The sequence below is a fragment of the Streptomyces sp. NPDC096012 genome (genome assembly GCF_040426375.1).
Classification (GTDB): domain Bacteria; phylum Actinomycetota; class Actinomycetes; order Streptomycetales; family Streptomycetaceae; genus Streptomyces.
Genome location: NZ_JBEOTD010000022.1, coordinates 42,451 through 100,121, shown reverse-complemented (window position 1 = coordinate 100,121; position 57,671 = coordinate 42,451). Strand labels below are relative to the sequence as shown.

Genomic DNA, 57,671 nt, shown 5'->3' with positions numbered 1-57,671 from the left:
TGCAGGGAGGCGGCGGCGAGGCTGGAGGCGTAGCCCTCGTTGCAGATCACCACCACGCGCAGGTCGTGTCCGGTGGCCTGGGGCACGCGGTGGCTGCCCTGCGGGTCGAGGCGCCACTCCAGTTCGTTGCGCTCGACGACGAGGGCACCGGGGATCAGCCCGTCCCGGTCGCGCAGGGCCGCGTACCGGATGTCGACCAGGAGCGCCTCACCGGACTGCGCCGCCTCGTGCGCCTCCCGCGCTTCGATGCGCCGATAGCCGGCGCGCACGCGCTCCAGCAATTCGTCGATCCCGGCAGGCCGTTCGCCTGTCCCGCTCGCTTCCGTCCCGGCCGGGTTGGCCGGTCGTACGTTCTTGTCGCTGCTCACTGCCAGTCCTCCGGGCGTTCGACCTGTTCCAGGCGCAGTATCGGGCCCGTGCGGCTGTAGCGGCGGATCCTCGGCAGCGGCGGGCAGTAGGCGTGGACGGAGATCGCGTGCTCGTCGGGGGAGTCGTTGAGTACCTCGTGCACATGGTGGTGGCCGAACGAGCGGCCCTTTCCGGCGGGCAGTCGGCGTTCACGGTCGACGCCCTCGGTGAGTTCCAGGGTCTTCCAGCCGTCGGTGGGCAGCCTGGCGGCGAGGGAGTACTCCTTGAGCTCGCCCGAGGCGGTGAAGAAGGCGCCGAGCGAGTCGGCGTGGTCGTGCCAGCCGGTGCCGGTGCCGGGAGGCCAGCCGATCAGCCAGGCCTCGCTGCCGCCCGGCCCCTCCAGCCGCACCCAGGTGCGGCCTTCCGGGTCCAGAGGGAGGGCGGCGATCAGCTCCGAGTCGGCCGCCGTACGCCGAACGAAGTCGAGGAGGTCCGCCTGGGTGGGCGTCGAGCCGACGGCAGGGGACACGGAGGGGGAGGAGACAGACACGTGCACCGTCCTGAAGAAGGTTCGCGGAAACGGGCGCACCACGGCGCCCGGAAGAGGAAGGGGGATGCGAATTCAGCAGGACGGGTGACACACGCAGCCGGCATAGCGGACGAGGTCCATATGGACCCTCCGCCACAGGCGCACACAGGTGTCGGTCACGATCCGGAGTACAGCACGCTGCCGGACTCCGGTCAACTGACTGTCACCATGTGGACAGAGGGTGACGGCGCCCCACGGCCGACCCTCGTTCCGTCCCTCACCGCGTGCCGGACCCGGCTTCCCCTCCTGCCTCACCGCGTGCCGGAACCGGCTTCGCCTCGTCCCTCACCGCGTGCCGGAACCGGCTTCGCCTCGTCCCTCACCGCGTGCCGGACCCCGCCTTCGCTCCTGCCTCACCGCGTGCCGGACCCGGCTTCCCACCGCGTGTCGGACCTGGCCTTCGCCTCCTGCCTCACCGCTGCCGGCCCCGGCCTTCGCCTCGTCCCTCACCGCGTGCCGGACCCGGCCTTGGCCTCCTCCTTCACCGCGCCGCCCACCGCGGCCTCGGCCGCCGAGTACAGGTCCGCCGGGCGGACTCCGCTCAGTGCGGTGACCAGGTGGCCGTCGGGACGCACCAGCAGCACGCTGTGGGCGGGCGCCCCCGGGTAGCTCTCCGCGACCAGCAGCTCGGCGGGGTGCGGCAGCGCGGTCACGGCGGCCGCGAGCCGGGGCATCACCCCGGCGGAGACCCAGTGCTTGCGGTCCCAGACGCCCGTGCCCGGCGCGATCAGGACCACCAGCAGCGCCCCCCGGCCGAGCCGGTCGCGCAGCTGTACGAAGGAACCGTCCTCCGCGGTGACGCGCACGTCCGTGACCGCTGAGCCCGGCTGGGTGCCGACCGCGATCTCCGCTTCGAGAGGCGGGGCGGCGAGCGGCGAGTCGGCGTACGTCCCCGGCGCGCCGAGCGGCCCGTGCCCCAGGTGACCGTCCGTGAGCAGCGCTTCGTGGCCGCGGGCCGCGCCCGGCACGATCTGGCGCAGGCCGCCCCCGCCGCGGAGCACGGGCAGCACCTGGTCGGCGGCGCGCAGCCGGGCGGCGACCACCCCGCGCCGCTCGGCCTGGTAGCTGTCCAGCAGCGCCTCGTGCGGTCCACGATGCCAGGACACGGCCAGCTTCCAGGCGAGGTTGTCGGCGTCGCGCAGCCCCTCGTCGAGCCCCTGGGTGCCGAGGGCGCCGAGCAGGTGGGCCGCGTCCCCGGCGAGGAAGATCCGGCCGGCGCGCCATCGGCGGGCCAGCCGGTGGTGCACGGTGTGCACGCCGGTGTCGAGCAGTTCGTACACCGGCGTGGAGCTGTCCGTCCAGGCCGTGAGGGTCTCGCGGATGCGGGCCACCAGGATCTCGGGCGTGACCAGGTCCTTCCCCGGTGGCAGCAGCCAGTCCAGGCGCCACACGCCGTCCGGGAGGGGGCGGGCGGTCACCTCCCCGGCCGAGGGCCCGGACTGCCGCCACGGCGGCATCCGATGGATCAACGCCTGACGCGGCCACGGAAGTTCCGCACGCAGCGCGGCGACCGCGTGCCGTTCCACCGCCGTACGGCCGGGGAAACGGATGTCCTGGAGTTTACGCACCGTCGAGCGGGGCCCGTCGCAGCCGACCAGGTAGCTGCCGCGCCACCAGGTGCCGTGGGAGCCGCGGGTGTGCGCGGTCACGCCGGAACGCTCCTGCTCGATCGAGTCCAGACGGCTGTCCACGGCCACCTTCACCAGCGGCTCGTCGGCGACGGCGGCGCGCAGGGCGTTGGTCAGGACGTGCTGGGCGATGTGCAGCGGGGCGGCGGGGTCGGCCTCTTCGAAAGCGACCTCGCTCATCACCTGCTTGCGCCGCAGGGACCGCCATCCGGCCCAGCGCACGCCGTGCTCACCGAGCGCCGTTCCCGTCAGCCGCTCCAGCAGGGCGGCCGTGTCCTCGCGCAGCACGACCGTGCGCGCCGGGCGGGGTTCGTCCTTCCCGGGGCTCTCGTCCAGGACCACGGTCGGCACCTCTTGCCGGGCCAGGGCGAGGGCGAGCGCCAGTCCGACGGGCCCCGCTCCGACGACGATCACCGGGTCCATGACGCGGCGCCCCCTGCCCGTGACGATGCCCTGACGGAGACAAGTGAACAGGAAGGCGGAGCGGGGTGCACGATCACAGAACGTATGCAACCCATTGGCAGAGTTTGCGTCAAGCGAACGGAGGCAGTGGCGATCATGCCACTGCCTCCGGGTGGTGCATTCGGGTCTGATCGAACGTCAGGCCGCGACTCCGGTGGTCGTCGTACCCGCGACGTCCGCCACGTCCTGGGCTCCGAGCACCGCGCCGGTCGACTTCTTGCGCCGCCGCAGCCGGCCCTCCAGCCAGCTCGCGAACGAGGTCAGCGAGAAGTTGATGAGCACGTAGATCACGGCGATCACCGTGAAGGACGCGATGGTGTTGGCGCCGTAGTAGCCGCTCATCGTGTTGGCCGACGCGAGCAGTTCGGGGAAGGTGAGGACGGCGCCGCCGAGCGCGGTGTCCTTCACGATGACCACCAGCTGGCTGACGATGGCCGGGAGCATCGCGGTGACCGCCTGCGGCAGCAGTATGAGCCGCATGACCTGGCCCTTGCGCAGACCGATCGCCATGGCGGCTTCGGACTGGCCCTTCGGCAGGGCGAGGATGCCCGCGCGGACGATCTCGGCGAGCACCGACGCGTTGTACAGCACCAGTCCGGTGACGACCGCGTACATCGGCCGGTCGTCGGAGCTGACGGAGGTGTACTGGCTGTACAGCTCGTTCCCGAAGATCATGAGGACCAGCACGGGGATCGCGCGGAAGAACTCGATCACGACCGTGGCGGGGACGCGCACCCACGCGTGGTCCGAGAGCCGGGCGATGCCGAAGAAGGCTCCCAGCGGCAGCGCGATGACCATCGCGAGTGCCGCCGCCTTCAGGGTGTTCTGCAGACCGGGCCAGATGTACGTGGTGTACGCCTCGGAGCCGACGAACGGCTTCCACAGGACCCAGTCCAGCTGGTTCTTGTCGTCGAGGGCCGTGTACACCCACCAGACGACGACCGCGGCCGCGGCTATGAAGAGAGCCGTGTAGAGGACGTTGCGCCGTTTGGCGCGCGGTCCCTGTGCGTCGTACAGGACCGAACTCATCGCTTCACCGCCACCTTCTTGCCCACCCAGCCGAGGATCAGACCGGTCGGCAGGGTCAGGCAGCAGAATCCGAAGGCGATCACCGCGGAGATCTGCAGCAGCAGCGCCTCTTTGTCGAGCATGTCCTTCATGAGGGCCGCCGCCTCGGCCACGCCGATCGCCGCGGCCACCGTCGTGTTCTTCGTCAGCGCGATCAGTACGTTGGTCAGCGGCCCGACGGCCGCCCGGAAGGCCTGCGGGAGCACCACCAGGAACAGCACCTGGGTGAAGCTCAGTCCGATGGCCCGGGCGGCCTCCGCCTGGCCGACCGGCACGGTGTTGATGCCGGAGCGGACGGCCTCGCACACGAACGCCGAGGTGTAGAGGATCAGACCGAGCACGGCCAGCCGGAAGTTGATCGTGTCGGTCTCTTCGGAACCGAGGCTGACGCCCAGTGTCTGGTACAGGCCGAGCGAGGAGAACAGAATGATCACCGTGAGCGGGATGTTCCGCACGATGTTCACGTAGGCGGTGCCGAAACCGCGCATCAGCGGTACCGGGCCCACCCGCATGGCGGCCAGCAGACTGCCCCAGACCAGGGAGCCCAGGGCGGACAGCAGCGTCAGCTGCACCGTCGTCCAGAAGGCGCCCAGAACGTCGTAATCTTGAAGAAAGTCGAACACGATCTCCCGTGCTTCCGCGTGTAGGGATGCCCGGATGCGCCGCCCTCACGGACGGCGCACCCGCCGGGCGTTGCCTCAGCTCTTGATGTCGCCGATCTTCGGGGCGGGCTCGTTCTTGTACTGGGCCGGGCCGAAGTTCTTCTGGACGGCCTTGTCCCAGGACTTGTCGGCGACCATGTCCTCGAGCGCCTTGTTGATCTTGGCCTTGAGGTCGCTGCCCTTCTTGACGCCGATGCCGTAGTTCTCGTTGGTCATCTTCAGGCCGCCGAGCTTGAACTTGCCCTTGAACTGGGGCTGGGAGGCGTAGCCGGCGAGGATCGAGTCGTCCGTGGTGAGGGCGTCGATCACCTTGTTCTGCAGACCGGTCAGGCACGCGGAGTACGTCGGGTACTTCTGGAGCTGCGCCTTGGGGGCGAGCTTGTCCTTGACGTTCTGGGCCGAGGTCGAGCCGGTGACGGAACACAGCTTCGCCTTGTTGAGGTCCGCGGCCGTCTTGATGGCGGTGTCGTCCGCGCGGACCAGCACGTCCTGGTGGGCCAGCAGGTACGGGCCGGCGAAGTCCACCAGCTTCTGGCGCTCGGGGGTGATCGAGTAGGAGGCGGCGATGAAGTCGACGTCACCGCGCTTGAGCATGGTCTCGCGGTCGGCGCTCTTCGACTCCTTCCACTCGATCTGGTCGGCGCTGTAACCGAGCTTCTTGGCAACGTAGGTGGCCACGTCGACGTCGAAACCGGCGTAGCCCTGCGGGGTCTTCTGGCCGATGCCCGGCTGGTCGAACTTGATGCCGATGGTGATCTTCTTGCCGCCACCCGAGGACTTGTCGTCCTTCTTGTCGCCACCGCACGCGGTGGCCGCCACGGAGAGGGCGAGGAGGACGGCCGAGGCGGCGGTGACCTTGCGGAGCTTCATGCTGAACATCCTTTGAGTGGTGAAGGGAACGAGGTCCGTTGCGGGAGGCGCGACCCGGGGCGTGCGGGGGGCCGGACCCGCACCGTCGTCAGTGGTGCAGGATCTTGGACAGGAAGTCCTTGGCCCGGTCGCTGCGCGGGTTGCTGAAGAACTGGTCGGGCGCAGCCTCTTCGACGATCCGGCCGTCCGCCATGAAAACCACACGGTTTGCAGCCGAACGTGCGAAGCCCATCTCGTGGGTGACGACGATCATCGTCATGCCCTCACGGGCGAGCTGCTGCATCACCTCGAGGACCTCGTTGATCATCTCGGGGTCGAGGGCGGAGGTCGGCTCGTCGAAGAGCATGACCTTCGGGCCCATCGCCAGCGCCCGCGCGATGGCGACACGCTGCTGCTGGCCGCCGGACAGCTGGGCGGGGTACTTGTCGGCCTGGGTGCCCACACCGACCCGGTCGAGCAGGGCCCGCGCCTTCTCCTCGGCCTGCTTCTTGTCCGCCCTGCGGACCTTGACCTGGCCCAGCATCACGTTCTCGAGCACGGTCTTGTGCGCGAAGAGGTTGAAGGACTGGAAGACCATCCCGACATCCGCCCGCAGCCGCGCCAGTTCGCGGCCCTCGTGCGGCAGGGGCTTGCCGTCGATCGTAATGGCGCCCGAATCGATCGTCTCCAGGCGGTTGATGGTGCGGCACAGCGTCGACTTCCCGGACCCGGAGGGCCCGATGACCACGACGACCTCGCCGCGGGCGATCGTCAGGTCGATGTCCTGGAGCACGTGCAACGCGCCGAAATGCTTGTTGACGCTCTTCAGGACGACCAGTTCGTCGGACGCGGCCACGTCTTCCTTGGCCACCGATACATTGGTCATCGCTCTCAGGCTCCGTCCTCCTCGGGTATCCGAGGACAGTAATGAGGGGCTGTGACCTGCGTCATCACATCTGAGGGAGATCTGAGCATCACGATCCGATAGCGATCGGACACGTCTCGTAGCAGTTACCGGCTGTACGTATATCGGCCGGGTAACGGAAGCGGCGGGCAACCGGAACCCTCTTGACGCCGTCCTTGTCCATCGGCGTCACTGCCATGGTGCACGCGCGCGGGGACGCGACCAACGAACGCACGAGAACCGAGACCGTACGAACGCTGAACCGGAGGGGGCCGGGATGAGACTGCTGCTCGTCGAGGACGACAACCACGTCGCCGCGGCCCTGTCCGCCGTCCTCGCGCGGCATGGCTTCGACGTCACCCACGCGCGCAGCGGTGAGGAGGCCCTGCAGGCGCTCGTCCCGGAGAGCGCCGGCTTCGACGTGGTCCTGCTGGACCTGGGCCTGCCCGACCAGGACGGCTACGAGGTCTGCGGCAAGATCCGCAAGCGCACCAGCATCCCGGTGATCATGGTCACCGCGCGCTCCGACGTCCGCTCCCGCATACACGGGCTCAACCTGGGCGCCGACGACTACGTCGTGAAGCCGTACGACACCGGCGAACTGCTCGCCCGCATCCACGCCGTCAGCCGGCGCACCGTCCACGAGGACCCGGCCGCGGCCGGGGAGGGCGCCCTGCACCTCGGCTGCGTGCGCATCGAGCTGCCCACCCGCCAGGTCAGCGTGGACGGTTCGGTCGTCCAGCTGACCCGCAAGGAGTTCGATCTGCTCGCGCTGCTCGCCCAGCGCCCCGGCGTGGTCTTCCGCCGGGAACAGATCATCAGCGAGGTCTGGCGCACCAGTTGGGAGGGCACCGGCCGCACCCTGGAGGTGCACGTCGCCTCCCTGCGCGCCAAACTGCGCATGCCCGCCCTGATCGAGACCGTACGCGGCGTCGGCTACCGGCTCGTCGCCCCGGCCGCCTAGCGGGGACGGGTGCGCACACGCCTCCTGCCGCTGCTCACCGTCCTCCTGGCGGCCGTCCTGCTCGCGCTCGGCATCCCGCTCGCCGTGAGTGTGGCCGCGGGCCAGCAGCAGCCGGTCGTCGTGGACCGCATCGACGACACGGCACGCTTCGCCGCGCTCGCCCAGTTCGTCACCGACGGACCCAGCGGGCCCCGCCGCACCACCGTCGACGGGCGCTGGGAGACCCTGCGCAGCGAACTGGAGAGCTACTACGGCGTCTACGGCATCCGCGCGGGCGTCTTCTACCGCAACGGCTCTGCGATGGCCAACGCGCCCGGCGACTGGTTCGTACCGCGCGCGGGGGAGGTGCGGGAGGCGTTCGACGAGGCGCTGCTCAGCCGCCGCAGCCACGATCCCGGGCAGGTGTGGCCCTGGCAGCGCAGCCGGCTGGTCGTCGCCTCGCCGGTCATCCGGGACGGCGACGTCGTGGCGGTCGTGGTCACCGACTCGCCCACCGGGCAGATGAGGTCGCGGATCCTGCGCGGCTGGCTGTTCATCGGGGCCGGCGAGATCGCCGCGATGCTGCTCGCCGTCAGTGCCGCGCTGCGCCTGACCGGCTGGGTGCTCAAGCCGGTACGGATCCTGGACGCCACCACCCACGACATCGCCACCGGGCGCCTGAAGTCCCGGGTCGCGGCCGCCGGCGGGCCGCCGGAACTCAGACGCCTTTCCCGGTCGTTCAACGAGATGGCCGACAACGTCGAGGAGGTGCTGGAGCAGCAGCGCGCCTTCGTCGCCGACGCCTCGCACCAACTGCGCAACCCGCTCTCCGCGCTGCTGCTGCGCATCGAACTGCTCGCCCTCGAACTCCCCGAGGACAACGAGGAGATCGCCTCGGTCCGCACCGAGGGCAAACGCCTGGCGCGGGTCCTGGACGACCTGCTCGACCTGGCGCTGGCCGAGCACGCCGACGCCGACCTCCGGCTGACCGACATCGGCGCCCTGGCCGAGGAGCGGGTGGCCGCCTGGTCACCGGCCGCCGCCGCCGGCGGCGTCCGGCTGACCGGGGACTGTCCGCCCACCACCGCCTGGGCAGACCCGATCGCCCTGTCCAGCGCGCTGGACGCGGTGATCGACAACGCCGTGAAGTTCACCCCCGAGGACGGCACCGTCGAGGTCGCCGTCTCCGTCGACGGCGACACCGTCACGATCGTCGTCACCGACACCGGACCCGGCCTCACCGACGAGGAACTCGCGCGCGTGGGCGACCGTTTCTGGCGCAGCGGCCGCCACCAGAACGTCAAGGGATCGGGCCTCGGCCTGTCCATCACCCGCGCCCTGCTCGCGGCCGGCGGCGGCTCGATCACCTACGCCCACCACGAGCCGCGCGGGCTGCGGGCGACGGTGTCGGTGCCCCGGCACGCGGAGAGCGGGTCGCGGGCGTAGCACCGCCTTCTGAACCCTTTGGATCTTCCGGGCCTTCTGGAGCGGAGGCAGCGGGGCCGGCCGCGGCTTCCGCCGCGGGTCGGCCACGGTCTCACCGGGCCGGCCGGCCATGGCTCCAGCGCGCGTGGCCGTGGTTCCAGCGCGCGGGTGGCCGCGGCTGCACCGCGCGCGTGGCCACGGCTCAGCGAAACCGGTCCTACGGCTTCACCGACCGGTAGTAGCGTCGGGCGCCCTCCTGCAGGGGCAGCGGGTCGGTGTAGATGGCGGTGCGCAGGTCGACCAGCTGTGCGGAGTGGACGTGGGCGCCGATGCCGTCGCGGCTCTTGATCACCGTGCGCGTCACCCACTCGGTCAGCCGGGGGTCCACGTCCGCCCGGGTCATCAGCACGTTGGACACGGCGATGGTCGGCACCTGGACGCCCTGCTGCACGGCCGGGTAGGCGGACTCCGGGATGTTGGCGGCCCGGTAGTAGCGCGCTCCCTGCCCCTCGTCGTGCAACCTGGCGATGAGATCGGCGTCGATCGGTACGAATGTGAAGGCGGCTTTCTTCGCCAGGGTGTCCAAGCCCTTGGTGGGCAGCCCGCCCGACCAGAAGAAGGCGTCGATCTTCCCCTGTTCCAGCCTGCCGGGCCCGGTGTCGATGCCGTCCGCGACCGGGGTGATGTCCTTCTTCGGGTCCATGCCGGCCGCCCTCAGCACCCGGTCGGCGATGAGCCGCACTCCGGAGTCGGGCAGCCCGGTCGCCACTCGTCTGTGCCGAAGATCCGACACCTTCCGGATGTCCGAACCGCGGCGCACGATGAGATGCACGTAGTCGTCGTAGAGCCGGGCCACACCCCGCAGCCGGCCGGCGCCGCTGCCGTGCCGCAGCGCGTACGTCTCCACCGCGTCGGCCGCCGCGATGGTGAAGTCGGCCTGCCCGGTCGCGACCCGCTGCACGTTCTCCTGTGATCCGGCGCTGTTGAGCAGCTTCACCTCCAGGCCGGGCATGTCCCTGGCCATCTCGGTGCGCAGCCGCTCGCCGTACTCCTGGTAGACGCCCCGGGGCGTACCGGTGCTGAAGACGATCGTCCCGCTCGGTGGCTTCTCGCCCAGGGGCAGCAGCCACCACAGCAGCAGCCCGAGGGCCACGACACCGGCGGCCGCGCTCTGCAGCGCTCGGCGTCTGCTGATCTGAAGCACCTTGGACATGCGGCGATCCTGCCAGGCGACGCGCGCGCCTGACCAGGGCCGAGGCCATGCCGGGACAGGGAAGGTGCCGCTCGCCCCCCCCGGGCGCCCTGCTCATCACCGGTTCGGGGTGGTGCGGCGCGGGGGACGGACCGGCCTGACCGCGTGAAGGTCCGCAGGCGGGTGTGGAGCGCGGTGCCGGAGGTCCGCACGTGTGCCGGCGGGCAGTGCCTTGGGCCCGTGAACGGGTGCGGCGGGCAGTGTCAGTGGCGGCCGTTACCTTCGCATCATGAGCACATCGCCCGCCGACCTCGTCCGTGAGTTCCACCGCGCCTTCGGGCTCGACGCCCGCGGCACACCGGTCGAGGTTCCCCCCGAACTGGCCGCCCACCGCGGAGAATTGCTCGCCGAAGAGGCCGCGGAGGTCGCCGAGGTCGCTGTGGAGGGGCCGCTCGACCAGCTCGCGCACGAGCTGGCGGACGTGGTCTACGTCGCGTACGGCACGGCGCTGGTGCACGGCATCGACCTCGACGAAGTGATCGCCGAGATCCACCGGGCCAACATGAGCAAGCTCGGCCCGGACGGGCAGGTCGCCCGCCGGGCCGACGGCAAGGTCCTCAAGGGGGAGCACTACCGGGCGCCGGACGTGTCGGCCGTGCTGCGCGGCCAGGGGTGGATACCGGGCGGCGCGGCCTGAGGCGTGCGCGTTGCGGCGTCCAGGACTACAGGGAACCGGCCGCCAGATTCCACTCGCGGTGCAGGGCGCCCAGCGGGATGTTCCGCTGGATGACCGGCGTACCGAAGATGGACAGCTGGAGCCGCAGGGTCCCGGACAGGTCCACTCCGCCGTAGACGCTCCAGGTGCCCTCCGCCTTCGGTGCGCCCGTGCCGGTGGAGGCGGTGACCGTCCCGGAGGCCGTGCCGCGCAGGTACGGGGCCAGGTCGGCGGTGACGCCGACGGTGCCGTAGAGGCCGACGGAGGCCTCGGCGCCGAGCGCCGTCTTCAGGTCGCCGGCGGTGGTGAGGGAGGCGTGTACCGGAGTGCCCGTCATGGTCGAGTCGCTGACCGGCGTCCAGCCCTTGGCCGCGCCGAAGGTGCCGCCCGCCCTGAAGTCGCCCTTGAGGCTCTGCTCGACGTCGACGGTGACGCGTCCGTCGCCGCTGATCTGCACGTAGCAGGTCAGGTCCAGGTTGACCACGACGGGGACGGGGCCCACCTGCAGCACGGGGTCGGCGTGCAGCTTGGCGAAGGGCAGGCGCAGCGGCGTTCCGGTGGCCGCGGCCACGCGGCCCTTGACGGCCCATCCGGAGGCCCAGTCGCCGGACACGCCGAGGTACGCCGAACCGGGCGCGGTGCCGGTTCCGGCGCCGCCGTAGGCGAAGTCGACCTGTGGTGCGACCTGGACGAAACCGTGCACCGAGGCGGTGGCCGAGACCGGGGCGCCCTCGGCCGTCGGCACGGCCGCGCTCACATCGAGCCGGAGGCTGCCGAGCGGTACCGTCGCGCCCTTGGGACCGGCATGCACGTCACCGGCCTTGGACCAGGACACCTTCACATCGGGCAGCAGCTTGTCGACGGTGAACGACGACGGGTCGACCGGCACGTCGCCGTGTGCCGAGTCGTCGCCCAGCAGCGCGTCGAGCGTGGCCGGTTCGGTCTGCACCGCGGTGCCGTGGCCCGTCTCGCCGATCACCTTGGTGACTTTGGCGAGCAGTCCGTGCGGCGCCCCCGACGCGGGCGCACTGGCGATCACGTCGCCCACGGCCGCTCGGTGCGGTGCGGCCGAGGAGCCGCCGGAAGCCGGGGCACCCGGTGAACTGCCCTGCCGCTTCGGCTTGTCGGAGATGACGGCACGCCGGGTGCGGCCGTCGTACGAGCTGACGGTGAGCGTGGTCTTGTGCGCCCGCCGCCCGGAGCCTTGGGGGCTCGCGGTGGCGGCCGCGGTCGCGGCGGGTGCGGCGGCGACGGTGAGTGGGTGGTCCGTGTCGTCGTTGGGACCGTCGTCGACCCTGGTCCGCTGTCCGTGCTCGCCGGCCGCGAGACGCTCGGCGTGCGGCGTCGGTGCGGAGGAGCAGGCCGCGGCGAGGAAGAGGGTGGTCACGGCGAAGGCGGGCAACAGGGCATGCCTGTGCCTCATGCGTCTGCGCAAGGTTGGTCCCGAGTGAAGTGGGGGGTGGCGGAGAGGTGTCGACGCTCGGTTACTCGTAGGTAGAACCGGTCGGTAACCGCGTAGCGAGCCATGAGCATGCCACGTCAGGCGCACGGGCCCCTCACGAACCGGCCACAACCCAAGGTGACGTCGGCCACGGCGAGTTCACGTCACTGGAGGCCGAAGTGCGTTGTTTTCAGGGGCTGGTGGCCGCTGCCCCCCGCGCAACTCGTCGTTCCTCTCCCGGGCGGACCGGGCAAGGCCCCGGCCCCGGCCCCGGCCCCGATGAGCGTTGAGCCGCCGAACGCCTCCCGCCTTCCCAGAAGGGCTCGCCCTCCCGGAAGCGCCCGCTTTCCCAGAAGGGCTCGCCTCCCCGAAAGCGCCCGCTTTCCCTGAAGGGTCGCCTTCCCGGAGGCGCCCGCTTTCCCTGAAGGCCCGCCTTCCCGGAAGGGCCTGCCTTCGTCAGCCGCCGCCGGAGGCCGGCCGGTGTGGCCGTGTCCACGGCCTGCAGCCGCGTCGCGGCGCTGCGCGGCTCGGGCCCGGGCAGGCCTTTGCCGGCCGCTTCTGCCGCCTGCCGGCCGCCTCCCCGGGCCTCCGGGAACGCCTACCCTTGACTCGTGGGCGGCCGTGACCAGAACCTGCCCGAGAACGTGACCAGGACCTGCCCGAGAAGAGGTCGAACCGTCTCCGAGCCGGCCGGCCCCGAGTCGCGTGCGTCGGCGACCGGTCCGTGTCACGCCGGGCAAGCCCGGCCCGCGGCAGTGCTTTCCGTGCGGGAAGGCGGTGACGTTCCATGGGGTACGTGGCGGTGAGCGCGCTCAGCCACCCCGGGCTGGTCCGCGAACGCAACGAGGACAGTCTCGTGGTCGGACCGTGGACCTTGTGCGCCACGGTGACCGAGAGCCCGCAGACCCTGGTCTTCCCGATCGGTCCGCCCCTGGTCGTCGCCGTCGCCGACGGGCTCGGCGGGCATCCCGGCGGCGATGTGGCCAGTGCTCTGGTCGTACGCAGGCTCGCCTCCCTCGGTCCCTCGCTGAGCGGCGAGGACGCCGTCCGCGACGCGTTGACCGCCTGCAACCGCGCCGTCCACGCGGCTGCCGGCGGCGACGCGGGAGGCGGGCTCGCGGCCATGGGGACGACGATCGCCGGCGTCGTCGTGGAGCCGGGCGCGCTGCTGTCGTTCAACGTGGGCGACAGTCGCGTCTTCGCGGCCTCGGACGACGGGCTGCGTCAGCTGAGCGTCGACGACAGCCCCCCGCTCGAACCCGGCCGGCGCACCACGTCCATCGTCACCCAGTGCCTGGGCGGCACGCGCATGTACCGGGCGGTCCGCGCCCATGTGACGGCCGAGCCCCTGTCTCCGGGCGACCGTTACCTCATCTGCACGGACGGCCTGACCGACCCGCTGCCGACGGAGGTGCTCGACGAGGCGATGCGGGGGCACGACGACAGCCGCGCCGCCTACGAACTGTGGAAGGCCGCCATCGAGGCCGGCGGCCCCGACAACATCACGCTCGCGATCGTACGCGTCGCGGACGGGTGAGAGCGGGGCGGCCCTCGTGTCCGCGGCCGGACTGTCCTCTTGTACGCCGCCTCGTGTCCGCGGCTGGGCGGTCCTCCCTGTCCGCCGTGGTAGGGCCTCGTGTCCGCGGCTGAGTGGTTCTCGCGTCCGCCGTGAGTGGCCTCGTGTGCGCTGCTGGGCGGTCCTCCTGTCCACCGTGGAGCGGGCCTCATGTTCGCGGGTGAGCGGGCTCCTGCCCGTCGTGGAACCTGGCCTCGTGTCGGCGGTCGGGCCGGCCTCGTATCCGGGCCTGCCGTGTGCGCGGACGGCACGGTGGCCGGCAGCGGTGGCGCTGCCGCGGCCGCCGTGGAGAGGCGTTCCCGGGAGCACCTACCCTTGACGCATGACCAGCAGCAGCGACCGGAGCCCCGCAGTGGACGTTCAAGCCCCCAAGAGCTACGAGATCCGCACCTACGGGTGCCAGATGAACGTCCACGATTCCGAGCGGTTGGCCGGGCTGCTCGAGGACGCCGGGTACGTACGGGCGCCCGAGGGGTCGGACGGGGACGCCGACGTCGTGGTCTTCAACACCTGCGCGGTCCGTGAGAACGCCGACAACAGGCTCTACGGCAACCTCGGCCGGCTCGCGCCGAAGAAGACCTCGCGGCCGGGCATGCAGATCGCGGTCGGCGGCTGCCTCGCGCAGAAGGACCGCGACACCATCGTGAAGAAGGCCCCCTGGGTGGACGTCGTCTTCGGCACGCACAACATCGGCAAGCTGCCCGTCCTGCTGGAGCGCGCCCGCGTCCAGGAGGAGGCACAGGTCGAGATCGCCGAGTCGCTGGAGGCCTTCCCGTCCACCCTGCCGACCCGGCGCGAGAGCGCCTACGCGGCCTGGGTGTCGATCTCCGTCGGCTGCAACAACACCTGCACCTTCTGCATCGTCCCCGCCCTGCGCGGCAAGGAGAAGGACCGCCGCCCCGGTGACGTCCTCGCCGAGGTCGAGGCGCTGGTCGCCGAGGGCGTCTCGGAGATCACGCTGCTCGGCCAGAACGTCAACGCCTACGGCTCCGACATCGGCGACCGCGAGGCCTTCAGCAAGCTGCTGCGCGCCTGCGGCCGGATCGAGGGGCTGGAGCGGGTGCGGTTCACGTCCCCACACCCGCGTGACTTCACCGACGACGTCATCGCCGCCATGGCCGAGACGCCGAACGTGATGCCGCAGCTGCACATGCCGCTCCAGTCCGGCTCCGACACCGTGCTGAAGGCGATGCGGCGCTCCTACCGGCAGGAGCGCTACCTCGGAATCATCGAGAAGGTCCGGGCCGCCATCCCGCACGCCGCGATCACCACCGACATCATCGTGGGCTTCCCCGGCGAGACGGAGGAGGACTTCGAGCAGACGCTGCACGTGGTGCGCGAGGCGCGGTTCGCGCAGGCCTTCACCTTCCAGTACTCCAAGCGCCCCGGCACCCCGGCCGCGACCATGGAGGACCAGATCCCCAAGGAGGTCGTCCAGGCGCGCTACGAGCGCCTCGTCGCGCTCCAGGAGGAGATCTCCTGGGAGGAGAACAAGAAGCAGGTCAGCCGCACCCTGGAGCTGATGGTCGCCGAGGGGGAGGGCCGCAAGGACGGCGCCACCCACCGGCTCTCCGGCCGCGCCGCCGACAACCGCCTGGTCCACTTCACCAAGCCCGCGCAGGACGTGCGCCCCGGTGACGTGGTCACCGTCGAGGTGACCTACGCCGCCCCGCACCACCTCCTCGCCGAGGGCCTCGTCCTCGACGTGCGCCGCACGCGCGCGGGGGACGCCTGGGAGAAGCGCAACGCCGCGGCGGCCGCCAAGCCGGCCGGCGTCATGCTGGGCCTGCCGAAGATCGGCGTACCGGCGCCGCTGCCGGTCGCCACGGGCAGCGGCTGCGGCTGCGACTGACCGGCGACGGCCCGAGCAGGTTCCGGCGAAGGGCCGGGTCCGCACCGCGTTCAGGTGCAGGGCCATGGGCAGGTCCGGTGCAGGGGCAGGTGAAGGGCCATGGGCAGGTTCAGGTGAAGGGCCGTGGTCCGGAGCAGGTTCAGGTGAAGGGCCATGGCCGGAGCACGTTCGGGTGACGGGCCGGGACCGCGGCACGTTCCGGTGAACGTGCCGCGGCAGGAGCGCATTCGGCGATCGTCGGCGGCTGTGGCCGACGGCGATCGGGACACGGGGGAACGGGGGAGGACGAGCTGATGGCTCGGTGGGCGCTGCTGCTTGACAAACCGCCTGGTGAGGGGCCATACCGTCGGCAGTACGAGCTGATGGCCACCATCGACGGCGCGCGTGAGGAGGCTGAGGCGCGGTTCGGGGAGCTGGTGCGCCTGTACCAGCCCCGCCATCCGATGTATCCCGTGCGGATGCGGCGGTTCCGCACCGCCGACGGCTGGATGCTGATCGGGGACGGATCGTCCGGCGGCGTGTTCACCTACCACTTCCTGTTCACCGAGCTGGAGTGGGATTCGGGGCCCATCACCTACTGACGGCGTACCCTGCCGATCATGCTTGCCGCCGCCGCCGTCTGCCCCTGCCCGCCGCTTCTGGTACCCGAGGTCGCCGCGGGGGCCGCAGCCGAACTGGACGCCGCGCGCGCGGCGTGCACGGACGCGATCGGTGTGCTCGCCGCCGCCCGCCCCGACCTGCTGGTGGTCCTCGGGGCCGCCGACCGGAGCGGGCGCGGACCCTTCCCGCAGGGCACCCCGGGCTCCTTCCGCGGGTTCGGTGTCGACCTGGACGTACGGCTCGGCCCCGCCGGGGCTTTCGCGAGCGGGCGCGAACTGCCGCCCTCGCTCGCCGTCGGGGCCTGGCTGCTCGAGCGGACCGGCTGGGCGGATGCCCCGATCGAGGGACTCGGCATCGGGGAACGACTCGCGGCCGAGCGGTGCGTCGAAGTCGGAAGGGAGATCGGCGCGCGGGCCGCGCGGGTGGCGCTCCTGGTGATGGGGGACGCCAGCGCATGCCGCAGCCTCAAGGCACCGGGCTATCTCGACGAGCGCGCGGCGCCTTTCGACGCGGAAGCCGCGCGGGCCCTCGGCGCCGCGGACCTCGCCGCCCTCCGCGCGCTGGACGCTGAACTGGCGTACGAGCTGAAGGCCTCGGGCCGTGCCCCCTGGCAGGTCCTCGCCGGGGCCGCCGATGATGCGGCCCTCAGCGGCGTCCTGCTGTACGAGGACGCGCCCTACGGCGTGGGGTACCTGGTCGCCACCTGGTCCTAGCGAGCGTCCCGCGGTGCCCGCCCGGTCACGGGAAACGGAGGGCGCCGGGCGACGGAAACACTGCCTGGCCAGCCACGAAATCGGCAGGCGGCGGACGGAAACGGTGGCGAGCCCCGGCGGGAGGATGTCGGCTGGCGGACGGAAACGGTGGCGAGTCCCGGCCGGACGGCGCCGGCCGGCAGACGCAAACGGCGGCTAGCCCCGGCCGGAAGACGCGGGCCGGCGGACGGAAACGGTAGCCCCGGCGGGAAGATGCCGGCCGGCAGACGCAAACGGTAGCCCCGGCCGGAAGACGCCGGCCGGCAGACGGAAGCGGCGGCGAGCCCCAGCCGCAAGACGCGGGCCGGCAGAGGGAAACGGTGGACGGCCGGAACCCCCCGGCGACGAAAACGGCGGACGGCCGGGAGCCGTTCCGCTCCGCAGCCGTCCACTGATCACCGTCATTGAGTACCGTTCGCCGATCCCCGCCGTACTCTCCGCGGGCCCCAGTGATCACCGCTGATCACCGCTGACTCACGGTGATCCGTTGATCACCGGATCGGGGAACCGGGGCATCCCCCGGCGCGCCCTCACGAGGTCGGTGGAGGCCCCTCCGGCCTCGTCGGCATCGTCGGGTCGCCGGTCGTCGGCCCGGGACCCTGGCCCTCCTTGTGCGCGAGGCGGTCCATGGCCTCCTTGGCCTTGCCCGTGCCCGCCTGGATCTTGTCGGTGTACTTGCCCTTGGTCCGCTCGTCGACGGCCTTGGCGGCCTTGTCGATGCCGTGCTGGACCTTCTCCCCGTGCTCCCGCGCGAGGTCCGACACCTTGTCCTTGGCCGGGGCGAGCTTGCTCTTCATGTTGTCCAACAGACCCATGGTCCACCTTCCTCGCGGGGCAGTTACCTGCGGGCGCCGTCACCGGCCTCGCTGTCGGCGGCCTCCTCGGCGGACTGCTGCTTGGGGATGTCGGCGCTCCCGGTCACGTCGTCGTCCGTACCGGCCTCGGGCCGGGCGTTCTCGTCGTCGCGCCCGTCCCCGGCCGAACCCCTCGCCTCCGCCGACTCGGCTCCCTCCGCCTCTGCCGGCTCCGCTGTCGCCGCCTCGGCTCCCTCCGGCTCCGGGTCGGACGGTGCCTCGGCGGCCGACGCCTCCTGAGTCGCCTTCGACCTGCCGAGGAGTCGTGCAAAAACGCCCATATCCACTCCATACGGTACTCGTGCGGGCGAATTCCCGCGTCACCCGGTGGGTCACATTGCCTCACCCGGGCCACCGCCTCCGGCACTCCGGCAGGCGACGCTTCGCTTCGGGCAACGATCCGGGCCACCCGCCGTCACGTAACTCGTTCGAGAGCCCGTCCGCAGGTTTGCGAAACTGGTGCGGTGAGCAGTGCACCAGTCGCCCCGCGCGTCATCGCCGTAGTCGGTCCCACCGCGGCCGGAAAGTCCGATCTCGGTGTCTTCCTGGCCCAGCAGCTCGGCGGTGAGATCGTCAACGCCGACTCCATGCAGCTGTACCGGGGGATGGACATCGGTACCGCCAAGCTGACGACCGAGGAGCGTGGCGGCGTTCCGCACCACCTGCTCGACATCTGGGACGTGACGGTCACCGCCTCGGTCGCCGAGTACCAGAGGCTGGCCCGGGCGCGGATCGACGCGCTGCTGGCCGAGGGGCGCTGGCCCATCCTGGTCGGCGGCTCCGGCCTGTACGTCCGCGGTGCCGTGGACAACCTGGAGTTCCCCGGCACCGACCCCGTGGTGCGGGCCCGCCTGGAGGAGGAGCTGGCGCTGCGCGGCTCCGGTGCGCTGCACGCGCGGCTGGCCGCCGCCGACCCCGAGGCCGCCCGCGCCATCCTGCCCAGCAACGGCCGCCGTGTCGTCCGGGCTCTGGAAGTGATCGAGATCACCGGTCAGCCCTTCACCGCGAACCTGCCCGGGCACGATTCCGTCTACGACACCGTCCAGATCGGTGTCGACGTCGCGCGTCCGGAACTGGACGAGCGCATCGCACGCCGGGTCGACCGGATGTGGGACGCGGGCCTGGTGGACGAGGTGCGCGACCTGGAGGCGCGCGGTCTTCGAGAGGGGCGCACGGCGGCGCGCGCACTGGGTTACCAGCAGGTGCTCGCGTCGCTCTCCGGGGAGTGCAGCGAAACGGAGGCGCGGGCGGAGACCGTGCGCGCCACCAAGCGCTTCGCGCGCCGGCAGGATTCGTGGTTCAGGCGCGATCCCCGTGTGCACTGGTTGAGCGGGGCCGTCGCGGACCGCAGGGAACTTCCGCGGCAGGCCCTGGCGTTGGTCGAACGACCGGTCACAGCCTGATCACGTGATGGCATCGGGATGCGCCGCCGGTCATCCCGGCCTTCGGCGCCGTGCCATCATCGAGCTTCGATCGACCAAGTGGAGCCTAGTTGGGAGGGCGCGTGGCGATGGAGGCCGGCCCTCGCGACACCGCACGAAGTGCCGAGCACGTCACCACTGAGAGTGACGACCCGGACCAGGTCGTGGACCGTCTGGCCGACGACGGGCCCGACGAGACGCCGGGCGGCGTGACCGCCGACGGGCCGACGCCCGAGGAGATGTACCCGGGCGGGCCCGAGGTCGAGGTCGAGCTGCGCCCGCAGCGCCGGCTGCGTATCTGGCAGCTCGCGCCGATCGTGGGACTCTCCGCCGTCGGCTCCCTGATGTTCGCCTTCCCGCTCGCCTTCGACTTCGGCGACAGTGGCGCCGTCATCGCCATGCTCGGCCTGCTGATCTGCTCCTGCGCCGCGGGCTGGGGCATGATGGCCGCCCGCCGGGTGGGCTACACCTTGCCCGGGCTGCCGGCCCGGGGCTCCGGCCGCCGCCCCGACTGGCGGGTCGTGCTGGGTTACGTCGTGCTGGTGACCGTGGTCGTGATCCTTGCCGTCTGGCGCGTGGCAAGACTGCGCTGAAACGTCCCGACAGGGGCGCGGGACCACAGGCACGCGGTGACCGCGCGCGCGTGGGGAACCACGGGGACGCGGTGACTACGCGCGCATGGGGAACCACGGGGACGCGGTGCCGACACGCGCGCAGGGACCGACAGCGACGCGGTGACGACACGGGCGCTCGGGACCACACAGAGGCCGCGGCATCGACACACACGCGGGGAATCAAACGGCACGCGCGCGGGGCCACAGGGGCGCCGGGAGCCGCGTACTCCACCGGCCGCCCCTGCGGAGCGCTCCCGTACGATCGAGGAATGAGCACGCGGATCGCCTTCCTCAAGGGTCACGGCACCGAGAACGACTTCGTGATCGTCCCGGACCCGGAGAACGCCCTCGACCTCACCCCGGCCACCGTCGCCGCCCTGTGCGACCGCCGTGCCGGCATCGGAGGCGACGGTGTGCTGCACGTCGTACGGTCCGCGGCGCATCCGGAGGCCGCGGGGATGGCCGACGAGGCGGAGTGGTTCATGGACTACCGCAACGGCGACGGCTCGATCGCCGAGATGTGCGGTAATGGCGTCCGTGTCTTCGCGCGCTACCTGCAGCACGCCGGGCATGTGGCCGAAGGCGACCTCGCGATCGCCACGCGCGCGGGTGTCAGGTCCGTCCACATCGCGAAGGAGGGCGACGTCACCGTCGGCATGGGCCGCGCCCGTCTGCCCGAGGGTGACGTCACGGTGAGCGTCGGCGAGCACAGCTGGCCCGCACGCAACGTGAACATGGGCAACCCGCACGCGGTCGCATTCGTCGCGGGCCTCGACCAGGCGGGCCGGCTGCTCGACCCGCCGCCGGTCAGCCCGGCGGGCGCCTACCCCGACGGTGTGAACGTCGAGTTCGTCGTCGACCGCGGTCCCCGCCATGTCGCCATGCGCGTACACGAGCGAGGCTCCGGCGAGACCCGCTCCTGCGGCACGGGCGCGTGCGCCGTCGCCGTGGCCGCGGCCCGGCGCGACGGCGCCGATCCCGCCGTCACCGGCACCCCGGCGACCTACACCGTCGACGTGCTCGGCGGGCGGCTGGTCATCACCGAACGGCCCGACGGCGAGATCGAGATGACCGGCCCCGCCGTGATCGTCGCCGAGGGAGAGATCGACGCCGACTGGCTGGAAAGCGCCCTCGGCTGACCCGCGGAAAGCTCGCGGGCGACGGCCGCACGGGCACGGATCAGCGGTTCTCCCTGACCGGAGTCGTTCGAAACCGCGGCCGAGTCCTGGGCAGGTGGCGCAAACTCTAAACCTCCTTCTCGTCGCTCGAATGGGTGATCCGTTTCACGCTCGGCGAGAGCGGGTCGGTCGCACGTGATGGGCTCGATAGCATCAAGCACCGGCACGGACGGGGGAAACGTCGCCATCCCTGAGCCGCGTATGCCCTGGGGGCCCCGTCCGCCGGTCCACGAGCCGGAGGTGCCCATGAGTGCGGAGGCCACGAACCCTGCGACCCCTGGCCCGGTAGCGCCCCCAGCGCCGCAGGCGCTCACGGCGTCCGCGGCACCCGCCGCGGCCCGCAGGAAGTCCCGGCCCCGGATCGACCTGCGCCGGCTCGGCCGGGCCGCGCTGCTCGGCCCCGCCGTCCGCGGCAGACTTCCCGACGCCATCGGCCATGTCGTGGAGGCCCATCGGGCCCACCACCCCGACGCGGACCTCGAACCCCTGCGCCGCGCCTACGTCCTCGCGGAGTCCTCGCACCGGGGACAGATGCGCAAGAGCGGTGAGCCGTACATCACGCACCCGCTCGCGGTGACCCTCATCCTCGCCGAGCTCGGTGCGGAGACCACGACGTTGACGGCCTCGCTCCTCCACGACACCGTCGAGGACACCGATGTGACGCTGGAACAGGTCCGGGAACAGTTCGGCGAGGAGGTTCGTTATCTCGTCGACGGCGTCACGAAACTGGAGAAGGTCGACTACGGGGCCGCCGCCGAGCCCGAGACCTTCCGCAAGATGCTCGTCGCCACCGGCAGCGACGTGCGCGTGATGTCGATCAAGCTCGCCGACCGCCTCCACAACATGCGCACCCTCGGCGTGATGCGCCCCGAGAAACAGGCGCGGATCGCCAAGGTCACCCGGGACGTCCTCATCCCGCTCGCCGAACGCCTCGGCGTGCAGGCCCTCAAGACCGAACTGGAGGATCTGGTCTTCGCCATCCTCCACCCCGAGGAGTACGACCACACCAGAGAACTCATCGCCGAGAACGCCGCCCGCCGCAGCGATCCGCTCGCCGAGGTCGCCGACGAGATGCGCGGTGTGCTGCGCGAGGCCGACATCCCGGCCGAAGTGCTCATCCGCCCCCGGCACTTCGTCTCCGTCCACCGGGTGGCCCGCAAGCGCGGACAGCTGCGCGGCGCCGACTTCGGCCGCCTGCTCGTGCTGGTGAACGAGGACGCCGACTGCTACGGCGTCCTCGGCGAACTGCACACCTGCATGACGCCGGTCGTCTCCGAGTTCAAGGACTTCATCGCCGTACCGAAGTTCAACCTGTACCAGTCGCTGCACACAGCCGTGGCCCGGCCGGACGGACAGGTCGTCGAAGTCCTCATCCGCACCCACCAGATGCACAAGGTCGCCGAAGCGGGTGTCGTCGCCCTCGGCAACCCGTACGCCCCCGGGGCCGACGACCCGGCCGACGGTGAGCGCGCCGACCCCACCCGCCCCGGCTGGCTCTCCCGCCTCCTCGACTGGCAGCGGGCCGCGCCCGACCCCGACACCTTCTGGTCCACGCTGCGCGAGGATCTCGCCCAGGACCGGGAGATCACCGTCTTCCGTCCGGACGGCGGCACCCTCGGCCTGCCCGAGGGCGCCACCTGCGTCGACGCCGCCTACGCCCAGTACGGCGAGGACGCGCACGCCTGCATCGGCGCCCGCGTGAACGGCCGCCTCGCCACGTTGAGCACCGTTCTCGGGGACGGCGACACCGTTCAGCTCCTGATGGGCCAGGACCCCGCCTCCGAGCCCTCTCGGGAGTGGCTGGAGCACGCCCACACCCCGGCCGCCCGCATCGCCATCCAGCGCTGGCTCGCGACGCACCCCGGCGCCGGCGACGGAACCGACCAGGCGAACGGCGCCCGCTTCGAGGAAACCGGCGGCGCCCGCACAGAGGAGACGGGCGGCACGCGGTTCGGACCGGCCGGGGACACCGGTCCCGGGCGCCCGGCCGACAGCGCCGTCGAGGGCGCCCCGGCCGTTCGTCCGCGCAACGCCGACGTCCTCGTCGACCGGCCGGGGGCGCCCGTCCGGCTCGCCGGGTGCTGTACGCCCGTACCGCCCGACGAGATCACCGGCTTCATGGTGCGCGGGGGAGTGGTGACCGTGCACCGGGCCGAGTGCGCCGCGGTGGCGCACATGAAGAGCCGGGGGCGCGCGGAGATCGGCGTGCGCTGGGGAGACACCGCCGAGTGCCGGGTCACGCTGGTCGCTGAATCGTTCGGCCGCCCCCATCTGCTCGCCGACCTGACCGAGGCGATCGCCCTGGAGGGCGCCGAGATCGTCTCCGCCACCGTCGAACCGCCCAGCCAGCAGCGGGTGCGCCACACCTACACCCTCCAGCTCCCCGACTCGGCCCACCTCCCGGCCCTGATGCGCGCCATGCGGGACGTACCCGGCGTGTACGACGTGAGCCGCGCCCAGCACCAGGCACCGTCCCCCTGAGCCCGCGGCGCCGAGCGGACCCGAGGGGCGACGGGACACGTCCGGGCCGGTGCACCGGTTCGGGGAGGCTCCGGAGGCAACGGCCCCGGTCGCCGGGCCAGGACGCCGGCTCGGGCGGCCCCGAGGGGTGACGGACCCGCCGCTGGCGTGGGTGGGGCGCCCGCTCGGGCGGCCCGAGGGACGGCGGACCCGTCGGTGGCGTGGCCGGAAGGCCGCGGGGGGCCAACCCGTTCGGGTGGGTCGGGCGCGCGTCGCCGCCGTGGCGCGGGTACGCCCTGGTAGCGGTGGTCCATGTCGCTCACCCCACGCCCCCGGACCCAGCCCCGGTTCTCCCGGCACCGGAAGGCGGCCCTGCTCGCCTCCGCCGTCTCCGTCTGTCTGCTCGCCGCCGCTGCCCCGGCCGAACCCCTGGGCGTCGGCGACCGGCTCTACCCCTACCTCGGAAACCCCGGCTACGACGTGGCCTCGTACGACGTGGCCCTCACCTACCCCGGGACCAACGACAAGCCGCTGCAGGCCGTCACCACCATCGACGCATGGACCACCGCGGACCTGGACCGCCTCAACCTCGACTTCGCGCACGGAACGGTGCAGTCCGTCGAGGTCGACGGCCGCCCCGCGGACTTCGCCGGCGCGGGCGAGGACCTGGTCGTCACCCCGGAACACTTCCTGCACAAGGGCATCTGGACCCGGATCACCGTCCGGCACACCAGCGACCCCATGCCCGCCAAGGACCAGGAGGGCGGCTGGGTACGGACCACCGACGGCCTCGCCATGGCGAACCAGGCGGACGCCGCCCATCTGGTCTTCCCGTGCAACGACCACCCGTCCGACAAGGCGTTCTTCACCTTCCGGATCACCGCCCCGAACGGCTACACCGTCGTCGCCAACGGCCTGCCCGCCGGAGCGGAACGGGTCGGCGGAACCACCACCTGGACCTATCGCACCCGGCACCCCATGGCCACCGAGCTGGCCCAGGTGTCCATCGGCCGGTCCGCCGTCGTCCACCGCGAGGGCCCGCACGGCCTGCCCATCCGCGACGTCGTGCCCAGCGCCGACCGCAAGGCCCTGGAACCCTGGCTCGCCAAGACGCCCCAGCAGGTCGCCTGGCTGGAGGGCAAGGTCGGCCGCTACCCCTTCGAGACCTACGGCGTGCTCATGGCACAGGCCTCCACCGGCTTCGAGCTGGAGACCCAGACCCTCTCCCTCTTCGAGAAGGAGCTGTTCACCGAGCCCGCCTACCCCAAGTGGTACGTCGAGTCGGTCATGGTCCACGAGCTGTCCCACCAGTGGTTCGGCGACAGCGTCAGCCCCCGCACCTGGTCCGACGTCTGGCTGAACGAGGGGCACGCCACCTGGTACGAGGAGCTGTACAGCGAGGAGACCGCGCACCGGCCCATGGACGACCGGATGAAGGCCGCCTACGGCGCCTCCGACCGCTGGCGCGAGGCCGGCGGCCCGCCCGCCCGGCCCAAGGAGCCCGCCCCCGGCCAGAAGATCAGCCTCTTCCGGCCGAACATCTACGACGGCGCCGCGCTCGTGCTCTACGCCCTGCGGCAGGAGATCGGCCGGCCCGCCTTCGAGCGGCTGGAACGGCGCTGGGTCCAGGAGCACCGGGACTCCACCGCCACCACCGCCGACTTCGTCCGGCTCGCTTCGGCGGTCGCCGGCCGCGACCTGAACGCCTTCTTCCAGCCCTGGCTGTACGGCGAGAAGACCCCGCCGATGCCCGGACACCCCGACTGGAAGCCCCAGGCGGCCGCCAAGCCGGACAAGACACTCACCCGCCGATGACGGCACCGGCACACCGACCCGCCGACAACGGCACCGACCCCCCGATAAACCGATGACGAGACGTGCCGTCCGTGCGACCATCTTCAGGTCGGTGCGACGCGGGGGGCACGGGAATCTCCCGGGGTACTCGCGCGTTGAAACCTGTGAGCGGTCCCGGTGACCGCACCACCGAAGCCGGAACGGCACTCCGATCGACGTAAGGATCCAATGACCTCCTCTTCATCCCCTTCCCAGGACGCCAAGCGCCTCGCGCACGACTACCCCGAGGGCCTTCGGGCCGATGCCCTGATGGAAGAGGACGTCGCCTGGAGCCACGAGATCGACGGCGAGCGTGACGGAGACCAGTTCGACCGCTCCGAGCGCGCGGCCCTGCGCCGCGTGGTCGGTCTGTCCACCGAGCTGGAGGACGTCACCGAGGTCGAGTACCGCCAGCTCCGTCTGGAGCGGGTCGTGCTCATCGGCGTGTGGACCACGGGCACCGTGCAGGACGCGGACAACTCCCTCGCGGAGCTGGCCGCCCTCGCCGAGACGGCGGGCGCGCTGGTGCTCGACGGTGTCATCCAGCGCCGCGACAAGCCCGACGCGGCCACCTACATCGGCTCCGGCAAGGCCCTGGAGCTGCGCGACATCGTCCTCGAAACGGGCGCGGACACCGTCATCTGCGACGGTGAGCTGAGCCCCGGCCAGCTGATCCAGCTGGAGGACGTCGTCAAGGTCAAGGTCATCGACCGGACCGCCCTGATCCTGGACATCTTCGCCCAGCACGCCAAGTCCCGAGAGGGCAAGGCACAGGTCGCGCTCGCACAGATGCAGTACATGCTGCCGCGCCTGCGAGGCTGGGGTCAGTCGCTGTCCCGGCAGATGGGCGGCGGCTCGGGCGGCGGCCTCGCCACCCGTGGCCCCGGTGAGACCAAGATCGAGACGGACCGGCGGCGGATCCGCGAGAAGATGGCGAAGATGCGCCGGGAGATCGCGGAGATGAAGACCGGCCGCGACATCAAGCGCCAGGAGCGCAAGCGCAACAAGGTGCCGTCCGTCGCCATCGCGGGCTACACCAACGCCGGCAAGTCATCCCTGCTCAACCGCCTCACCGGCGCCGGCGTCCTGGTCGAGAACGCCCTGTTCGCGACCCTGGACCCCACCGTCCGCCGCGCGGAGACCCCGAGCGGCCGGCTGTACACGCTGGCGGACACCGTCGGCTTCGTCCGGCATCTGCCGCACCACCTGGTCGAGGCCTTCCGCTCCACCATGGAGGAGGTCGGTGACTCCGACCTGATCCTGCACGTGGTGGACGGCTCGCACCCGAACCCGGAGGAGCAGCTCGCCGCCGTGCGCGAGGTGATCCGGGACGTCGGCGCCACCGGTGTGCCCGAGATCGTCGTGATCAACAAGGCGGACGCGGCCGACCCGCTGGTCCTGCAGCGGCTGCTCAGGGTCGAGAAGCGCTCGATCGCCGTCTCGGCCCGCACCGGCCGGGGCATCATGGAGCTGCTCGGCCTGATCGACGACGAGCTGCCGCGTCCCTCGGTCGAGATCGAGGCGCTCGTGCCGTACACGCACGGCAGGCTCGTCGCCCGTGCCCACACCGAGGGCGAGGTGATCTCCGAGGAGCACACCGCGGAGGGCACCCTCATCAAGGTCCGGGTCCACGAGGAGCTGGCGGCGGACCTGGCGCCCTACACGCCGGCCTCCGCGGCCTGACCCACGGCACACCGACAAGGCCCGCCACCCCCTGAGGGCGGCGGGCCTTCGTCATACCCCGGCGAGCCGTGTCAGCGGCCGGCGAACTTCTTGCTGACCGAGTCGTACACACCCTTGGCCACGTCGCCCAGACGGGGACCGGCCAGCCAGCCCGAACTCACCGGGCCGATGGACGTGTTCGACACCAGCGCAGGCTTGCCGTCCGCGCCCGTCTCCACCCAGCCGCCGCCGGAGGAGCCACCGGTCATCGTGCAGCCGATCCGGTACATCGTCGGGGCCGACTTCTCGATGGACAGCCGGCCCGGCTTGTCCTGGCACCGGTACAGCAGCTGGCCGTCGTACGGGGCCGCCGCCGGGTAGCCGGACGCCGTGATGCCCTGCACCTTCGCCACGGCGGGCGCCCCGAAGTTCACCGGCAGTGCTCCGCCGACCGTCTCCTCCAGCGACTTGCCGCCGCTGCCCTGCTCCGGCGTGACGTGAATGACCGCGAAGTCGTACGAGGCGCCGTTGCCGCCGGTCTGGCCGCCCTGGTTGATCCACTGCTGGGAGGTCTGCGCCGCATCGGCCCACCACACGCCGTACGGGGCGATCTCGGACCTGCTGGCGCCCTGCAGCTGGGCGGCGGACCTGCCGGCGTTGTTGTACGACGGCACGAAGGCGATGTTGCGGTACCAGCCGCCCTTCTTGCCCGCGTGCACACAGTGACCGGCCGTCCAGATCAGGTTCGACTTGCCCGGATGCGCGGGGTCCTGGACGACCGTCGCCGAGCAGACCATGGTGCCCTCGGGTGAGTCGAAGAGCAGCTTGCCCGAGGTGGCCGCGCTGGTGTGGTACGGCGGCGCGACGGCCTGCGCCTTCACAGGTTGCGGCGCCGGGTCCGTGACACCCTGGTCACCGGAGATGTCGTTGGCGTCGACGCCCTTGTCCGGGTCGTCCGCGTGCCGCATCCGGTCCGGGTTCCACAGGCCCTTGATGATCGGGTTGACGAAGTCGTTGGCCTCGCGCAGCCAGTCTTCCCTGTTCCAGTTCTTCCAGGCGCCTTTCTTCCACTTGTCGATGTCGATCCCGTGCGCCTTGAGTCTCTCCCTGAGGTCGTCCGGGATCCTGATCTTTCCGTCGCCGGAGCCGGCCGCGGTCGCGCCGGCGCTCGGCTCGCCGGCGGCGTTGTCGTCGCCGTTGCAGGCGGTGGCGGTCAGCGCCAGCGCCGAGACGAGGGCGACCGCCGCCAGAGCGGGGGTGCGGCGGTCGCCCCTCCCTCGCCGAACGGTGGACGACGGCCGTATGGATCGCATGCTCTTGACTCCCCCTGCTGTGAAGGAACTCGGCGCTTCGGTCGTGCCACCGGCGGGCGACTCGCGGGGAGTTCATGCCGGTCCCACGACCTTCTGGGAACGGCATCACACACTATGTGCTCGCCGTGGGGGACTTCCGACGGAACGGCAACGGTTCGGCTACAAGCCGTCTGACCTGGCCGGTCATTCGCACATCGTCCGATTTGACGTCTACTCACCTCCAGCACCCCCCGCGGCCAACGACCGGCAGGGCTCCGGCAAATGATCTCGGGGAGACCCGTAACCCGGCGACCGGTCCACGGTTGTAGCGGTGGGGGGCCTGCTGCCTGCGTCCGGTCCCCGGGACCGACATGCCTTCGAACAGCGGGGAGGACGACGAGCCGTGGCCGTTACGGAGTCGATGGCGGGTGGGCTGCACGGGGAAGCCCGGGCCGCGCACGAGGGGATCCTCAGACGCCAGTCGGCGCGCGAGTCCGCGGCGCGCACCTACGCCCGGACCCTGCCCATCGTGCCGGTCCGGGCACGAGGACTCACCATCGAGGGCGCCGACGGCCGCCGCTACCTCGACTGCCTCTCCGGCGCGGGCACACTGGCGCTGGGCCACAACCACCCGGTCGTCCTGGAAGCCGTCCGCAGGGTCCTCGACTCCGGTGCCCCGCTCTCCGTCCTCGACCTCGCGACCCCCGTCAAGGACGCCTTCATCACCGAACTGTTCGGCACACTGCCGCCCGGCCTCGCCGAGCGTGCCCGGGTGCAGTTCTGCGGACCGGCCGGCACCGACGCCGTCGAGGCCGCCCTCAAGCTGGTCCGGGTGGCGACCGGCCGCACCGGCATCCTCGCCTTCACCGGCGCCTATCACGGCATGACCGCCGGCGCGCTCGCCGCTTCCGGCGGTGCCCGCGACGTCCAGGTCACCCGCCTGCCCTACCCGCAGGACTACCGCTGCCCCTTCGGTGTCGGCGGCACGCACGGCGCCGAACTCTCCGCCCGCTGGACCGAGTCCCTTCTCGACGACCCCAAGTCGGGCGTACCGCTGCCCGCCGGGATGATCCTCGAACCCGTCCAGGGCGAGGGCGGGGTCATCCCCGCGCCGGACGACTGGCTGCGGCGCATGCGACAGCTCACGGAGGACCGTTCCGTCCCGCTCGTCGCCGACGAGATCCAGACCGGAGTCGGCCGGACCGGTGCCTTCTGGGCCGTCGAGCACAGCGGCATCACGCCCGACGTCATGGTCCTGTCCAAGGCCATCGGCGGCAGCCTGCCCCTCGCCGTGATCGTCTACCGGGACGATCTCGACGTCTGGCAGCCAGGCGCCCACGCCGGCACCTTCCGCGGCAACCAGCTCGCCATGGCCGCCGGCACCGCGACCCTCGCCTACGTCCGCGAGAACGGCCTCGCCGCCCGGGCCGCCGACCTCGGCTCCCGGATGCTGGCCCAACTCAGACAGTCCCTCGGTGACCTGCCCTGCGTCGCGGAGGTGCGGGGGCGAGGGCTGATGATCGGGATCGAGCTGGTCGAGCCGGAGGGAGACGGGCCGGCCTTCGGCGCAGGGCCCCCCGACGACGACCAGTTCGTGGTGCCCGGCGGCCCCCGGCCACGCCCCCTCCCACGCCCGGCCGCGCCCGAACTGGCCATGGCCGTTCAGCGGGAGTGCCTCCAGCGGGGACTGATCGTCGAACTCGGTGGCCGCCATACGGCCGTGGTCCGGCTGCTTCCTCCCCTGACGCTCAGCGACGAGCAGGCGGCCGCGGTCCTCGACCGCCTCACGGACGCGGTGGCAGCGGTGGCCCGCGACCACCTGGTCCACGGCGCTCACCGCCGACGGCACAACGGCCCTGCCCAGCGCGCAGGCTGAGCCCCTTGCACCCGCCGAGCCCCGGGCCGTGCCGAGACGCACGCCGCCAGCACATGGGTCATGCCGTCGTGTGCCGAGGTGCACGCCGCCAGTCCGCAGGTCATGTCGTCGTGTGCCGAGGTGCACGCCGCGAGTCCGCAGGTCATGTCGTCGTGTGCCGAGGTGCACGCCGCGAGTCCGCAGGTCATGTCGTCGTACACGTCGCCGGTGCGCAGGTCGTGCCCGTCCTACACACCGCCAACTCACAGGTGCTGCCGTCCTACACGTCGCCGGTGCGCGGGGCGTGCCCGTCGTGCACGCCGCCATCTCGCACGTCGGGCCTTGCCGGGGAAGCCGCCCCGGATCCCACCCGGGCGGCTTCCGCCCACGGGGGCCCAGCGGCCGAGCCGACGACGGAACCGGCGCCACCATCCCCGCCCCAGCCCCAGGAGTCGGCATGAACGACACCCCTAACCCCGACGGCCGCTCCGGTGCTTCCGACGAACAGGGAGACCCCGCCTCGAACTCTCCCGTACCGCTCGCCGACGCCGTCCCCCAGCAGAAGAGACGGAGCGTGGCACCGGTACGACCGACGGAGTCCGGCGCCGACCCGCTGGACGACCCCGTCCCCGGCATCGCCGCGCAGGCCGCCGCCCTGGACAACCTGCTGCGGTGCTGGGTGCGCGAGACCGGCCTCGCCGCCCCCGTGACCGGCATCCTCCACGTCCCGCTGCCCGCCACCGGCACCTCCCTGACCGTTCCGATCCGTTACTGGTCCCCGACGGGCTGGCACCGCTTCGGACCCGCCCGCTTCACCGGCGCCCCCGAGGGCGCCCCACCGACCGACGCCGTCACCCTCGCGGCGCTCCTGGCCAGGGAGACGGCACCCAAGAAGACCCCTCCCTCCGACATCATCACCCTCCCGGCGCCGTTCACCCGCGAGAGCACCAGCACCCCGCGAAGCGTCCCCCGGGCCTCGGGCCCCCTTCCCGCCGGAGCCATCGCCGCCGACGCACGCTCCGACGGAGCCGATCTCGTGACCCGGGTCGCCGACTCCCTGCGCCACACCTCGGTCTTCATCCGCGAGCGGCGCGCAGACCCTGCCGACACCCCGGACCTCTTCCTCAGCGCCGAGCAGTCCCTTCTCCTCGGCCACCCCCTGCACCCGGCGCCCAAGAGCCGGGAAGGCCTGACGGATCCCGAAGTCCGCCTCTACTCACCCGAGCTGCGCGGCTCCTTCCCCTTGCACTGGCTGGCCGTCGCCCCCTCTCTGCTCGCCACCGACTCGGCCTGGACCGAACGGGGCCGTCCCGTCCCCGCCGGCCACCTCACCCGACGCCTCGCCGGAGCCGCACTTCCCCTCCCCGACGGATACGCCGCCCTGCCGCTCCACCCCTGGCAGATGCGGGAGGTTCGACACCGCGACACCGTCGCCGCCCTCCTGGACTCCGGACTGCTGCGCGACCTCGGTCCCGCCGGGGCGCCCTGGCACCCCACCTCCTCCGTGCGCACCGTCCACCGGTCCGGGGCGCCCGCGATGCTCAAGCTGTCGCTCGGTCTGCGCATCACCAACTCCCGCCGGGAGAACCTGCGCAAGGAACTCCATCGCGGCGTCGAGGTGCACCGGTTGCTGCGCACCGGGCTGTCCCGGGAGTGGCAGGCGGTACACCCCGGCTTCGACATCGTCCGCGACCCCGCCTGGCTGGCCGTGGACGGGCCGGACGGACTGCCGGTGCCCGGACTGGACGTGATGATCAGACACAATCCGTTCACCCCGGCGGACGACGTGGGCTGCGTCGCCGGACTCGTCTCTCCCCGGCCCCTGTCCGGACCGGAACCCGACTCCTCGCCCCGGCAGACCGCACGCCCCATGCGGTCCCGACTCGCCCGGCTCCTGACGCGACTCGCCGCCCGCACCGGCCGACCCATCGGGACGGTCGCCACGGAGTGGTTCCTGAGGTATCTGGAGCAGGTCGTCCGGCCCGTGCTCTGGCTGGACGGCGAGGCCGGCATCGCCCTCGAAGCCCACCAGCAGAACGTCCTGCTCCTGCTCGACGGCGACGGCTGGCCCGCAGGCGGCCGTTACCGCGACAACCAGGGGTTCTACTTCCGCGAGTCCCGGCGCGCCGAACTCGCTGCCCGGCTGCCGGGGATCGGCGAGCGGAGCGACACCTTCGTCCGCGACTCGGTCACCGACGAACGCTTCACCTACTACCTCGCCGTCAACAACGTGCTCGGACTGATCGGCGCCTTCGGCTCCCAGCGTCTGGCCGACGAGCGGCTGCTCCTCGCGGCCTTCCGTCGCTTCCTCACCGCTCTCGCGTCGGGCCCCGGCGCCCTGCGCACCCCCCTGCCCGCTCACCTGCTCGACTCACCCGTCCTGCGCTGCAAGGCCAACCTGCTGACCCGGCTGCACGGCCTCGACGAACTCGTCGGCCCGGTCGAAACCCAGTCGGTCTACGTCACCATCGCCAATCCCCTCCACTCCTGAGCCTCTTCGCGTCCCCTGAACCCGTCTCCGTCCCCAAGCCGGCTCCCGACGCCGATCCGACTCCCGATTTCCGACTCCCGGAGCCGACGCCCAGCCCGTTCCCGACTCCCGCACTCCACGCGCAGCCGGCTCCCGGACCCGGACCCAGCCCGTTCCCGACTCCTGGACCTGCTACGAAGCGGCCCTCCACCTCCCCGTAGTTCCGAGGACCACGCCCCAGTCCGTCTCCTGAGAGGAGCGCACCATGCCTCCCGCCGATGCGAACGCCGCCCCCGGCCCCACCTCTGCCCGCCCGGGCCGCACCGGCCCCCGCGCGGACACCGGCGGCACCCGGGACGCCCCGTTCGGCGACTTCACCGTCGAGGACGACGACGCCGACAGTGAGGACACGCTGGACCTGCACCTCCCTTCCGAGTACCTCGCTCTCTTCACCCAGGGGACGACCGATCTCCTCGACCGACTCCACACGTGGGGGCCGGTCGCCACCCCCGTCGGCTCCTTCCAGCTGGTGCCCGTACATGCCGAGCACGATCTGCCGCTGATCCACGGCTGGATGAACGACCCCGCCGTCGCGGAGTTCTGGGACCTGGCCGGGCCCCGGAAGCGGACGGAGGACCATCTGCGGGCTCAACTCGACGGCGACGGACGCAGCATGCCGTGCCTGGGAATGCTGGACGGCACCCCGATGAGCTATTGGGAGATCTACCGGGCCGACCTCGACCCGCTGGCCCGGCACTATCCGGCCCGGCCCCATGACACCGGCATCCACCTCCTGGTCGGCGAGGCCGCGGACCGTGCACGAGGCCTTGGATCCGTCCTGCTCAAAGCCGTGGCCGATCTCGTCCTCGACCGGCGTCCCGCCTGCGCGCGAGTAGTGGCGGAACCCGATCTACGCAACGCCCCCTCCCTCTCCGCTTTCCTGAGCGCAGGCTTCCGGTACGCCGCGGAGATCGACCTGCCCGACAAGCGGGCCGCGCTCATGATCCGGGACCGGCTCCTGCGCGACGCTCTGTAGCTGTGCGTGCTTTTGTGCTCACAATGAGTACGAGTGGCGGGGGAGCGGTGTTCCCCGCTAGGCGGAAAACACCCGAGGAGGCTTCGAGGGGGATGCCGGGCGGCGAGCCGATGCGGGCAGCCGGATGCGGGCCGGTGGGCTGGTGGCGGTCGCCGGAGGGGTGAGACATGCCGCAAGGGCCTGGGCACTGTCGTACGGACCAGCACGTGCCACACGGGTGCCGCCCCTGCCAGACGTGGCCTGCGCTGCCACACGAGTCCCGTCCCTGGCGCACGTGGCCTGCGCTGCCACACGGGTGCCGCCCCTGCCACACGTGGCCTGCGCTGCCACACGGGTGCCGCCCCTGCCACACGTGGCCTGCGCTGCCACACGAGTCCCGTCCCTGGCGCACGTGGCCTGCGCTGCCACACGGGGCGGGGGCGGCCCATGCCGCACCTGGCCCGCGCGCTGCATCACGACGTCGGCCCCTACCGCGCAAGGCCGAACCGAGCCCATGCGGGTGCCGGCCGCCGGAGTCACTTCACTCGTGCGGATGTCGTCTCCGGTCCTCCGGCCTGCGCAAATCCCAGCGGTCAGGCGTGCGCTGCAGCGGACCGGTTCGCCCCTTTTCGGTCTGCGGGCCTGCGGAATCCCACTCGCCGGCGGCATCGGGAGCGGGCCGGGAACCGGTTCCGGCCGTGCCCCGGCTCCGTCGGCAGCGCCCCGGGCTCCGCGGTGACCGTCCGTTTGTCAGTGCCGGGCCGTAGGGTGGTCGGGCTATGACGAAGCCCTCACTCCCCGAACTCCTGCATGCCGCCGTCGCCGCCGTGGGCGGCACGGAGCGCCCCGGCCAGGTCACCATGGCCGAAGCGGTCGCCGAGGCGATCGACGACGGATCCCACCTGCTGGTCCAGGCCGGCACCGGCACCGGTAAGTCGCTGGGCTACCTGGTGCCCGCGCTCGCGCACGGAGAACGGGTGATCGTCGCCACGGCCACGCTCGCACTGCAGCGCCAGCTTGTGGAGCGGGACCTGCCCCGCACGGTCGACGCCCTCCATCCGCTGCTGCGCCGCCGCCCCGAGTTCGCGATGCTCAAGGGCCGGTCCAACTACCTGTGCCTGCACCGCCTGCACGAAGGCATGCCACAGGACGAGGAGGACGGTCTCTTCGACCAGTTCGAGGCCGCGGCGCCCACCAGCAAGCTGGGCCAGGACCTGCTGCGGCTGCGGGACTGGGCGGACGAGACCGAGACGGGCGACCGCGACAACCTCACACCGGGCGTCTCCGACCGGGCGTGGGCCCAGGTGTCGGTGTCCTCGCGCGAATGCCTGGGTGCGTCGAAATGCGCGTACGGCGCCGAATGCTTCGCGGAGATGGCCCGCGAGCGTGCCAAGCTCGCCGAAGTCGTGGTCACCAACCACGCGCTGCTGGCCATCGACGCCATCGAGGGCGCCCCGGTGCTGCCGCAACACGAGGTGCTGATCGTGGACGAGGCACACGAACTCGTCTCCCGGGTCACCGGCGTCGCCACGGGCGAACTCACGCCCGGCCAGGTCAACCGCGCGGTGCGCCGGGCGGCCAAGCTGGTCAACGAGAAGGCCGCCGACCAGCTCCAGACCGCCGCCGAGGGCTTCGAACGGCTGATGGAGCTGGCCCTGCCGGGCCGCCTCGAGGAGATCCCCGAGGATCTGGCCTATTCCCTCATGGCGCTGCGGGACGCCGCCCGCACGGTCATCTCCGCGATCGGCACGACCCGCGACAAATCGGTCCAGGACGAGGACGCGGTCCGCAAGCAGGCACTGGCCTCGGTGGAGTCGGTGCACGACGTGGCGGAGCGGGTCGCGAACGGCTCGGAGTGGGACGTCGTCTGGTACGAGCGGCACGACCGTTTCGGCGCCTCCCTGCGCGTCGCCCCCATGTCCGTGTCGGGGCTGCTCAGAGAGAAGCTCTTCGCGGACCGCAGTGTCGTCCTGACCTCCGCGACCCTCAAACTCGGTGGCGATTTCAACGGCGTCGGCGCATCGCTGGGCCTCGGACCGGAAGGCGTGGAGGGCGAGGACCTGCCGCAGTGGAAGGGCGTCGATGTGGGTTCGCCCTTCGACTACCGCAGGCAGGGCATCCTGTACGTCGCCAAGCACCTGGCGCGCCCCGCGCGCGACGGCGAGCGCACCGACATGCTCGACGAGCTGACCGAGCTGATCCAGGCGGCAGGCGGTCGCACCCTCGGCTTGTTCTCCTCGATGCGGGCCGCCCAGCTCGCCGCGGAGGAGCTTCGCTCCCGCATTCCCCAGTTCCCGATCCTGCTGCAGGGCGAGGAGACGCTGGGAGAACTGATCAAGAACTTCGCGGCCGACCCGAAGACCTGTCTCTTCGGCACACTGTCGCTGTGGCAGGGCGTCGACGTCCCGGGGCCGAGCTGTCAGCTGGTCGTCATGGACAAGATCCCGTTCCCGCGCCCCGACGATCCGCTGATGAGCGCACGCCAGAAGGCGGTGGAGGACGCGGGCGGCAACGGCTTCATGGCGGTGGCCGCCACCCACGCGGCCCTGCTGATGGCTCAGGGCGCCGGCCGCCTCGTCCGCGCGTCCGGGGACCGGGGTGTGGTCGCCGTGCTCGACCAGCGGCTGGCCACGGCACGCTATGGCGGCTACCTCAAGACGTCACTGCCCGACTTCTGGTACACCACGGACCGTAACCAGGTGCGCAAGTCGCTCGCGGCGATCGACGCCAAGGCCAAGCAGGCGGAGGCGGAGTCGGCCGAGGCGGAGCAGCCGGCGGTCAAGTGATCGTGGGGTGGCCTGACCGACTCCGGTCAGGCCACCCCACGAGGCGCCACCGTCCGGGACCGCGCCGATCCACCCCGATGTGGGGGAGGCGTGGGAGCCCAGCGGGCATAGCAGGACCCCGGAACCGGCGCAGGGGTCCCGGGGCCCGGTCAGGGTGCGGGTCTGTCGACCCGCCCGCCGCAGCCGTCACACCCGCCGCAGCACGGCGACGACCTTGCCGAGGATGGTCGCGTCGTCACCGGGGATCGGCTCGTACGCCGAGTTGTGCGGGAGGAGCCAGACATGGCCGTCCTCGCGCTTGAAGCGCTTGACGGTGGCTTCGCCGTCGAGCATGGCGGCGACGATGTCGCCGTTCTCGGCGACCGGCTGGCGGCGGACGGTGACCCAGTCACCGTCACAGATCGCGGCCTCGATCATGGAGTCGCCGACGACCTTCAGCACGAACAGCTCGCCGTCGCCGACGAGCTGACGGGGGAGGGGGAAGACGTCCTCGACGGACTCCTCCGCGAGGATGGGGCCACCGGCGGCGATACGGCCGACGAGCGGGACGTACGACGCGGCGGGCTTGCCGGCGGTGTCCGTGGGCTGCACGGTCACGGCCTGGTCGGAACCGCGCACCTCGTAGGCCCGTGGGCGGTGCGGGTCGCGGCGCAGGAAGCCCTTGCGCTCCAGTGCCATCAGCTGGTGGGCGACCGAGGACGTGCTGGAGAGGCCGACGGCCTGGCCGATCTCGCGCATCGACGGCGGGTAACCCCGTCGCTGGACGGAGTCCCGGATGACCTCGATCACCCGGCGCTGCCGGTCGGTGAGTCCGGAACTGTCGGCCCGGATGCCTGGAGGTCGCCCGGGTAGGGAGCGCTTGTGCGCCTCGGGATTCGTGGCTTCGTTCATCGCGTGTACCGGCTCGACTCGGCCCTGGGAGCGGTCCTGGGCAGTGATGGTGGCACTGTCTGCGGTGGTGGTCACGTCGGCCCCTCTCGATGGTCTCCCTGCTGCACAACGGTAGTTGCTTTCGAAAGGTTGCGCCAAACACACGTTCGAGTGAAAAAGTGCGATTCACCTGTCGAAATCAAGCGTGTGGGTGTATGGCTGACGCGGTACCTAACGGGCGGAACCGCTCATTGTTGTACTGTTCACCGCCGGGCTCGTCGGCCTCGTGGGCCGCGACCCCAGTCTGCCATCCGGGATCCGGCCTGCCGGAGCCCGGGGGGCTTCTGTGCCGGAGTCCCACGTGTCCTCCGTGCGGCGCCCACGCTATCTCCGTAAGTGCCACAGGGGTGCGACCGTGCGTCCGCGCGTTCGGGTGGATCCCCCGGCCGGGGCGCGCCCTGCTCGCTCCCCGCGACGAGAGTCTTTCTCCGGCCGGGGGCGCGCCCTGCTCACTCCCCGCGACACGCGAGTCTTTCTCTGTGTATGAGCCAATCCCCACATGTAGTGGTTGGATGGCTACCGCAGCCCACAAGTTGTGGTCCCCCGGGTCTCGGACGGTTCGGCGATCGCCTATGCTTAGGGCTCCTTCGCGGGACTCATGGGGTCTGGCGAGGCTATTGAGTCTGCTGTGAGGAGGGTTGGAGATCATGCACTGCCCCTTCTGCAGGCACCCCGACAGCCGTGTGGTCGACAGTCGTACGACCGACGACGGCACGTCGATCCGCAGGCGCCGCCAGTGCCCCGACTGCTCCCGTCGTTTCACGACCGTGGAGACGTGCTCGCTGATGGTGGTGAAGCGGTCCGGGGTCACCGAGCCTTTCAGCCGTACCAAGGTCATCAATGGCGTGCGCAAGGCATGCCAGGGGCGGCCTGTCACCGAGGACGCACTCGCCCAGCTCGGCCAGCGGGTCGAGGAGGCGGTGCGGGCCACCGGAAGTGCCGAGCTGACCACCCATGACGTGGGCCTGGCCATACTCGGCCCGTTGCAGGAGCTCGACCTCGTCGCGTATCTGCGGTTCGCCTCCGTCTACCGGGCCTTCGACTCGCTCGAGGACTTCGAGGCGGCCATCGCGGAACTGCGGGCGGCGACGCGGGACGGCGCCCCGGACGGCGGGAACGCGGGAGCGGGGAGCCGGGAAGACGAAGGCGGGCCCGGCGGGACCACTCAGGTCCCCGTGCCCGCCCACGCCGCCGACTGACCGGTGGGCCGGAGGCCCGGAGGAGATCCGGGCCCGGCCGTCGGGCGGCGACCGAAGACCTGTTGCGGGCGGCAGCTGAGGGAGCCCGCAACACCAGACAGAACACCGTGCCACGGGAACAAACGGGGCACTTCAGGGCGTTTTCGCCCGTACAGGGAGGCGGCATGACAGAGACGGCGAGCGGTCCGGCACGAGGTTCCCGAGCCAAGGGCGGCAAGGCGGGGAACAAGGGGCTGCACATCGAGCGCATCCACACCACCCCCGGCGTACACCCGTACGACGAGGTCGCCTGGGAGCGCCGTGACGTCGTCATGACCAACTGGCGCGACGGCTCGGTCAACTTCGAGCAGCGTGGCGTCGAGTTCCCCGACTTCTGGTCGGTGAACGCGGTCAACATCGTCACCAGCAAGTACTTCCGGGGCGCCGTGGGCACCCCGCAGCGCGAGGTCAGCCTGAAGCAGCTGATCGACCGCATCGTGAAGACGTACCGGAAGGCGGGCGAGGACTACAAGTACTTCGCCTCGCCCGCCGACGCCGAGATCTTCGAGCATGAGCTGGCCTACGCCCTCCTGCACCAGATCTTCAGCTTCAACAGCCCCGTCTGGTTCAACGTCGGGACCCCGCAGCCCCAGCAGGTCTCCGCCTGCTTCATCCTGTCCGTCGACGACTCCATGGAGTCGATCCTCGACTGGTACAAGGAAGAGGGCATGATCTTCAAGGGCGGCTCCGGTGCCGGCCTGAACCTCTCCCGCATCCGCTCCTCCAAGGAACTGCTCTCCTCCGGAGGCAACGCCTCCGGCCCGGTCTCCTTCATGCGCGGCGCCGACGCCTCCGCCGGCACCATCAAGTCCGGTGGCGCCACCCGCCGCGCCGCCAAGATGGTCGTGCTCGACGTCGATCACCCCGACATCGAGGACTTCATCGAGACGAAGGTCAAGGAGGAGGAGAAGATCCGCGCCCTGCGCGACGCGGGCTTCGACATGGACCTGGGCGGCGACGACATCACGTCCGTCCAGTACCAGAACGCCAACAACTCGGTCCGCGTGAACGACGAGTTCATGAAGGCGGTCGAGCAGGGCGGCGACTTCGGCCTGCGTGCGCGGATGACCGGTGAGGTCATCGAGAACGTCGACGCCAAGTCGCTCTTCCGCAAGATGGCCGAGGCCGCCTGGGCCTGCGCCGACCCGGGCATCCAGTACGACGACACCATCAACAACTGGCACACCTGCCCCGAGTCCGGCCGGATCACCGCGTCGAACCCGTGCAGCGAGTACATGCACCTGGACAACACGTCCTGCAACCTGGCCTCGCTGAACCTGATGAAGTTCCTCAAGGACGACGGCAAGGGCAACCAGTCCTTCGAGGCCGACCGTTTCCAGAAGGTCGTCGAGCTGGTCATCACCGCGATGGACATCTCGATCTGCTTCGCGGACTTCCCGACCCAGAAGATCGGCGAGAACACGCGCGCGTTCCGCCAGCTCGGCATCGGCTACGCCAACCTCGGCGCCCTGCTGATGGCCACCGGCCACGCGTACGACTCCGACGGCGGCCGCGCTCTGGCCGGTGCCATCACCTCCCTGATGACCGGCACGGCCTACCGCCGCTCCGCCGAGCTGGCCTCCGTCGTCGGCACCTACGACGGCTACGCCCGCAACGCCGACGCCCACAAGCGCGTCATGGCGCAGCACGCCGAGGCCAACGGCACGGCCGTGCGCATGGACGACCTGGACTCCCCGGTCTGGGCCGCCGCCACGGAGGCCTGGCAGGACGTGCTGCGGCTCGGCGAGAAGAACGGTTTCCGTAACTCCCAGGCGTCCGTGCTCGCGCCGACCGGCACCATCGGTCTCGCGATGTCCTGCGACACCACCGGTGTCGAGCCCGACCTCGCCCTGGTCAAGTTCAAGAAGCTCGTCGGCGGCGGCTCGATGCAGATCGTCAACGGCACCGTCCCGCAGGCCCTGCGCCGCCTGGGCTACCAGGAGGAGCAGATCGAGGCGATCGTCGCCCACATCGCCGACAACGGCAACGTGATCGACGCCCCCGGCCTGAAGCCCGAGCACTACGAGGTGTTCGACTGCGCCATGGGCGAGCGCGCCATCTCCCCGATGGGCCACGTCCGCATGATGGCCGCGATCCAGCCCTGGATCTCCGGTGCCATCTCCAAGACGGTCAACATGCCGGAGACGGCGACCGTCGAGGAGATCGAGGAGATCTACTTCGAGGCCTGGAAGCTCGGCGTCAAGGCGCTCGCGATCTACCGCGACAACTGCAAGGTCGGCCAGCCCCTCTCCGCCAAGAAGAAGGAGGAGGAGAAGGCCGAGGTCACCGAGAGGACCGAGGACACGATCCGTGCCGCGGTCGAGAAGGTGGTCGAGTACCGCCCGGTCCGCAAGCGTCTGCCCAAGGGCCGTCCCGGCATCACCACGTCCTTTACGGTCGGCGGCGCCGAGGGGTACATGACCGCCAACTCCTACCCGGACGACGGTCTCGGTGAGGTCTTCCTGAAGATGTCGAAGCAGGGCTCGACCCTCGCGGGCATGATGGACGCCTTCTCCATCGCCGTCTCGGTCGGTCTGCAGTACGGCGTGCCGCTGGAGACGTACGTCTCGAAGTTCACCAACATGCGCTTCGAGCCGGCCGGCATGACCGACGACCCGGACGTGCGGATGGCGCAGTCGATCGTCGACTACATCTTCCGCCGCCTGGCGCTGGACTTCCTGCCCTTCGAGACGCGTTCGGCACTCGGTATCCACTCCGCCGAGGAGCGCCAGCGTCACCTGGAGACGGGTTCCTACGAGCCGTCCGAGGACGAGGTCGACGTCGAGGGCCTGGCCCAGTCGGCGCCGCGGACCCAGGAGCTGAAGGCGGTGGCCACGCCGAAGGCCGAGCCGGAGGTGGCCAAGCCCGCCCCGAAGCAGGCGCACACCAGCGCCGAACTGGTGGAGATGCAGTTGGGCATCCAGGCCGACGCCCCGCTGTGCTTCTCCTGCGGTACGAAGATGCAGCGGGCCGGTTCCTGCTACATCTGCGAGGGCTGCGGTTCGACCAGCGGCTGCAGCTGAAAATGACCATCCTGGATGTGTCCCCTTGTCACCCGTCGGAGTGAACATCAGGCGAAGCGTCGACCGACGCTGATGTGACCAAGCTGTGTCCCCTCGAAGCATCAGTGCTTCGAGGGGACACACTGCTTTGGGAGACAGCATGGCCCTGGATGTGCGCGTGCAGCGGGCGATCGTTTACGACGACGCACAGGTTGAGGCTGCCCTCGGCGAGGTACCCCTCCCGTTAGGCCACGCGGAAAGGGTCCTGGCCCCTTTTATCACCATCGATGGCCGCATTCACGGGCTCACCAGCAACTTCCTGCGCCATCACTGTCTGGCCAAGCCCGAGGTCGACACCGCCACCCGCATAGCCTCCGACCTCGTCGGCTGGGTGGACTTCCTCGTCAACCACAGGGGCCGTCACCCCTTCGAAGGCCACCGCGACCCCGAGAGCATGTTGGATCGACAGACCGCAGAGCAAGTACAGCCTCACCCCGGAGCGATGGTGAGGGTGACGACCCAGCGGTGGGGTGAGATCGGCCGGACCCGCGTGAAACCGTGGTTCTCGAAGACGGCCATCGGGCCGGTGTGCAGGAACGAGCCCGACACCGAACGGTCATCGGTCTCCTCGGGGTAGCCCTCGACCGTGCCACCGCCCTGACGGGCGATCTCGGCCAGCGCCCCGCCGAGAGCGGCGTGCGCGACGCCGCGGTTGCGCAGGCCCTTCCCCGTGAAGAAGCAGGTGATGCGCCAGTCCGGCAGCACCGTGAGGTTCTTTTCGTACTTCCGCTTGCTCTTGATCTCCGGCAGCTCGGCCGGCGAGCCGAACTGGCACCAGCCCAGGCAGTCGTCGCCAGCGAAGACGAGCGCCGAATGGGTCCGGCCCTCACGGACACGCTGCTCCTTCTCGGCTCGGTTCCGCTGGGGGGTCCGCCCCTTGCCGGCCTTCACATGAAAGCCCATGCACCAACAGCCGCCCCACACACCGTTGTTCGCCTCGACCAGTCGGGCGAACGCGGGCCAGGTGTCCGTGTCCAACAGCCGGACGGCGAGGGGGGTAGCGGCATCGCCTGTTGCGTTGTTACTCACGGATTCCTCCAGGGAGGTTGTACTACGGTCTGTCGATCCAACAGCTCTCGTCCGCTTGCGGCAACGCCCTGACCTGCGTACCTAATGTTCGATGTGCTCCCTCTTCGCCTCGATGACCTGCTCCAGTGCCTCGGTGTAGGCGTCGCGGAACTCGTCGCCCTCGAGGTCATCGCGGGGCATGGTGTCCATGAGGGCGAGCGCGCCCTCGACCTCCTGCTCCTACAGCTGCACCGTGGGCGGGGTGAGCTCAGCTGAGTCACGGATCTCGTCGGGGCAGCGCATCAGATGCAGGACCAGGAAACCCGCGCCCGCAGCCGCTTCGGCCGCCGCGTCGGCGTAACGGATCATCGCTATTCCCGACATCGCGAACATATCCTCGACGTATCGATGCAGGTCGGATGCGATGCGGACATGTGTCCGCGCGGAAAACTGGACTGGCGGCAGGGACTGAAGCGACTCGGGTTCCGGCATATTGCGACAAAAAGTAGATCCGGGTCACGACGGCAGAGCTGCTGCCTCATCGGGCTCGTGCGGGAGCATCGCTCACGGGCCGGCCGGCCAACGCCGCCTTCGGGGGTGGGTGATCCGTGGGTCCGACCAGTTGCCGCAGCCGCCCAGTATCAGCGTGGGCACACAACCGTGCCCCACACATTGATTCCGGCGACGGGCTGCGTGTACGTAAAATCCGCGACCGCAACACTGGCGGCCGCAAAACTCACTCTTCTGTGGTCCGCGCTCTCACGCAACCGGATCGTCGTGGGCCTACTTGCTGCCCCGTCGAAGCCGTCAGAGTTGCTCCCTTCGCTCCAGGAGAAGTGCACGTCCTCGGTGGACTGTCAGGTCCCAGAGACGGACGTTTCCCACCCTCCGCCGTGCTCCGCAGAGACACGTTCTATCTCGAAGAACATGCCCCGCCGTGGCAACCCGAATTCACTGAGGCCTGACTGGCTCGTGACGGTATAGGTCCACACTCGCTGACTCCCGCCGTAGGGCCGACTTTGGCACTTCACACGAGTCTGGGCGCCTGCCGCCGTAACGCGCAGACTGGCCGTCCAGCCTCCGCTCACCTCAATCTGAGCTCCCGCTGGTCGTCCGAGGGCAACCAGCTTCGGTGCCGGGCGGGTGCGCCGGTCTCCCATCTCGGTGACAAAACGCGGGCCAGACTGTTTACCCCAGTTCGGAGTTGGCTTCTTATGTGTGGGCGATGGCGATACAGTCGCCACGCCGGTCGGCGTATACGTGGACCTGCCGGTCGCCCTCGCGGTGGTCACCGCATGGAACTGGGATTTTCCAGCCCGCGGGTGGGCAGCCGTATCGGCCCCATCGCACCCGACCAACAGCAGGGCCAAACACCCTGCTGCCAAACTGCACATCTTCGTCGGTGAGACGGCCACTACCTTCCCTGCCTCCCCTGAGCGGCCACGTAGCCTATCTGCATGTCGGTGCCCTGTGTCACGCGTGCCGATGGTCGAAGTCGAGCATGTCGTGCAGTATCTCCTCGCACCGATCCTGCAGCTCCCGCAGCAGCGTGATCGAAATCAGCAGTGCGTGCCCCTTGTCGCGCGCAAGGCCGTCGAAGAACTCGGCCAGGGTGTCCGAGACGGTCACGGTCACGATTTCGAGCCGTGCACGGACACCAACATTCAGATAGGTCCGACGGGTCGGTAGCTGCTGCCGCTGTCGGTCGTCTGAGGCTCCTGCCCGGCCGGCATGCGCTCCTTCGCCATTCGTCTCCCGTGAGCGCTATACCTAACGAGGTACGTAATTCGGCGTTCCGTGCACACGGTGACACGGCGCCCCTTGCTTTCGTGGGCGCGGAGCGTCAGGACCGGTGCCGCCCGCCCATGACCCGGGTGAACGTCGCGGGATCCTCGTCGAAACCGTGCACACCGGGACGGAAGATCCACTCGCCGGAGCCGTCGCGCTCGAACTCGGCGATCGTGGCCGCCGTCGCCCCGGGCACCGAACCGAAACGGTCCTCGGCGAGGACGGTGTAGCCCTCCCGTACCCGCATGGCCGGATTCAGGACGTGTTCGAACGTCCGGCGCGCGAGCTGCTGTTGGATGACGACCCCCACCACCACGCGCGCGTAGCGGTCACCGAGGCGGTCCAGTTCGAGCATCATGACCTCGTCCCAGCCGAAGCCCTTGCCGTCCGTGCTGTCCCGGTTGAGGAAGATCGTCCCGTCCGGCGAGCGGCTGTCGAAGTGCACCAGATAGACCGGAGCCCCGTAGGGGTCCGCTGTGTCGAAGGTGGCCGCGACGATGTCGAGGTCGGTGGCGGGCTGATCCGCCGGACTGGGATCCCACTTGAGCGCGACCTCGATCTTGCGGTTCCCCTTGCTGAAGCCGGTCACCGGGCCTCCCCTTCCCCCTGAGGTTTCCTCGCCCCAACTCCCGCGGAGTCCGGGCTCCTTGCCCATCGTGCCACGCGCGAGGGGGCGCACGCGCGGGCGATCTCCGCCGGAGCGTGACCGACGCCACGCCCGCTGGCCTTACGATGGCGCGGTGCTGGTCAAGTGGATTCGCTGCACCGTGGTGGACCGCCGCGGGTTCGAGCGGGGGCAGCGGAAATGGGCGGGGCTTCTGGGGGAGCCGGGTTTTCGGGGTCAGGGCGGAGGCTGGAGCCGGCAGCGGCAGGGAGTGGCCCACATCTTCGCCTTCTGGGAAAGCCGCGCCTTCTACGACTCCTTCATGGCCCGCTCTCACGACCGGCTGGCGGCCGCACAATCCGGCACGTTCAAGGACGCCCAGGTCAAGCTCTTCGAGTACCGCTTCGACGTGAAGACCGGATTCGAGCCGCGATTCACCGACTCCGATCTGATCCGAGTGGCCCTGTGCCGGGTGCACGAGGAACGCGTGGAGCACTTCATGCTCATGCAGGAGAAGGTCTGGAACCCCGCGATGGCCGGTTCGCCCGGCATGATCCGCGGCATGTTCGGCGAGGCGCCCGAACAGGAGTTCCTGGTTCTGTCCATGTGGCGGGCGGCCGCCGAGCACGGCAAGTACCGCACCGAGCGGGTGGAGCGTCTGGCCCTGCGCGCGCAGACCGAGGCGGACGTCGCGGCGCTCTCCGGGGACATCGTGGAAATGGAGCCGTCCTGGACGGTCTGAGTCCCGTCCGGGATGGTTTGAAAAGCAAATGCACGCCTCCGAAGGTGTGGCGTGCGTCTCGATCAAGTGCTCCGGACGGGGAAATCGTGTGACCTACGCCGTATGAGCCCGTTACGAGTGCTCGACTCGCCTCCGTTCGATCTAGGGTTTCGGCATGGCACGACCACGGCGCATCGTCCTTGTCCGGCACGGCGAGTCCACCGGGAACGTCGACGACTCCGTGTACGAACGGGAACCCGACCACGCGCTCGGGCTGACCGAGCGCGGCGTGCGGCAGGCCGAGGAGACCGGCAAGGGGCTCAGGGAACTCTTCGGCCGCGAACCCGTCAGCGTGTACGTGTCCCCGTACCGGCGTACGCACGAAACGCTCCGGGCCTTCCACCTGGACCCCGAACTCATACGCGTCCGCGAGGAGCCGAGGCTGCGCGAGCAGGACTGGGGCAACTGGCAGGACCGCGACGACGTGCGTCTGCAGAAGGCCTATCGCGACGCCTACGGTCATTTCTTCTTCAGGTTCCCGCAGGGGGAGTCCGGCGCCGACGTCTACGACCGGGTCGGCGGCTTCCTGGAGAGTTTGTTCCGCAGCTTCGAGGCCCCGGACCACCCGCCGAACGTGCTCCTGGTGACCCACGGCCTGGCGATGCGGCTGTTCTGCATGCGCTGGTTCCACTGGACGGTCGCGGAATTCGAGTCGCTGTCGAATCCCGGGAACGCCGAGGTGCGGATGCTCGTTCTGGGTGAGGACGGCAGGTACACACTCGACCGGCCCTTCGAGCGCTGGCGCGAGCCGATGCCGAACTGGTTCAGCGGATAGAGTGGCAGGGCGATGACGGCTGACTCCTCTTCCCCCGGGCGCCTGGAGCGCGCCTTGGCCAGCCTGCGCGGACTGGCCGTGGGCGACGCTCTGGGCTCCCAGTACTTCGTGCCGGCGAACTACCCCCTGCTGCAGCGGCGCGAGCTGCCCGCAGGACCCTGGCAGTGGACGGACGACACCGAGATGGCCTGCTCCGTGGTCGCCGTTCTCGCCTCCCACCACCGCATCGACCAGGACGCGCTGGCCCGCTCCTTCGCCGAGCACCACGACTTCGACCGGGGCTACGGCCCCGCCGTCAACCGGCTGCTGAGACTCGTCCGGGAAGGCGGCGACTGGCGTGAACTGGCCGCCGCCCTCTTCGGCGGGCAGGGATCGTGGGGCAATGGCGCGGCCATGCGCATCGCGCCCCTGGGCGCCTGGTACGCGGACGACCCCGAGCAGGCCACCCACCAGGCCGAGATCTCGGCCTATCCCACGCACCAGCACCGGGAGGCCGTGGTCGGGGCCATGGCTGTAGCCGCGGCCGCCGCTCTGGCGGGCTCGCCGGGCGGTCCACCCAGCCCGGAGGCACTCCTGGACGGCGTCGTCGCCCTGGTGCCGAAGAGCGCGGTCGGCCAGGGTCTCCGGCGCGCCCGGGACATGCTCGACTACGGCGATGCGGCCACCGTCGCGGCCGTCCTCGGCTGTGGGCGGCGCACCACCGCCCACGACACGGTGCCCTTCGCCCTGTGGTCCGCGGCGCGCAGCCTCGGTGACTTCGAGACGGCGTTCTGGACGACCGCCCAGGTCGGCGGGGACGTCGACACGACCTGCGCCATCGTGGGCGGCGTACTCGCATCCGGCAAGTCCGGCGCCCCGCCCGCGGAATGGGTCGACCGCACCGAGGAACTCCCCGCCTGGGTGCCCGCGGCACTCTGACGGGCCGGAACGGCGGAAAAGCCTCGGGGGCGCCGCCCGCGCGCCGGAAGCATGCCGCCCCCTTCCGCTTTCGGCCCGCGCCGGCGTCAGCTCGTGCCGTCGATGCGCACACTCTGCGTGCTTGCCGGGAACTCTCTGTGACGGCCGACCGTTCTTCCCGTATCCGCCGCAGGCTTGCGCGGGACATACGGGTGGTCGGGGTGTGAGGGGGTGTGTGATGGCAAGCGCGAGGTCGAGCCTGCTGTGGGTGTGGGTGTGGGTGTGGGTGTGGGTGCGGGTGCTGGTCCCAGCCCTGGTTCTGAGGTCGTTGTGGGTGGTCATGGAGCGGCCGGCCGGACCTTTGCGCGGGTCGTCCGTCCCCGTGCGGCGGTCCGGCCGGCCGCGGCTCCGCGCGGCTCGAGCGGGGTCAGCCGATGCCCGGACCCGCGAGCCCGGCGAGGGAGTCGAGATCGCTCTTGCGGACCTTGATCACCAGCCAGGCGGTGAGGAACGCCAGAGCGGCCATCGCGGCGGCCGGGATGAAGGCGACCGAGATGCCGTGCGCGAGCACCTCGTGGCCCCAGGGCGCGGGCAGCTGGTGGGTCTTGGCGAACTGCGCCTTCTGCTCGGGCGACCCCTCGGCCAGGAACTTCGGCAACTGCTTCTTCGCCTCGTCCTTCCCTGCCGAACCGAAGACGGTCGTCAGGATGGACAGCCCGAGCGAACCGCCCACCTGCTGCGTGGCATTGAGCAGGCCAGAAGCCGCCCCGGCCTCATGCTGGGCGACACCGGTCACGGCGGTGACGGTGGCCGTCACGAAGTTCAGGCCCATGCCGAAGCCGAACACCAGCATCGGTCCCAGGACCCCGCTGACGTAGGTGCTGTCGGGCCGGATGAAGGTCTGCCACACCAGCCCGATCACGACGAGCGCCGAGCCGGCCACCATGAACGGCTTGGGGCCGAACGCCGGAAGGAAGCGCTGGGCCAGGCCGGCGCCGATCGCGATCGCGACCGTCACGGGGAGGAAGGCCACGCCGGACTCGATGGCGCTGTAGCCGAGCACGTTCTGCACGAACAGCACGATGTAGAAGAACATGCCGAACATCGCAGCGGCCAGGCACAGCATGATCACGTACGTGCCCCAGCGATTGCGGTCCGTGAACATCCGGAGCGGGGTGATCGGCTCCCTCACCCGCTTCTCGGTGAAGAAGAAGGCGAGCAGCAGCACCACGGCCGCGCCGAACGAACCGAGGGTGAGGTCGTCTCGCCAGCCGTCCTCCGCCGCCCGTATGAAGCCGTATACCAGCAGGGCCATGCCCCCGGTCGAGGTCACCGCACCCGTGATGTCGAAGCGTCCGGGATGCCGCTGGGACTCGTTGATGTACAGCGGTGCGAGCGAGGCGATCAGCACACCGATGGGTACGTTGACGAACAGCACCCACCGCCAGTCGAGCCAGTCGGTGAGCATGCCTCCCGCGAGCAGGCCGATGGCGCCACCGCCCGCGGACACGGCGGCGAACACGCCGAAGGCCCTGTTGCGTTCCGGGCCTTCGGGGAAGGTCGTCGTGATCAGTGCCAGCGACGTGGGCGACGCGATCGCGCCACCCACGCCCTGCAGGGCCCGCGCGGCCAGCAACTGCCAGGGCTCCTGGGCGAGACCGCCCAGCAGAGAGGCGAAGGTGAACAGTAGGATGCCGGTCATGAACACCCGGCGGCGACCGAGGATGTCACCGGCCCGCGCACCGAGCAGCAGCAGGCCGCCGAAGGTGAGCGTGTAGGCGCTGACCACCCAGGTGAGGTCGGTGGTGCTGAACTTGAGAGCGTCTTGAATGTGCGGAAGCGCGATGTTAACAATCGTCGCGTCGAGTACCACCATGAGTTGGCAAGCCGCGATGACGGCGAGTGCTATGCCGGGATGCCCCTCCCGGCGGGCCGCACCCGGCGTCTGATCCCGCAGCAGCTGAGAGGTCGTCACTATGGGTCCCCCCTGAAGGCTTTAGTGAACGCTTGCGTTCACTGTCGCGTCCACGGTAGTGAGTCCCCCACAGTGAACGCAAGCGTTCACTTAAGCGCGCGCCCCGCTTCGCGTCCCCCTGTTGCTGCTGCGCGGCGCCCCTCTGGCCCCGAAATCCCCGCTCCCCATGCACGCTGGAGAAACACAGATGGCTACCTCTGGCTGGCCGCCCGTCCCTGCCGGGACGGCCCCCGCTCGCCGGCGCGGTGCGGTACTGGAGCGCGCGATCCTGAGCGCCGCTCTGCAACAGCTCGGTGAGGTCGGCTGGAAAGGCCTGACCATGGAAGGCGTCGCGGCCGGCGCCCAGACCGGCAAGGCCGCGGTCTATCGCCGTTGGCCCTGCAAGGAGGATCTCGTCGCGGACGCGCTGGCGGCCGGACTGCCCGAGGTCGAGGCGGCTCCGGACGCCGGAAGCGTGCGCGAGGACCTGCTCACCCTGTGCCGGCAGGTCCGGCGGATCATGTACTCGGCCCCGGGTGCGGCGCTCCGCGCGGTGCTTTATGAATGCAATCAGGCGCAAGCGGAACGCTTCCAGGGTGTGATCATCGGAGGGATGGTGGAACCGACGGTCAAGTTGCTCCGCGACGTCATCTCTCGGGGTGTTGAGCGGGGGGAGGTGCGTCCGGACGCCGTCAACGACTTCGTCTTCGACGCCGTCCCGGCCATGATGATGTACCGCTCGAAAGTGTGCGCAAGCGAATGGAGCGATCAGGAGCTCGTGGGCATGATCGACCAGCTGATGATCCCCCTGCTGCGTCCCCGGGCGGACTGACCGCCCGGGCCGGCGGTCCCGGCGCGGATCGGCGGCCCGGGGTGTCGCGTGACGATCCCGGCGGCGTACCCTAAGGGCGCCATGCCGTACGAACCGCCTACCCACACCGTCGAGCGCTCCCTGCGCGCCACGACCGGAGCGAAGGTCATCGCCGGCGTCGACGAAGTGGGGCGCGGCGCCTGGGCCGGGCCCGTCACCGTCTGCGCGGCGATCACCGGACTGCGCCGACCGCCCGAGGGTCTCACCGACTCCAAGCTGCTGACGATCAGGCGGCGCACGGAACTGGCCGAGGTCCTCCTGACATGGGTGACGGCCCATGCGCTGGGGCATGCTTCCCCCGAAGAGATCGACGACTTGGGGATGACGGCGGCGCTGCGGCTCGCCGCAGGCCGTGCCCTGGAAGCCCTGCCGGTCCGCCCCGACGCCGTCATCCTCGACGGGAAGCACGACTATCTCGGTGCCCCCTGGCGGGTGCGCACGGTGATCAAGGGCGACCGCTCGTGCGTGGCCGTCGCGGCGGCATCGGTGATCGCCAAGGTTCAGCGCGACAAAATGATGGCCGAACTGGGTGTCGACCATGCAGACTTCGCTTTCGCGGACAACGCCGGGTATCCATCGCCCGTGCACAAGGCCGCACTGGAGGAGCGGGGGCCCACCCCGCATCACCGGATGTCGTGGGCGTATCTTGATGCGTTGCCCCAGTGGCGGCACCTCAAGAAGGCCCGCAGCTGGGCGGACGGAAGCGTTCCGGAAATCGAGGGTCAGCTCGGCTTCGATTTCTGACGACTCCGGTCGCACTGACGTGCCACCCGGTCGTCCGCACCGCACCAATGTTTGATAAAAATCAGCTCATGCCTCTCATTCCCGAGGAGCCTCAGATTCACGAGAGTGCCCAGGGTCCCCGCACCGCGCCGACCCCACGCCCCGTACCCGGCCCCCGCCCCGCGGCTCCGTCCCGCCCCGGTCGTCCCGGCCCCCCGCGGCCCACGGCGCCGGTGCAGCGCACGTCGCGTGACGCGGGGCCGGTCAAGCCGAGCCCGTCCGGCCCGGCCACTCCCGCCGCACCGGCGGCGACTCCCCAGATCCAGATGATCCCGGCCTCGGCCGACGGCGCGCTCGACGCCGCGGAAGAGGCGTTGGACCTGCTCCTGGAGACGGGTCGCGCCCCCGGTGACGTACTCGTGATCACCACTGGTGCCCAGCACCCGTGGGCCGAGCACGAGTTGTCCTTCGGTGAAGCCTCCTACTGGGCGCAGCACGACACCGGTGACGACGTCTTCTACGCAGACGCCGCCGTCGCCTCCCGTGCCGCGTCGCGTCCCGTGGTCGTCGTGGCCGTCAACGGAGGTCCCGCCTCCGCCGCTGCCACCGCCCTCCCACTGGCCCACGCCAGGGCCGGTGCACTGCTGATCGTCTGCGGCGACCCGCAGCAGATCAACTCGGTGCTGGGCGCCGGTCTCTGAGCCGCGGACGTCACCTCGTGCGCCGAGGTGACGTTGGAGCCGCGCCGATGCTCTGGGCACGGTGCGGCTTTCGGCGTGCCCGGACCACCGGCGGCCACCTCCGCTGCGGGGTGAGTGCGCCCACACTGTGGGGCGAGTGCGTCTCCGCCACGGTGTGGGGTGACCGCGCTTTCGCCGCCGCGGTGTGGTGTGGCCGGGCCTCCGCCGCCCCGGTCCGAGGTGGCTGCGCCCGCCAGTGCGCCGCGGAGATCTGCTCCGGTGACGGGCCCCTCAGCGCGCCGCCGCGCGACGCAGGACCTCGGAGACCGGACCGCCGGTGCGCGGGGTGGCCGGCGGGGCCTGGGTCATGGCCAGGGGCTCCGGCGCGGAGTGGGAGTTGGGCCGGCGTCCGCCGCGTCCTTCGCCGAGCACCTGCCAGCCCTCGTGGGTCAGCGTGATGTAGGCCCCGCAGCGCAGTCCGTGCAACGTGCAGGCGTCGCGCAGCCCCCACATCCAGGCACCGTCCTCCTCCGTCCACCGTGCGTCGCCCTCACGGCAGTAGAGCAGTACGGCCGTGCGCACCGGCGTGCGGCGTCGCAGGTCGTGCGGAATGACCCGGCGCAGCTGGGACAGGAGCGCGTTGCGGAACATCCAGCCGTCGGCCGGGGCGGGGCGACGGGTGAACGAGGCGCTGGCGCACAGCCGCTCGTCCGGATCGAGGACCGCCACGACCGCCGTGGACGGCTTCGGTTGATGCCGGGTGTGCAGCCCGCTGACGACCTCACGGGGGTTGCGCAGCAGCGGGATTCCTGCGGCAGCCCACTCCGCCGGCTCCAGCAGACGAGTGGCGGAGGCGGCGGGCGCGGACGTCGAGAACGAGGCCGCCGAGGACGAGGCGAATCCGAAGGTCACGTTCCTCCCTTCGGCTACGCGCCCATACTGCGGGCGAGGTCGGATTCGGGGGAGCGCGCACCGCAGTGAAGCCCAGCCGGATCACGGACGAGCCGTGCGGGGAGCGGATCTCAATTCTTCCTGCCGAACTGGGATGCGGCAACGAGCAATTGGCGCCACCGCCGGTTATCTGTCGGTGCGGGGTTTATATCCCTACCCACGGACCGCGCCGATGACGCCTGGCGGGGCGGATCGCCTCTTGCCCGGCCGCCGCCGGCGGTCGCGCGGTCAGCCCTGAACGGCCAGGACCAGCGGCAACACCTCCTGCGCGCCGGCTCTCCTGAGCAGGCGCGCCGCGACAGCGAGGGTCCAGCCCGTCTCGGTGAAGTCGTCCACCAGCAGAACGGGGCCCCCGGCGTCCGCGAGCGCCGACGCGAGGGCGGGAGGCACCGTCAGGGAGCCGTCCAGAGCCTTCAGTCGCTGCGCGCTGTTGCTGCGTGACATCCGGGGCGCGTCCTCGGCGTAGTCCACGGAGCCGAGCAGGGGCAGCCGGCCGATCTCGGAGATCCGGGCGCCCAGGGAGCCGATCAACTCGGGCCTGGTGCGCGAGGCGATGGTGACCACGCCCACCGGCCGGGCCTGGGCATCGGGCGCGCCGGAGGCCCAGCCACCCGGGCCCCGGGCCCAGTCGGCCAGCACGTCCACGACGGCTCGCGCCACGTCGTCCGGCACGGGCGCGTCCGGTGCCTGCGGGGCGAAGAGAGGGCGCAGGCGGTTGCCCCAGCCGATGTCCGACAACCGCCCCAGGGCCCGTCCCTGGGCAGCCTGTTCACCGGCCGGAATGCGGCCCTTGAGGTCGATGCCGACGGCCGGCAGGCCGGTCGGCCACATGCGTCGGGGCTCCACCTCGACCCCCGCGCGGCCCAGGTCGCTCCGTGCGGCATCCAATGCCGTCGTGGACATGTCGGCGGTGAAGCGGGGTCCCGCGCAGTTGTCGCAGCGCCCACACGGTTTGGCGCCCTCGTCGTCCAGTTGGCGCTGCAGGAACTCCATCCGGCACTCGGTGGTGGCCGCGTAGGCCCGCATCGCCTGCTGCTCGGTCGCGCGCTGCCGGGCGACCCAGTCGTACCGCTCGGAGTCGTAGGACCACGGCCGCCCGGTCGCGATCCAGCCGCCCTTGACCCGCCGTACCGCCCCGTCCACGTCGAGGACCTTCAGCATGGTCTCCAGGCGTGAGCGGCGCAGTTCGACCAGGGGCTCCAGCGCCGGCAGCGACACGGGCCTGTCCGCCTGGGCGAGGACGTCCAGGGTGCGCCGGACCAGATCCTCGGAGGGGAAGGCCAAGGAGGCGAAGTACTGCCAGATCGCCTCGTCCTCCTTGCCCGGCAGCAGCAGCACCTCGGCGTGTTCGACGCCACGGCCGGCCCGGCCCACCTGCTGGTAGTAGGCGATGGGGGAGGAGGGCGAACCGAGGTGGATCACGAAGCCCAGATCGGGCTTGTCGAAACCCATGCCGAGCGCGGAGGTGGCGACCAGTGCCTTCACCCGGTTGGCGAGCAGATCGTCCTCGGCCTGCTGCCGTTCGGCGTTCTCCGTCTTGCCCGTGTACGAGGCGACGGCGTGGCCTCGCTGCCGCAGGAAAGCGGTGACCTCTTCGGCGGCGGCGACGGTCAGCGTGTAGATGATGCCGGATCCCGGCAACTCGTCGAGGTGGTCGGCGAGCCAGGCCATCCGGTGCGCCGCGTCCGGCAGCCGCAGAACGCCGAGGCTCAGGCTCTCCCGGTCCAGCGGCCCGCGCAGCACCAGGGCGTCCGACGTGCCCCCGGTGCCCAGTTGCTCGGCGACGTCCGCGGTGACCCGCGCGTTGGCCGTGGCGGTGGTGGCCAGCACCGGGACGCCGGGCGGGAGGTCGCCGAGCATGGTGCGCAGCCGTCGGTAGTCGGGGCGGAAGTCGTGGCCCCAGTCGGAGATGCAGTGGGCCTCGTCCACCACCAGCAGGCCCGTCGCCGCCGACAGCTTGGGCAGGACCTGATCGCGGAAGTCGGGGTTGTTCAGGCGCTCCGGGCTGACGAGCAGGACGTCCACCTCGCCGGCCGCGATCTCGGCCTGGACGTCCTGCCACTCCTCGGTGTTGGCCGAGTTGATGGTCCGGGCGTGGATGCCGGCCCGGGCCGCGGCATCCACCTGGTTGCGCATGAGCGCGAGCAGCGGCGAGACGATCACCGTGGGCCCGCTTCCTCTGGCTCGCAGCAGCGAGGTCGCCACGAAGTACACCGCGGACTTGCCCCATCCGGTGCGCTGCACGACCAGGGCCCGGCGCCGTTCGGCGACCAGCGCCTCGATGGCCCGCCACTGGTCCTCGCGCAGCCGTGCCGTGCCCGTGGCGTCCCCGACGAGGCGGGCGAGGACGCTGTCGGCCTGTGCCCGGAGGTCCGCGTTGCTCGTGTGCTCCATGCGGTCCATACAACAGGACGGGACCGACAAGCGGGCGACGCGGGCCCGCCTCCTGTGGACAACCACCCCACCTTGTCGTGTCCCTGATTCGACTTATCCACAGGCCCAAGCGGAGCCTCGGAATCCGCGAGATCGTCTGCGCATGACGAACCACAGCGAAACGACCGGACCCTTCGAGAACGGCGACATCCCGGGACAGGAGCCGTCGAGCGAACCGTCGGCGCACGACCCGAAGGTCACCCTCCGCAGCCCGGCCGAGCTGGCCGACGCCCTGCCCTACCTGCTCGGCTACCGCCCGGAGGACAGCATGGTGCTGGTCGCCCTCCACGACCGTGAGACCCCGGGCCGGTTCGGCGGCCGGGCCCGGCTCGGCATTCCCACCAACGAGGAGGACTGGGAGCCGGCCGCCCGGCAGCTGGCCCAGGGGCTGGTGACCGGCAGCGAACGGCGCGGTGCCCGCCCCGAGCGGATGGTGGCCTATGTCTGCCGGGAACCGGCACCGGGTGAGTCGGGCCGGGACGTCAAACTACGGCTGGAGCGGCTGGCCCACGCCCTGCGGGTCGCGTGCGGCAACCTCGACGTGCCGGTCGTCGAGGCACTGTGCATCTCGGACGGCCGTTACTGGAGCTACTGCTGTCCGGTCGACGGCTGCTGCCCCGAGGACGGCTCGCCGATGGGACTTCCCGGCACCTCCGTACTGGCCGCTGCCGCCACCTACGCCGGCATCCAGGTCCGGGGCACTCTCAGGGAGCTGCGGGCCAGGCTGCAGCCCTGGGAGACCGGCGCGGCACTGGAGCAGGAGGTCGCCCTGGACGCCGCCGGGATGAGCCTGGTGCCCCGCATCCTCGACGAGGCGAACCGCGCGGACGTCGCGCGGGAGACGCTCGACCTCGCCGAGCGGATCATCCACCGCCTGGGAGCCGCGGCGCCGGTGTCCGGTACGCATCCGGCCGACCTGCGCGACGACGACCTCCTCGCTCACGACGAGGCGGCGGCGCTCATCCTCGGACTCCAGGACCGCACGACCCGTGACCGGGCGGCCGCCTGGATGGAGGGCGCGGAGGCGGGCCCGGCCCTCCGGCTCTGGCGCGCCCTGGCCCGCCGCTGCGTCGGCCCCTACGGCGAGCACGCCGCCGCCCCGCTGACCCTGGCCGGGTGGGTCGCCTGGTCCACGGGCGACGAACTGGAGGCGCGCGAGGCCCTGGCCATGGCGTTGGGCGCGGACCCCGACTACCTCTTCGCCCGTCTGCTGCACCAGGCATGCAACGAGGGTCTCGACCCGGAGGCGATCCGCCGCTGCCTGCGCACCGAACGCACCGAACGCTCCGGACGTACGACCGCGGAGACGGCGGAACAGACGGAGCCGGTACCGGACACCGCTCTCGCCGGGGCCGCCCGAGCCGCCGCCGTCCTCCCCGGACCGGCGGGACGGGCGGGGCAGGCGGGTCCGGCAGGACCGGTCGCGGCCGGTCAGGGTGCCGAAGCTGTTACCGCCGGTGGGGGTGCCGAAGCCGATGCGGAGGAGCAGCGTGCCGAAGCGGGTTCAGGAGCGGGTTCGCGCCGCCGGCGGCGTGTGCGATCCGCGGACGGCGCAGACGGCCGTCGTGCGAATCGGCCGGCAGACGGCCGACGGCGGCCGACCGGCTCCCGTCCCCGGCCGTCGTCCACCGAGCCCTCACGACCCGGCACCCGGGGTGCGAGCGGCATCCCGAGCGCTCGGAGCGCGACCGGGACCGACGGCACGACCAACGGCGCCCCGACGGGAAGCGGGCCGTATGAGCATGAGGAGGAAGCATGAGCCCCGGGAGCGCGAGCCCGCGCGGGCTCGACGTCGGAGGCACCGGACCGCGCGGTGGGGACCGGACCGCGCGGTGGGGACCGGACCGCGCGGTGAGGACCGGCCCGCGCGGTGGGGACCGGCCGCCCTGCGGCGGCCTCCGGCGCACATGCCGCCTTCCGGTCGCGCCCGGCTTCCGTCCCTACCGGCCGTGCCCGCCCACGGTCACCGTTCGGTCGGCTTCCGCGAGTGAGCCGTGACCACGACGAGGCTCGCTCCGTTCACCTGAGTGGCGGAATGCCGGACGGTCCTTGCCGCCGCACGCCCCTGCCCCCCTCAGGGCGCCACACCGGCCGCTCCGCACGTACGAGGCACATCGAGCGCGAAAGAGGCGACCCCATGCACCAGCAGCCGACTCCGCCCGCCGTCGACGACGAACGTCCGCCCTGGGACAGGCCGGCATCCCAGTCCACTCAACGCACTCCCTCGCCCCCGGCTCCCGGCGCGCCCAACCGAATCGCCACGGCTCCGCCGCCACCCACCACGGCCGGTGCTCGCACTCCAGCCGGACGACAACTCATGCACCCCGCGCCCGGGCCGCCACCCGCGAGCCCCGAGGCCGGACGGCAGCCCACGTACGCAGTGCCCGAGCGGCAACCCGCGAGCCCCGAGGCCGGACGGCAGCCCACGTATGCGGTGCCCGAGCGGCAACCCGCGAGCCCCGAGGCCGGACGGCAGCCCACGTATGCGGTGCCCGAGCGGCAACCCGCGAGCCCCGAGGCCGGACGGCAG

47 protein-coding genes (1 of these 47 running past the window's edge) are annotated in these 57,671 nt (G+C 71.1%); 26 read left to right on the top strand and 21 right to left on the bottom strand.

The window, feature by feature from the left end:
- The 8 genes from ABVB68_RS21650 to ABVB68_RS21615 all read right to left on the bottom strand — a co-directional run.
- A protein-coding gene (locus tag ABVB68_RS21650; RefSeq protein ID WP_353602773.1) for a rhodanese-like domain-containing protein crosses the window boundary here: on the bottom strand, positions 1–290 show its 5' portion. The gene continues 91 nt to the left of window position 1, outside the view; the window shows 290 of its 381 coding nt (coding positions 1–290); the start codon lies at positions 288–290; its stop codon lies beyond the left edge, outside the window.
- A 74-nt stretch (positions 291–364) separates the two neighbouring features.
- Positions 365–898, bottom strand: coding sequence for a cupin domain-containing protein (locus tag ABVB68_RS21645; protein WP_353602745.1), 534 nt, complete (start codon positions 896–898; stop codon positions 365–367).
- 72 nt (positions 899–970) lie between these two features.
- Positions 971–1,018, bottom strand: a complete 48-nt coding sequence (locus ABVB68_RS21640; RefSeq protein ID WP_317987190.1) for a hypothetical protein — start codon at positions 1,016–1,018, stop codon at positions 971–973.
- 365 nt (positions 1,019–1,383) lie between these two features.
- Positions 1,384–2,988 carry an FAD-dependent monooxygenase gene (locus ABVB68_RS21635; protein ID WP_353602744.1) on the bottom strand — a complete coding sequence of 535 codons (1,605 nt, stop codon included), beginning with the start codon at positions 2,986–2,988 and terminating at the stop codon, positions 1,384–1,386.
- Positions 2,989–3,165: 177 nt separating this feature from the next.
- Positions 3,166–4,056 (bottom strand): amino acid ABC transporter permease, encoded by an 891-nt coding sequence (locus ABVB68_RS21630; RefSeq protein WP_353602743.1) that lies wholly within the window; start codon positions 4,054–4,056, stop codon positions 3,166–3,168.
- The gene (locus ABVB68_RS21625; protein ID WP_353602742.1) at positions 4,053–4,718 is read right to left on the bottom strand and encodes an amino acid ABC transporter permease; all 666 of its coding nucleotides are present in this window, start codon (positions 4,716–4,718) and stop codon (positions 4,053–4,055) included. Before ABVB68_RS21625 ends, ABVB68_RS21630 begins: the two co-directional genes overlap by 4 nt.
- 75 nt (positions 4,719–4,793) lie before the next feature.
- Positions 4,794–5,627, bottom strand: a complete 834-nt coding sequence (locus ABVB68_RS21620; protein WP_353602741.1) for a glutamate ABC transporter substrate-binding protein — start codon at positions 5,625–5,627, stop codon at positions 4,794–4,796.
- Between the two features lie 88 nt (positions 5,628–5,715).
- Positions 5,716–6,492: an amino acid ABC transporter ATP-binding protein gene (locus tag ABVB68_RS21615; protein WP_353602740.1), complete on the bottom strand. Its 777-nt coding sequence runs from the start codon at positions 6,490–6,492 to the stop codon at positions 5,716–5,718.
- 295 nt (positions 6,493–6,787) lie between these two features.
- Between ABVB68_RS21615 and ABVB68_RS21610 the strand changes: the two genes are divergently transcribed.
- Both ABVB68_RS21610 and ABVB68_RS21605 read left to right on the top strand, forming a co-directional pair.
- Positions 6,788–7,474, top strand: coding sequence for a response regulator transcription factor (locus tag ABVB68_RS21610; protein WP_353602739.1), 687 nt, complete (start codon positions 6,788–6,790; stop codon positions 7,472–7,474).
- 9 nt (positions 7,475–7,483) lie between these two features.
- On the top strand, positions 7,484–8,899 hold the full coding sequence (locus ABVB68_RS21605; protein ID WP_353602738.1) for a sensor histidine kinase: 1,416 nt from the start codon (positions 7,484–7,486) through the stop codon (positions 8,897–8,899).
- A 196-nt stretch (positions 8,900–9,095) separates the two neighbouring features.
- Here ABVB68_RS21605 and ABVB68_RS21600 read toward each other — a convergent pair whose 3' ends face one another.
- Positions 9,096–10,091, bottom strand: a complete 996-nt coding sequence (locus tag ABVB68_RS21600) for a TAXI family TRAP transporter solute-binding subunit (protein WP_353602737.1) — start codon at positions 10,089–10,091, stop codon at positions 9,096–9,098.
- Positions 10,092–10,359: 268 nt separating this feature from the next.
- On the opposite strand from ABVB68_RS21600, the gene ABVB68_RS21595 reads away from it, so the two are divergent.
- On the top strand, positions 10,360–10,767 hold the full coding sequence (locus ABVB68_RS21595) for a pyrophosphohydrolase domain-containing protein (protein WP_353602736.1): 408 nt from the start codon (positions 10,360–10,362) through the stop codon (positions 10,765–10,767).
- Between the two features lie 25 nt (positions 10,768–10,792).
- Here ABVB68_RS21595 and ABVB68_RS21590 read toward each other — a convergent pair whose 3' ends face one another.
- The gene (locus ABVB68_RS21590) at positions 10,793–12,208 is read right to left on the bottom strand and encodes a hypothetical protein (protein ID WP_353602735.1); all 1,416 of its coding nucleotides are present in this window, start codon (positions 12,206–12,208) and stop codon (positions 10,793–10,795) included.
- Between the two features lie 805 nt (positions 12,209–13,013).
- Between ABVB68_RS21590 and ABVB68_RS21585 the strand changes: the two genes are divergently transcribed.
- From ABVB68_RS21585 to ABVB68_RS21570, 4 genes are all read left to right on the top strand, one after another.
- Complete coding sequence (locus tag ABVB68_RS21585) at positions 13,014–13,763, top strand: PP2C family protein-serine/threonine phosphatase (protein WP_353602734.1); 750 nt, start codon at positions 13,014–13,016, stop codon at positions 13,761–13,763.
- 361 nt (positions 13,764–14,124) lie between these two features.
- Entirely contained in the window at positions 14,125–15,654 is a 1,530-nt protein-coding gene (gene miaB / locus ABVB68_RS21580; RefSeq protein WP_353602733.1) for a tRNA (N6-isopentenyl adenosine(37)-C2)-methylthiotransferase MiaB, read from the top strand.
- A 362-nt stretch (positions 15,655–16,016) separates the two neighbouring features.
- The gene (locus tag ABVB68_RS21575) at positions 16,017–16,235 is read left to right on the top strand and encodes a hypothetical protein (RefSeq protein ID WP_353602732.1); all 219 of its coding nucleotides are present in this window, start codon (positions 16,017–16,019) and stop codon (positions 16,233–16,235) included.
- 18 nt (positions 16,236–16,253) lie between these two features.
- Positions 16,254–16,967: a class III extradiol ring-cleavage dioxygenase family protein gene (locus ABVB68_RS21570; protein WP_353602731.1), complete on the top strand. Its 714-nt coding sequence runs from the start codon at positions 16,254–16,256 to the stop codon at positions 16,965–16,967.
- A gap of 569 nt (positions 16,968–17,536) precedes the next feature.
- Here the strand turns inward: ABVB68_RS21570 and ABVB68_RS21565 are convergent.
- On the bottom strand, positions 17,537–17,821 hold the full coding sequence (locus ABVB68_RS21565) for an antitoxin (RefSeq protein WP_353602730.1): 285 nt from the start codon (positions 17,819–17,821) through the stop codon (positions 17,537–17,539).
- Positions 17,822–17,844: 23 nt separating this feature from the next.
- Positions 17,845–18,141, bottom strand: coding sequence for a hypothetical protein (locus ABVB68_RS21560; RefSeq protein WP_353602729.1), 297 nt, complete (start codon positions 18,139–18,141; stop codon positions 17,845–17,847).
- 183 nt (positions 18,142–18,324) lie between these two features.
- On the opposite strand from ABVB68_RS21560, the gene miaA reads away from it, so the two are divergent.
- From miaA to hflX, 6 genes are all read left to right on the top strand, one after another.
- On the top strand, positions 18,325–19,263 hold the full coding sequence (gene miaA / locus ABVB68_RS21555) for a tRNA (adenosine(37)-N6)-dimethylallyltransferase MiaA (protein ID WP_353602728.1): 939 nt from the start codon (positions 18,325–18,327) through the stop codon (positions 19,261–19,263).
- 107 nt (positions 19,264–19,370) lie between these two features.
- Positions 19,371–19,874 carry a hypothetical protein gene (locus tag ABVB68_RS21550; RefSeq protein WP_353602772.1) on the top strand — a complete coding sequence of 168 codons (504 nt, stop codon included), beginning with the start codon at positions 19,371–19,373 and terminating at the stop codon, positions 19,872–19,874.
- A 290-nt stretch (positions 19,875–20,164) separates the two neighbouring features.
- Positions 20,165–21,034, top strand: coding sequence for a diaminopimelate epimerase (gene dapF, locus ABVB68_RS21545; RefSeq protein WP_353602727.1), 870 nt, complete (start codon positions 20,165–20,167; stop codon positions 21,032–21,034).
- 285 nt (positions 21,035–21,319) lie between these two features.
- The gene (locus ABVB68_RS21540; RefSeq protein WP_353602726.1) at positions 21,320–23,554 is read left to right on the top strand and encodes a RelA/SpoT family protein; all 2,235 of its coding nucleotides are present in this window, start codon (positions 21,320–21,322) and stop codon (positions 23,552–23,554) included.
- Positions 23,555–23,845: 291 nt separating this feature from the next.
- Positions 23,846–25,348 (top strand): M1 family metallopeptidase, encoded by a 1,503-nt coding sequence (locus ABVB68_RS21535; RefSeq protein WP_353602725.1) that lies wholly within the window; start codon positions 23,846–23,848, stop codon positions 25,346–25,348.
- A 207-nt stretch (positions 25,349–25,555) separates the two neighbouring features.
- Positions 25,556–27,049 (top strand): GTPase HflX, encoded by a 1,494-nt coding sequence (gene hflX, locus ABVB68_RS21530; RefSeq protein ID WP_353602724.1) that lies wholly within the window; start codon positions 25,556–25,558, stop codon positions 27,047–27,049.
- A gap of 71 nt (positions 27,050–27,120) precedes the next feature.
- On the opposite strand, the gene ABVB68_RS21525 is transcribed toward hflX, so the two are convergent.
- Positions 27,121–28,341, bottom strand: coding sequence for a trypsin-like serine peptidase (locus ABVB68_RS21525; protein WP_353602723.1), 1,221 nt, complete (start codon positions 28,339–28,341; stop codon positions 27,121–27,123).
- A 400-nt stretch (positions 28,342–28,741) separates the two neighbouring features.
- Here ABVB68_RS21525 and ABVB68_RS21520 point away from each other — a divergent pair, with 400 nt between their 5' ends.
- The 4 genes from ABVB68_RS21520 (at position 28,742) to ABVB68_RS21505 (ending at position 36,446) form a co-directional block, all read left to right on the top strand.
- The gene (locus tag ABVB68_RS21520) at positions 28,742–30,196 is read left to right on the top strand and encodes a diaminobutyrate--2-oxoglutarate transaminase family protein (RefSeq protein WP_353602771.1); all 1,455 of its coding nucleotides are present in this window, start codon (positions 28,742–28,744) and stop codon (positions 30,194–30,196) included.
- 436 nt (positions 30,197–30,632) lie between these two features.
- Positions 30,633–32,666 carry an IucA/IucC family protein gene (locus ABVB68_RS21515; RefSeq protein ID WP_353602722.1) on the top strand — a complete coding sequence of 678 codons (2,034 nt, stop codon included), beginning with the start codon at positions 30,633–30,635 and terminating at the stop codon, positions 32,664–32,666.
- 244 nt (positions 32,667–32,910) lie between these two features.
- Entirely contained in the window at positions 32,911–33,681 is a 771-nt protein-coding gene (locus ABVB68_RS21510; RefSeq protein WP_353602721.1) for a GNAT family N-acetyltransferase, read from the top strand.
- 758 nt (positions 33,682–34,439) lie between these two features.
- A complete protein-coding gene (locus tag ABVB68_RS21505; RefSeq protein ID WP_353602720.1) occupies positions 34,440–36,446 on the top strand; it encodes an ATP-dependent DNA helicase in 2,007 nt (668 codons plus the stop codon).
- Positions 36,447–36,632: 186 nt separating this feature from the next.
- On the opposite strand, the gene lexA is transcribed toward ABVB68_RS21505, so the two are convergent.
- Positions 36,633–37,412: a transcriptional repressor LexA gene (lexA, locus tag ABVB68_RS21500; protein ID WP_189983909.1), complete on the bottom strand. Its 780-nt coding sequence runs from the start codon at positions 37,410–37,412 to the stop codon at positions 36,633–36,635.
- Positions 37,413–38,023: 611 nt separating this feature from the next.
- Between lexA and nrdR the strand changes: the two genes are divergently transcribed.
- Positions 38,024–38,575, top strand: a complete 552-nt coding sequence (gene nrdR / locus ABVB68_RS21495; RefSeq protein WP_353602719.1) for a transcriptional regulator NrdR — start codon at positions 38,024–38,026, stop codon at positions 38,573–38,575.
- 164 nt (positions 38,576–38,739) lie between these two features.
- On the top strand, positions 38,740–41,637 hold the full coding sequence (locus tag ABVB68_RS21490; RefSeq protein WP_353602718.1) for a vitamin B12-dependent ribonucleotide reductase: 2,898 nt from the start codon (positions 38,740–38,742) through the stop codon (positions 41,635–41,637).
- Positions 41,638–42,105: 468 nt separating this feature from the next.
- On the opposite strand, the gene ABVB68_RS21485 is transcribed toward ABVB68_RS21490, so the two are convergent.
- The 4 genes from ABVB68_RS21485 to ABVB68_RS21470 form a co-directional block, all read right to left on the bottom strand.
- Positions 42,106–42,705 carry a GNAT family N-acetyltransferase gene (locus ABVB68_RS21485; protein ID WP_353602717.1) on the bottom strand — a complete coding sequence of 200 codons (600 nt, stop codon included), beginning with the start codon at positions 42,703–42,705 and terminating at the stop codon, positions 42,106–42,108.
- Between the two features lie 219 nt (positions 42,706–42,924).
- Complete coding sequence (locus tag ABVB68_RS21480; protein ID WP_353602716.1) at positions 42,925–43,176, bottom strand: hypothetical protein; 252 nt, start codon at positions 43,174–43,176, stop codon at positions 42,925–42,927.
- 981 nt (positions 43,177–44,157) lie between these two features.
- Positions 44,158–44,319, bottom strand: a complete 162-nt coding sequence (locus ABVB68_RS21475) for a hypothetical protein (RefSeq protein ID WP_353602715.1) — start codon at positions 44,317–44,319, stop codon at positions 44,158–44,160.
- A gap of 208 nt (positions 44,320–44,527) precedes the next feature.
- On the bottom strand, positions 44,528–45,061 hold the full coding sequence (locus ABVB68_RS21470; RefSeq protein WP_353602714.1) for a TerD family protein: 534 nt from the start codon (positions 45,059–45,061) through the stop codon (positions 44,528–44,530).
- A gap of 151 nt (positions 45,062–45,212) precedes the next feature.
- Here ABVB68_RS21470 and ABVB68_RS21465 point away from each other — a divergent pair, with 151 nt between their 5' ends.
- The 3 genes from ABVB68_RS21465 to ABVB68_RS21455 all read left to right on the top strand — a co-directional run bounded on the left by ABVB68_RS21465 (position 45,213) and on the right by ABVB68_RS21455 (position 47,550).
- Positions 45,213–45,818 (top strand): YdbC family protein, encoded by a 606-nt coding sequence (locus ABVB68_RS21465; RefSeq protein ID WP_353602713.1) that lies wholly within the window; start codon positions 45,213–45,215, stop codon positions 45,816–45,818.
- A gap of 154 nt (positions 45,819–45,972) precedes the next feature.
- The gene (locus tag ABVB68_RS21460; RefSeq protein WP_353602712.1) at positions 45,973–46,632 is read left to right on the top strand and encodes a histidine phosphatase family protein; all 660 of its coding nucleotides are present in this window, start codon (positions 45,973–45,975) and stop codon (positions 46,630–46,632) included.
- Positions 46,633–46,644: 12 nt separating this feature from the next.
- Positions 46,645–47,550, top strand: coding sequence for an ADP-ribosylglycohydrolase family protein (locus ABVB68_RS21455; protein ID WP_353602711.1), 906 nt, complete (start codon positions 46,645–46,647; stop codon positions 47,548–47,550).
- 406 nt (positions 47,551–47,956) lie between these two features.
- On the opposite strand, the gene ABVB68_RS21450 is transcribed toward ABVB68_RS21455, so the two are convergent.
- Positions 47,957–49,504 (bottom strand): MFS transporter, encoded by a 1,548-nt coding sequence (locus ABVB68_RS21450; RefSeq protein WP_353602710.1) that lies wholly within the window; start codon positions 49,502–49,504, stop codon positions 47,957–47,959.
- A 187-nt stretch (positions 49,505–49,691) separates the two neighbouring features.
- Here ABVB68_RS21450 and ABVB68_RS21445 point away from each other — a divergent pair, with 187 nt between their 5' ends.
- The 3 genes from ABVB68_RS21445 (at position 49,692) to ABVB68_RS21435 (ending at position 51,778) form a co-directional block, all read left to right on the top strand.
- Positions 49,692–50,315: a TetR/AcrR family transcriptional regulator gene (locus ABVB68_RS21445; RefSeq protein WP_353602709.1), complete on the top strand. Its 624-nt coding sequence runs from the start codon at positions 49,692–49,694 to the stop codon at positions 50,313–50,315.
- Between the two features lie 81 nt (positions 50,316–50,396).
- Entirely contained in the window at positions 50,397–51,098 is a 702-nt protein-coding gene (rnhB, locus tag ABVB68_RS21440; protein WP_353602708.1) for a ribonuclease HII, read from the top strand.
- 68 nt (positions 51,099–51,166) lie between these two features.
- Entirely contained in the window at positions 51,167–51,778 is a 612-nt protein-coding gene (locus tag ABVB68_RS21435) for a hypothetical protein (protein ID WP_353602707.1), read from the top strand.
- 270 nt (positions 51,779–52,048) lie between these two features.
- On the opposite strand, the gene ABVB68_RS21430 is transcribed toward ABVB68_RS21435, so the two are convergent.
- Together ABVB68_RS21430 and ABVB68_RS21425 are read right to left on the bottom strand one after the other, a co-directional pair.
- Positions 52,049–52,669, bottom strand: a complete 621-nt coding sequence (locus ABVB68_RS21430) for a hypothetical protein (protein WP_353602706.1) — start codon at positions 52,667–52,669, stop codon at positions 52,049–52,051.
- 267 nt (positions 52,670–52,936) lie between these two features.
- A complete protein-coding gene (locus tag ABVB68_RS21425) occupies positions 52,937–55,102 on the bottom strand; it encodes a RecQ family ATP-dependent DNA helicase (RefSeq protein WP_353602705.1) in 2,166 nt (721 codons plus the stop codon).
- A gap of 142 nt (positions 55,103–55,244) precedes the next feature.
- Here ABVB68_RS21425 and ABVB68_RS21420 point away from each other — a divergent pair, with 142 nt between their 5' ends.
- A complete protein-coding gene (locus tag ABVB68_RS21420; protein ID WP_353602704.1) occupies positions 55,245–56,900 on the top strand; it encodes a DUF4192 family protein in 1,656 nt (551 codons plus the stop codon).
- Positions 56,901–57,671: the final 771 nt, after the last annotated feature.

Excerpts from the sequence above, each read along its gene's own strand:
- ABVB68_RS21635 (WP_353602744.1), bottom strand. The coding sequence starts at position 2,988 with ATGGACCCGGTGATCGTCGTCGGAGCGGGGCCCGTCGGACTGGCGCTC.
- ABVB68_RS21630 (WP_353602743.1), bottom strand. The coding sequence starts at position 4,056 with ATGAGTTCGGTCCTGTACGACGCACAGGGACCGCGCGCCAAACGGCGC.
- ABVB68_RS21620 (WP_353602741.1), bottom strand. The coding sequence starts at position 5,627 with ATGAAGCTCCGCAAGGTCACCGCCGCCTCGGCCGTCCTCCTCGCCCTC.
- ABVB68_RS21615 (WP_353602740.1), bottom strand. The coding sequence starts at position 6,492 with ATGACCAATGTATCGGTGGCCAAGGAAGACGTGGCCGCGTCCGACGAA.
- ABVB68_RS21610 (WP_353602739.1), top strand. The coding sequence starts at position 6,788 with ATGAGACTGCTGCTCGTCGAGGACGACAACCACGTCGCCGCGGCCCTG.
- ABVB68_RS21600 (WP_353602737.1), bottom strand. The coding sequence starts at position 10,091 with ATGTCCAAGGTGCTTCAGATCAGCAGACGCCGAGCGCTGCAGAGCGCG.
- ABVB68_RS21595 (WP_353602736.1), top strand. The coding sequence starts at position 10,360 with ATGAGCACATCGCCCGCCGACCTCGTCCGTGAGTTCCACCGCGCCTTC.
- ABVB68_RS21590 (WP_353602735.1), bottom strand. The coding sequence starts at position 12,208 with ATGAGGCACAGGCATGCCCTGTTGCCCGCCTTCGCCGTGACCACCCTC.
- ABVB68_RS21585 (WP_353602734.1), top strand. The coding sequence starts at position 13,014 with ATGGGGTACGTGGCGGTGAGCGCGCTCAGCCACCCCGGGCTGGTCCGC.
- miaB (WP_353602733.1), top strand. The coding sequence starts at position 14,125 with ATGACCAGCAGCAGCGACCGGAGCCCCGCAGTGGACGTTCAAGCCCCC.
- ABVB68_RS21575 (WP_353602732.1), top strand. The coding sequence starts at position 16,017 with ATGGCCACCATCGACGGCGCGCGTGAGGAGGCTGAGGCGCGGTTCGGG.
- ABVB68_RS21570 (WP_353602731.1), top strand. The coding sequence starts at position 16,254 with ATGCTTGCCGCCGCCGCCGTCTGCCCCTGCCCGCCGCTTCTGGTACCC.
- ABVB68_RS21565 (WP_353602730.1), bottom strand. The coding sequence starts at position 17,821 with ATGGGTCTGTTGGACAACATGAAGAGCAAGCTCGCCCCGGCCAAGGAC.
- ABVB68_RS21560 (WP_353602729.1), bottom strand. The coding sequence starts at position 18,141 with ATGGGCGTTTTTGCACGACTCCTCGGCAGGTCGAAGGCGACTCAGGAG.
- ABVB68_RS21550 (WP_353602772.1), top strand. The coding sequence starts at position 19,371 with ATGGAGGCCGGCCCTCGCGACACCGCACGAAGTGCCGAGCACGTCACC.
- dapF (WP_353602727.1), top strand. The coding sequence starts at position 20,165 with ATGAGCACGCGGATCGCCTTCCTCAAGGGTCACGGCACCGAGAACGAC.
- ABVB68_RS21540 (WP_353602726.1), top strand. The coding sequence starts at position 21,320 with ATGAGTGCGGAGGCCACGAACCCTGCGACCCCTGGCCCGGTAGCGCCC.
- ABVB68_RS21535 (WP_353602725.1), top strand. The coding sequence starts at position 23,846 with ATGTCGCTCACCCCACGCCCCCGGACCCAGCCCCGGTTCTCCCGGCAC.
- hflX (WP_353602724.1), top strand. The coding sequence starts at position 25,556 with ATGACCTCCTCTTCATCCCCTTCCCAGGACGCCAAGCGCCTCGCGCAC.
- ABVB68_RS21525 (WP_353602723.1), bottom strand. The coding sequence starts at position 28,341 with ATGCGATCCATACGGCCGTCGTCCACCGTTCGGCGAGGGAGGGGCGAC.
- ABVB68_RS21520 (WP_353602771.1), top strand. The coding sequence starts at position 28,742 with ATGGCGGGTGGGCTGCACGGGGAAGCCCGGGCCGCGCACGAGGGGATC.
- ABVB68_RS21515 (WP_353602722.1), top strand. The coding sequence starts at position 30,633 with ATGAACGACACCCCTAACCCCGACGGCCGCTCCGGTGCTTCCGACGAA.
- ABVB68_RS21510 (WP_353602721.1), top strand. The coding sequence starts at position 32,911 with ATGCCTCCCGCCGATGCGAACGCCGCCCCCGGCCCCACCTCTGCCCGC.
- ABVB68_RS21505 (WP_353602720.1), top strand. The coding sequence starts at position 34,440 with ATGACGAAGCCCTCACTCCCCGAACTCCTGCATGCCGCCGTCGCCGCC.
- nrdR (WP_353602719.1), top strand. The coding sequence starts at position 38,024 with ATGCACTGCCCCTTCTGCAGGCACCCCGACAGCCGTGTGGTCGACAGT.
- ABVB68_RS21490 (WP_353602718.1), top strand. The coding sequence starts at position 38,740 with ATGACAGAGACGGCGAGCGGTCCGGCACGAGGTTCCCGAGCCAAGGGC.
- ABVB68_RS21480 (WP_353602716.1), bottom strand. The coding sequence starts at position 43,176 with ATGCCGGAACCCGAGTCGCTTCAGTCCCTGCCGCCAGTCCAGTTTTCC.
- ABVB68_RS21460 (WP_353602712.1), top strand. The coding sequence starts at position 45,973 with ATGGCACGACCACGGCGCATCGTCCTTGTCCGGCACGGCGAGTCCACC.
- ABVB68_RS21455 (WP_353602711.1), top strand. The coding sequence starts at position 46,645 with ATGACGGCTGACTCCTCTTCCCCCGGGCGCCTGGAGCGCGCCTTGGCC.
- ABVB68_RS21445 (WP_353602709.1), top strand. The coding sequence starts at position 49,692 with ATGGCTACCTCTGGCTGGCCGCCCGTCCCTGCCGGGACGGCCCCCGCT.
- rnhB (WP_353602708.1), top strand. The coding sequence starts at position 50,397 with ATGCCGTACGAACCGCCTACCCACACCGTCGAGCGCTCCCTGCGCGCC.
- ABVB68_RS21435 (WP_353602707.1), top strand. The coding sequence starts at position 51,167 with ATGCCTCTCATTCCCGAGGAGCCTCAGATTCACGAGAGTGCCCAGGGT.
- ABVB68_RS21425 (WP_353602705.1), bottom strand. The coding sequence starts at position 55,102 with ATGGAGCACACGAGCAACGCGGACCTCCGGGCACAGGCCGACAGCGTC.
- ABVB68_RS21420 (WP_353602704.1), top strand. The coding sequence starts at position 55,245 with ATGACGAACCACAGCGAAACGACCGGACCCTTCGAGAACGGCGACATC.